We start from the raw sequence: 56,147 nt of genomic DNA, 5'->3' as shown, positions 1-56,147 counted from the left end.
CAAGATCACGAGCCAGATCGAGGCGCTGCAGCGCCCCGACAATGTCGAGCAGTCGATTGCGGCCTTCCGCACCGAGCTTGCCGATATCCGCCGCGCCATTACCGAAGCGATGCCGCGCCAGGCGATCGACTCGATCGAGAACGAAATCCGCTCGCTGTCGCGCCGGATCGACGAAACCCGCCAGAACGGCACCGACGCCAACGTGCTGGCCAACCTGGAGCGCGCGCTCGGCGAAATCTACGACGCGCTGCGTTCCCTCAAGCCGGCCGAGCAACTCGCGGGCTATGACGACGCGATCCGCAATCTCGGGACCAAACTCGACCTGATCCTGCGTACCAACGACGATCCGTCGACGGTGCGTCAGCTCGAAGACGCGATCTCGGCGATGCGGGCGATCGCCTCCAACGTTGCGTCCAACGATGCGCTGGCGCGGGTTTCCGACGATCTGCATGCGCTGTCGGCCAAGGTCGATCAATTGTCTCGCGCCGGCGACAACAGCGAGTCGCTGGCCAGCCTTGAACAGCGCATCGCCGCGCTGACCTCGTCGATCGAAACGCGCGAGCGGCCGGTCGCAAGCGACAATTCCGAATATATCGAAGGCGCGCTGCGCTCGCTGTCCGAACGCCTGGATCGGATCCCGGCCGGCAACGACAACGCCTCCGCGTTCACCCATCTCGAACAGCGCGTGACGTATCTGCTGGAACGCCTGGAGACCTCCGGCGGCCAGGGCGGTTCTGGCGGCGGCAATCTCGGGCGCGTCGAGGAAGGGCTGCAGGACATCCTGCGCCATCTCGAACACCAGCACGCGAATTTGGCCAGGCTTGCCGACAACACCAGCAGCTATGCGGCGCCGCAGCCGATGGATTCCGGCATCGTCGAAGCCGTCAAGCGTGAATTGTCGGACCTCCGTTTCAACCAGTCGGAAACCGACCGCCGCACGCAAGACTCGCTGGAAACGGTTCACAGCACGCTCGGCCATGTGGTCGATCGGCTGGCGATGATCGAAGGCGATCTGCGCGCGGTTCGCGCCGCACCGCCTGCGGCAGCGCCGGCCCCCGCTGCATACGAAGCCCCGACGGAAGCGCCGCGCGCGGCAATGCCGCCGCCCAGCTTTGCACCGCCCGCCTATGTCCCTCAGGCTCAGCCGCAGGCTTTTGCGCCGCAGCCGAAACCGGAATTGCCGAATCCCGCAGCCTTCCAGGAGCATTTTGCCGCCGCGCCGCGCGACTTCCATGCCGCGGAGCCGGTAGCACCGCCGGCCATTCCGCCGATGACGCCGCGCGCCATCAGCGAAATCCTCGAGCCGCACGCAGCCGCGCCGCGCACCGCGATCGCGCCGGAACTGCCGCCGGATCATCCGCTGGAGCCGGGCACACGGCCGGCCGCACGGGCGTCGTCGCCATCGGAGCGCATCGCCGCATCCGAAAGCGTGATCAACGAAATTTCCGCGGCCGCCAAGGAGCCGGTCAGCTCGTCGAGCTTCATCGCCGCCGCCCGCCGCGCCGCGCAGGCCGCTGCCGCCGCGCCCGCCAACGAGAAGGCGGCCAAGGCCGCTGCGAAGGCTAACTCGAAGGCGGCCAAGGTTACCGCCATCGACAAGGGCAAGACCGACGGCAAGGAGCCGTCGAACATCACCTCCAAGATCCGCTCGCTGCTGGTCGGCGCCAGCGTATTTGCGATCGTGCTCAGCACCTTCCAGCTGGCGATGACGCTGCTCGACACCGGCAGCGCGCCGCAAATACCGCAGATGGAATCCACCGATCCGGCGCCGGCCTCAAAAGCCCCGGCCGAGAACAGCGCCAAGCCCGCCATGCCGGCGCCGGCTGGGCCCTCCATGATGTCGCCCGCCCCGATCGGACGGCAATCGAACAACTCCTCCGCACCGAACACGCTGGATGGCGCGCAAGTCGCTATTCCCCAATCCACGATTCCTCAGGCCATTATTCCTCAAGCCGCTTTTCCTCAGACCGCGATCGCGCCGCAGGCGGCGATGTCCATCCCGCCACAAGCGGCGATGTCGCCGATCAATGCCGGCGACATCACCGGCGCGCTCCCGGCCCTGCCGGCCAACGGCAAGCCTGGAATGGTGCAGGTGCCGCCGGGCGAGCAACTGCCCGATGGCATCGGCGGACCGATGCTGCGCGCTGCTGCGCTGAAGGGCGATCCGGCGGCAGCCTATGAAGTCGGCGTGCGCTTTGCCGAGGGCAAGGGCGTACCGGCCAATCTCGACGAGGCCGCAAAATGGTATGACCGCGCGGCGCAAGCCGGCGTGGTGCCCGCGATCTTCCGGCTCGGCACCTTCTACGAGAAGGGCATGAGCGTCAAAAAGGACGCCGATGTCGCGCGGCGTTACTATCTGCAGGCAGCCGAACGCGGCAACGCCAAGGCGATGCACAATCTGGCCGTGCTCGACGCCGATGGTGGCGGCAAGGGCGCCAACTACAAGGTCGCGTCGCAATGGTTCCGCAAGGCGGCCGACCGCGGCGTCGCCGACAGCCAGTTCAACCTCGGCATCCTCTATGCCCGCGGCATCGGGGTCGAGCAGAACCTCGCCGAATCCTTCAAATGGTTCAGCCTCGCAGCGGCACAGGGCGATGCGGATTCCGGCCGCAAGCGTGACGATATCGCCAAGCGCCTCGACGCCCAGTCGCTGGCGGCGGCGAAGCTCGCGATCCAGACCTTCACGCCGGAGCCGCAGCCCGACGCCGCCGTCAATGTCGCAACGCCGGCCGGCGGCTGGGACCCGGTGCCCGCGCCCGCAACTGCGACCAAACCCGCCGCCAAGCAGGCTTCGACCAAGCGCGCCGCAGCCGTCCGTTAAAGCGGACAGCGATGCCGCTGGCGTCGCGCCGATAATCCTCCATATAAAGCCGTATGATCTGATGGGGCCGGCGGGGCCTCGTACGGCTGTGCAGTGAGGATCGATTGTCTGCCGAAGAGGGCGAGAACGGGGAAAACCGCTTCCGAAGGTCGCCGACCGGGCCGTCGGTCGCGCCGCCGCGCAAGGTGATCGATCAGCCTTCGCTGCCACCTTCTGCCCCGGCTTCTCCCTGGCGATCTCCTCCAGCTCCGCCACCGCAGCCGCCGCAAGCGGCACGCAGCCAATGGCCGGTCGGCTCGATTCTCATCTTCGTTCTTTTGCTTGCCGGCATCGCCATCCAGGCCTATCGCGACCTCTCGCGGCCCGATGCCTGGGATTACTGGAAGGACCAGTATGTCTCGCCGAGCCTGACCTCCTCGGTGGTCGCCAGACTCGATCTCGATGGCGCCGCGCGTGACCGGCGTGCCCTGTTCATCAAGGGCGAGATCGGACCCGGCGCCGCAAGATGGTTCCGCGAGAAATTGGACGAGGCCCAGCTTGCCGCAGGCGACGTGATCCTGATGTCCTCGCCCGGCGGCGATTTGAATCAGGCCGCGATCATCGGCGAGATCATTCGCTCGCGCGGACTGATCACGGCGGTCGGCACCGCCGATGCCGCGGGCCGCGTCAAACCCTCCTATTGCGCCAGCGCCTGCGTGCTGGTCTATGCCGGCGGCAAGAGCCGCATCGGCGTGGCGGGCTCAGGCCTGGGCGTGCACCGGTTTACCACGACAAAGCAAGTGGATGATCCGCTTGCCGAAGCCCAGAAGATATCAGGCGCGGTACTGGGCTATATGACCAAAATGGGGGTTTCGTCGTCGGTCGTGCAGGCGATGTCCGAGACCAAGGACATCCGCTGGCTTGCGCCCAAGGAGGCGCTCGCCATGAACCTCGTCACCGATCCGGTGGGGAAGCCCTGATTGCTGTCGTCCCGGCCTTGAGCTCAGATGCGCAATTGCGCATCGGGGGACCCATAGCCACCGGCCGCAATTGTTTTGCGCGCTGAGCCTTATCTACCTTGTTCAACAAGGCAGGCCGCGGAGTATGGATCCCGGCTCAAGGCCGGGACGACACCACCCCGGCCGGCCACGCAAACGTGATATCGGCGCATTCATCGGAATGTCGCATCACGCCGCCGGAAGTGTGTGCAGGTGCGGCAAATAATTGCCTTCCGGGGCATTCTTTAGTCCCCCCTGCCACTGATCTGGGTTATGCAAAGACGCGGCAACCGGTCCGCGTGCCCTGACCCTGCGCGCCAATCGGATTCCACTGCCGGCAAATGCTCGAAACCATGCCCTGAGCGGCCGTTAGGCCACCTCAGCGGCAGACAACGAGAAGCAGACGCGCGTGCAGCTCTACCTTCCGATCGCCGACATTCCGGTCAATGTTTTCCTCATCCTGGCGATGGGCGCGGCGGTTGGTTTCGTCTCCGGCATGTTCGGCATCGGCGGCGGCTTCCTGATGACGCCGCTGTTGATCTTCGTCGGCATCGCGCCCGCGGTCGCGGTCGCCTCGGTCGCGAGCCACATCGCGGCTTCCTCCTTCTCGGGCGCGATATCCTATTGGAGGCGACGATCCATCGATCCCATTCTGGCGGTGGTCTTGTTGACCGGCGGCACCGTCGGGACGGCGCTCGGGGTCTGGACGTTTACGCTGCTACGCGCGCTCGGCCAGCTCGATCTCTTGATCGCGACGTCCTACGTGATCCTGCTGACCACGGTCGGCGGGCTGATGTTCTGGGAAGGCCTGCGCGCGCTGCTGCGGGCCCGGCGCGGCGGTGCGGCGACGATACGCCGCCCCGGCAGCCATGGCTGGATTCACGGCCTACCGCTGAAGATGCGCTTCAAGCGCTCGAAGATCTACCTGTCCGTGATCCCGGTCGTCGTGATCGGCCTGATCATCGGCTTCATCGGCGCCGTCATGGGCATCGGCGGCGGCTTCATCCTGGTGCCGCTGATGATCTACGTGCTGCGGGTGCCGACCTCCACGGTCGTCGGCACCTCGATGGTGCTGACGCTGGTGACGATGATATTCGCGACCCTGCTGCATGCGGTGACCAATCATCTGGTCGACGCCGTGCTGGCGCTGATCCTGATGATCGGCGGTGTGACGGGCGCCCAGTTCGGCGCCCGCGCCGGCCAGAAGATCCGCGGCGAACATCTGCGGCTGCTGCTCGGGCTTCTGGTGCTCGCCGTCGGTATCCGCTTTGCCGTCGAACTGGTGATCCGGCCGGCCGATCTGTTCACGATCCGGGAAACGGGAGGCGGGGTATGATCGCGCGCGCCTCGCTGATCGTGGCAAGTCTCGTGCTGGGTGCTGCGCTCGGCAATTCGCCGGCATGCGCCGAGCGGCTGATCGTGTCGGTGTCGAACCACCGCGTCACGGTGACGCCGAATTATTCCGGCGAAGAGCTGGTGCTGTTCGGCTCGGTGGAAAAGGACGCGCAGACGCCGGCCGGCCGCAACAATTACGATCTGGTCGTGACCGTCAGCGGCCCGCGCGCCGACATGGTGACACGGCGCAAGGAACGCAAATTCGGCATCTGGATCAACACCGACTCCCGGCAATTCCTCAAAGTGCCGACCTATCTGGCGCTGTTTTCCAACCGGCCGTTCGACGACATCGCTTCATCCGAAGTGCAGCGGCGGCAGCAACTCGGGCTCAACAATGTCCTGCTGACCCAGCGCGTCGGTCCTGATTTTGCCGACGTCGTGCCCAACGATCCGTTCCGCAGCGCGTTCGTGCGGCTGCGCACCCAGCACGGGCTTTATCGCGAAGAGCAATCGGCGGTGACGTTCCTGACGCCGACGCTGTTCCGCACCGGCATTCCGCTGCCGGGCGAAGTGCCGATCGGCACCTACGACGTCGAGATCAAGCTGTTTGCCGACGGCGCGCTGGTCACGCGCACCGAAACCGCGTTCGAGATCGTCAAGGTCGGTTTCGAACAGTTCATCGCCAACGCCGCCCACAACAATGGTCTTGCCTACGGGCTGGTGACGGCCTTCATGGCGCTGATGACGGGCTGGATGGCATCGATTGTGTTCCGGAAGGATTAGATGCGAATAGCGAATGGCGAGTAGCGAATAGACTATTCGCCATTCGCTATTCGCCCGCAAAAAACCCGATGCCCATCGCCAGCACGCTGAGCAGCATCGCCGCGGTCGACAGCCATCCGAGCCAATAGAGCGGGCCGCCGACGACAAAGCGCCCCATCACGTCCCTGCGGCGCGCCATGAACATCAACAGCACCATCACGGGAACGGCGAGCACGCCGTTGATGACGGCGCTCCAGTACAGTGCCGAGATCGGATTGATCGGCGTGAAATTCAGCGCGATGCCGATGGCGGCCGACAGCGCCAGCACGGCATAGAACGCGGCGGCTTGCCTGGGCTTGCGGGCGAGCCCGACCGGCCATCGTCGCGCTTCGCCGACGGCGTAGGCGGCGGCGCCGGCCAGCACGGGGATCGCCAGTAATCCGGTGCCGACGATGCCGAGCGCGAAGATCGCTTCCGCGAAGGCGCCGGCGATCGGCCGCAGCGCTTCAGCCGCCTGCGCCGAGGACTGGATGTTGGTCTCGCCTGCGGCATTGAGCGTCGCCGCCGCGGTCACGATGATCGACAGCGCGATCAAATTCGAGAACGCCATGCCGACGATGGTATCGGCGCGGATCCGGTTGAATTCCTTCTGCGCGCCGTAATGCTTCTCGATCAGGGGTCGCTTGCGGGCGTCGACGCGCTGGTCCTCGGCTTCCTGCGAGGCCTGCCAGAAGAACAGATAGGGTGAAATAGTGGTACCGAGGATCGCGACGATGGTGGTGAAGTAATCCGCGCTCCAGGTGATCTTCGGAATCAGAACGCCCGTGAGCGCTTCGCCCCACGACACCTTCGCGAATGCAAGCGCCGCGACATAGGCGAACAGGCTGAGCGTCAGCCATTTCAGCACCGCGACATAGCGTTTGTAGTCAAGGAAGATTTGCGCGGCGACCGACACGACACCAAAGAACACGACATAGACGATGCCGTATCCGCCGATCAGGAGCTTGGTCGCGTCAGCCATGGCGCCGAGATCGGCCGCGATGTTGATGGTGTTGGCGATGAACAACAGCGCCACCACGATGTTGAGCAGCGCTGGCGAATAGTGCCGGCAGACATTGCCCGATATGCCGTGCCCGGTGACGCGGCCGACCCGGGCGGAGATTTCCTGAATCGCCGCCATCAGCGGGAAAGTCAGCAGCATGGTCCAGCCGATGCCGTAACCAAGCTGCGCGCCGGCCTGGCTGTAAGTGCCGATCCCCGACGGATCGTCGTCGGAGGCGCCGGTGATCAGGCCGGGGCCGAGCGCCTTTGCAACATTGCGGAGACGAAACGGCTGATGCGGCTCGGCACTGGTTGCCGGCCTGCTGCTACCGGCATCCTGGTGCGCTTGGCATTTTGAACTCGATCTGTTGCGATCTTCCATGTGTGGATCCAGCCGCGGCGACAACGAACCGGACCGCGATCGGTTCCGACGCGGAACTGGCTTACGCTGGGTGCAAGGATTCGATCACGGTCGTGACTCCCGGTTCGAGAATTCGTAACCGCGCTCCAAACCCCAGCGTATCGAAGGAGACGCGCAGATCGTTCGCGTTCTGGCGGAAATGCGCCCAGCCGTCGGTATGAACTGGCACGATCACCGCATCGGCAAACGCGCGCGCGGTCTCGATCGTATCATTGGTGTCCATGGTGAGATGGAACGGCCCGCGGGTCTGCGCCGCGCCCGCGAACGGCAGCACCACGCCCGCCCTATATCGCTTCGCGACGTCGGCGACGCCGTCGAACCAGACCGTGTCACCGCTGATATAGACCGGGCGGCTGCCTGATTGTTCGACGCCACCACGAAGCCGATCACATCGCCCGACAATGGCTCGATACCGGCCGGGCCGTGACGCGCGGGTGTCGCAGTAATCGTCAGCGAACGGCCGCTGCTGCCGGTCAGTTCGGTGACGTCCCATGGCGCAAAACCTTCGGCGTTGCCGCCGAGCCGCTTCGCACCAGCCTCCGTCGTCAGCACACGCTTTGCCTTCTTGAGAAATTCGCGGCCGGAATGATCAAGATTGTCGGAATGCTGGTCGTGGCTAAGCAGCACGGCATCGACGTCACCGATCATGTCTGCGGTCACCGCGGGACCAACCAGCTTTTCCAGCTTCACATGCGGCAATTGATAGGCGCCGGGTGCATCGAAGGTCGGATCGGTGAGCAGGCGGAAGCCATCGATTTCAATCAGTGCGGTCGGGCCGCCGACCAGGGTGATGGATAGGGTCATGCCGCACTCCCTTGCGAAGCGGGAGCGGCCACCGCAGCGGGCCGCGTCACCAGATAAATCCCGAGCGCCACCGGAATGATCCCCAGCAGGTCGCGGAATTCGACATGCTCGCCGAGCACGAGGAAGGCGAACAGCATGCCGAGCGGCGGCATCAGGAAGTGATAGGCGCTGGCAGCGGTGGCGCCGCAAACCTTCAGCAGGTGAAACCACAACAAATAGGCCAGGATCGATCCGCCCAGCACCAGGAAGGCGAAGGCGCCGAGCAGCCGCGCACTCGGCACGATGTCGCTGACGCTGGAGAAGGTGAAGGCGAACGGCAGCAGCGCCAGGCCGCCGGCGAGGTTCTGCACGCCATTGCCGACCCACAGGCTGCCCTTCGGCGCCAGCACCTTGAACAGGATGGTGCCGACCACGATCGAGGCGAGCGACGCCAGCGTGTAGACGATGCCATCCACGCTGTCTGACCCAACCGACATGCGATGCCAGACGATGAAACCGACGCCGGCGATGCCGAGCAAGAGTCCTGTCACCTTGCGCCAGGTCAGCGCCTCGCCGAGAAACACCGCGGCGGCGACAGCGGTGAACACCGGATTGGCGCTGACGATCAGCCCGCCGAGGCCGGCGGAAACGGTCTGGAGGCCGGTGTACCCCAGCCCGAGATAGAGCGCGTTGTTGGCGACGCCGAGTACCGCGAACACGACCACGTCGCGCCAGCTGAGCTGCCATCCCTCGTTGCGAAGTGCGGATATGCCGAGGATCAGGACGCCCGCGAGCGAAAACCGCGCCGTGAGCAGGATCAGCGGCGGACAATCGGTGACACCGATCTTGCCGGCGACGAAGGCAAAGCTCCAGAGCAGGCAGAACAGCGTGATCGTGAGCGGCAGCCAATTGAAACCGGAACGGGGAACGGGAATCGAGGGCGCGAGCGACATGGCAAGATTCCTTTGGAGAGTCTCCTTGGCCCATGATGTAGGCCCGCACCTTGATATTTAGAAATTAAATGATAAACTTACATTCAGTGGATTTATGAATAGTCACTTCTGAGGAGCGAGACGAGCCATGGCCATGCTCGATCTGGAACTGCTGCGCAGCTTCGTCTCGGTGGTTGATGCCGGCGGCTTCACCCGTGCCGGCGAGCGCGTCCACCGCACCCAGTCGACCGTCAGCCAGCAGATCAAGCGGCTGGAGGAAGACGTCGGCCAGCCGTTGCTCAACCGGAGCGGCAAGGACGTCACGCCGACCGAAGGCGGCGAACGGCTGCTGTCCTATGCGCGGCGGCTGCTGTCGCTGGCGGAAGAGGCCCGCGATGTGCTGACGCGCCCGGGCAGTGAAGGCGCGATCCGGCTCGGCGTGCCCGAAGATTTTGCCGCCTATCGGCTCGCGAAATTGCTGGCGGCGTTTTCACGCTCGCATCCGCAGCTGCGGATGGATGTCCGCTCCGACCAGAGCACTTACCTGAAGCGCGACCTCGAACGCGGCGAACTCGATCTGGCGCTGTTCAAGCGCGCCGCCGGCGAGAAAGTCGGCATCGCGGTGTGGCCCGAACGCGTGCACTGGGTCACCAGCAAGAGCCGGCCGCGCGATACCACGACGGGCTCGGTGCCGCTGATCGGCTTTCCCACCGGCTGCCTGTATCGCTCGCGCGCGATCCACGCGCTGGAAAGCGCCGGCCGGCCCTGGCACATGGCCTACACGTCCTCCAGTCTCTCGGGCATCCAGGCCGCGGTTGCCGCCGGCATGGGGCTGAGCATTCTGTCCGAGATGGCGATCCAGGCCGACCACCGCGTGCTCACCGCGAAAGACGGCTTTGCGCCGATCGACCGGACGGAAGTCGCGCTGGTCGCCGCACCGGATGCCAGCCCCGCCACGTTGCGGCTCGCCGATCGGCTGGCGGAGTTTTGCAATACGGTGCAGGCGAAGGCGGCGTAGCTGGCGCCGAACTGGTGCGCTCCCTCCCCGCGTGCGGGTGTGGGCGTGCGCACCAAGTAATGCATGCCAAATGGTGCGTCGGGATCAGTTCACCTTCATGTTGCCGGCGCCATCGACGTCGCTGGCAGGATTGTATCCGGAGTCGTGCAGGTTCTTGAGGTACACCCGCTGCGAGGGGACACCGGCCGGGGCAGAACCCCCGGCCATGGAAGCGTTGGCGTCGTGCGGGTGGCGGCGCTGCGTGCCAGCCACCCTGGCTCCGGCCCGTGCATTGTACCCACCGTTTTCAAAATTCGCAGTGCTCGCAGCTGCTGCGCCGCCCGGCTCCGCCATCATCTTGCTGGCGGGGGTTGGGACGCCTTTGTTCAGGTAATCGCGATCTGGATACATTGCGCAGTCCGTGCACTGCGCAAATGCCGCGGACGTCGCTGCGGATGTCAGAGCTATCGACATCAAGGATGCCGCAATGAGCGTTTTGTAGTTCATGGTATTTGCTCCATGGTTAAGCGAGTCTCAGCTCGCCTTGATTTTGTAATCGACCTGTTGTCTCGGCGGGACAAGCCCGCTCTCCCGCTTAGGTCTTATGCGTTTTTCGAAACAGTCGATGGACATCGCCGACGCCCTTGGAGTCAGCACCAAGAATCCTCGCTAGCTGAGGCGAAAGGCAGGAAATCCATGTGCGGCTGGCGATGTTTGGCGAAGAGCTGTTGCGCCGATCAACAATGACTCACCACATAGTGAATTAGCGCTGACTCACTATTTCAAATCTGCGACTGCCGAAATCACGAACGTGTCAACCGTATTACGAAAAGGTAAGTTGGCTCGTATCAACGGTGAGCTACGGTCGCTCTCGTGAATCCGCATGAGCGATTAGCCGCGTCTCGCAGTTCACCTGACAGGAAACGACGAAGCGGTCGTAGAGCGACCGCGGCATCGTCGTTCGCTCAATAACATCGCGACGCTGCGATCGCGTGCAGCCTGTTGTCGCCGATCACGTGCGCCATCAGGCCCGGTGTCTGGAAGATCTTTGCAAACGCCGGATCGCGAATGCTGAGGCCGCCGGTGTAGGCGCCGAATGCCGGCATCACCGCGCGTTCGCCGTCAGAGGCAAAGCATCGCCGCTCCATCGAACGGCCACGGGTGGCGACGCGCGCCTTGGGATGCAGATGGCCGGCGATTTCGCCGGCAGCGCCCGTTGGCTCATGGCGGAACATGATGTTGCCGATGGCGACTTCGCTGGCGACAACGCCGCCGAGATCGGACGGCAAGGCCGGATCGTGATTGCCTGATATCCAGATCCAGTCGCGCCGCGCCTGCATCGCAGACAGCGCGTCGCGATCGGGCGCCGACAGCCGCTCGTGGGCGTCGCGGTCATGAAAACTGTCGCCGAGCGCGATCACCATGCGCGGATCGTGCCGCGCGATCACGGCGGCTAGCCGGCCCAGCGTCGCCACCGTGTCGTAAGGCGGCAGCAGCACGCCGCGCGCGGCGAAGCTGGAGCCTTTTTCGAGATGCAGGTCGGAAACGACGAGCAGGCGCTGTTCCTGCCAGAACAACGCGCCGGAGAGATCGGCGAGGAAGCTCACATCTGCGATCGAAACTTTCGAAAGCCGCGCCATTTGATCATCGTCCGAAGCTTGCGCCGCTGCCTTCACATTCTATCCTGTCGCTTCCCTGACCAACTCATCGGCGGCTTCCGCCAGCAGCTCGTCGGCCGCTTCGCCATAAACTGACTCGCGGCCGATTTCCAGCATCACCGGCACCGCCAGCGGCGAAACACGGTTGAGTTCCCGATGGATGATTCGGCCCTGAATACGCGACAGCATATCACCGAGCCGCTTGAGATCGAGCAGCCCGGTGGCGGCGTCGGCGCGCGCGGCGCGCAGCAGCACATGGTCGGCCTGGTGCTTGCGCAGTACGTCGTAAATCAAATCGGTCGAGAACAGCACCTGGCGGCGGGACTTTTCCTCGCCGGTGAAGCGCCGCGCGATCAGGCCCGAGATCACGGCGCAGGTGCGGAAGGTTCGCTTCATCAGCGCGGATTCGGCAAGCCATGCCTCGAGATCGTCGCCCAGCATGTCCGGATCGAACAGCGCGTTGAGATCGAGCTTGCCATGACGGATCATGAACGACATGTCGCCGAGCCCCCACACCGCGACCGCATATTCATTGGCGACGAAGCCGAGCGGCCGCACCCGCGCCCGCTCCATCCGCCGCGTCAGCAGCATGCCGAGCGTCTGATGCGCCAGCCGTCCCTCGAAGGGATAGCAGATCAAATAATGCTTGTTGCCGCGCGGAAAGGTTTCGATCAGCAATTCGCGCACCGCCGGCACGCGCGAAAAGTGCCGTTGCAGCGACAGCCAGTCGCGCACCTGATCCGGCAGCGCGTTCCAGGCTCGCTTGTCGTCGAGCAATTTACGCACGCGCTCGGCGAGATAGGTCGACAACGGAAACTTGCCGCCCATATAGGACGGCACCTTCGCATCCGCATCGTTGGCGCGCGAGACGTAGACCTGGTCCTCGGCGAGCGCCTCGTAGCGCACCACCTCGCCGCCGAACACAAAGGTATCCCCGGCCACCAGTCCCTCGATAAAGTATTCCTCGATCTCGCCGAGCATCCGTCCACCGCGTCCAAGTGCGCCGGTCGAACCGGCACCGCCGCCGCGCGAACGCACCAGCCGGACCTTGAGCATCGGTTCTTCGACGATGGTGCCGACGTTGAGGCGATAGCTCTGCCGCACCCGGGGGTTGGCGACGCGCCAGCGGCCCTGCTTGTCCTGCTTGATGCGCGCGAAGCGCTCATAGGTTTTCAGCGCGTAGCCGCCGGTGGCGACGAAATCGACGACGTCGTCGAAATCGGCGCGCGTCAAGCCAGAGTAAGGCGCCGACGTCAGCACCTCCTCATAGAGTTCATCGGAGAGAAACGGCTCGCCGCAGGCGCATCCCAGCACGTGCTGCGCCAGCACGTCGAGCGCGCCGATCCGCAGCGGCGGGGTATCCTGCGCGTTCTCCGCGATCGCATCGATTGCAACGGCGCATTCCAGCACCTCGAAACGGTTGGCCGGCACCAGCACGGCGCGCGAGGGTTCGTCTAATCGATGGTTGGCGCGGCCGATCCGCTGCATCAGCCGCGAGGAGCCCTTCGGCGCGCCGACATTGATGACGAGGTCGATGTCGCCCCAGTCGATACCGAGGTCGAGCGAGGAGGTGCAGACCACGCCGCGCAATCTGCCGGCCGCCATCGCGTCCTCGACCTTGCGGCGCTGCGCGACGTCGAGCGAGCCGTGATGCAGCGCGATGGCGAGGCCGTCGTCGTTCATGCGCCAGAAATCCTGGAACAGCATTTCGGCCTGGCTGCGGGTGTTGACGAACACCAGCGTGGTCTTGTTGCGCTTGATCAGCTCGTACATTTCGCCGAGCGCATGGCGGGCGCTGTGCCCGGCCCATGGCAGGCGCTCCCGGGTGTCGAGCATCTCGACCACGGGCGCTGCGGCGCCGCCGGCAACGACAATGTCGGCGGCTTCAATTTTGCGGTCACGCTGCGGCACCAAAAACCGCGCCAAGGATTCCGGCTCGGCGACCGTCGCCGACAATCCGATGCCGCGCATCTCGGGCGCCAGCCGCCACAGCCGCGCCAGCCCCAGCGACAGCAGATCGCCGCGCTTGGAGGTGACCAGCGCATGCAATTCGTCGAGCACGATGCGCTTCAGTGAGCCGAACAGGAACGGCGCATCGTCGGAGGACAACAGCAGCGCCAGTTGCTCGGGCGTGGTCAGCAGAATATCGGGCGGATAGCGCCGCTGCCGCTGCCGGCGCGACACCGGCGTGTCGCCGGTGCGGGTTTCGACCTTGATCGGGAGGCCCATCTCGGCGATCGGCGCCTCCAGGTTGCGCGCGATATCGACTGCGAGCGCTTTCAAGGGCGAGATGTAAAGCGTGTGCAGACCGCCGGTACGCTTCACGCCGCGGCCGGTCGAGATGACGTTTTTCTTAGCGCCCTCGCCTACGACCGGCGGCGGAGCAGACAGTTCCACCAATGTCGGCAGAAACCCCGCCAGCGTCTTGCCGGCGCCGGTCGGTGCGATCAGCAGCGCCGAGCGATCTTCCCGCGCCTTCGCCAATAGTTCCAGCTGATGCTCACGCGGCGACCAGCCGCGCGACGCGAACCATTGAAGGAAGCGCTCGGGCAGCGGCGCGGCCGGCTCGGCCGATATGGCTGGTAGGATTCGGGCTGGCACAAAACAAGAACTAAGCCGTCAGGGCCGCCACGTCGAGGGGTATCAACCTCGCCTCACTCCGTGCGAGGCTCAAATCATCCAAATCGTCATGGCCGGGCTTAGCCGTCCAAAGGACGGCGTCGCTTCCGCTCGCCTATGCCCGGCCATCCACGTCTTGTTCTGCGGTCGTCAAAAACGTGGATGCCCGGGACAAGCCCGGGCATGACGAGTTGAATAGGCCAGGAGAAGGTCAACTACTCCGTCACCGGCTTGTCGGAAATATCCCAATCCTTGCCGTTGAACTGCGAGATGAAGAGCGTCTTCATCGGCGTGTAGTCCTCCGGCGTGTAGCTGAAATTGACGCCGTCGAGGAAATACGGCGAGTGGAAGCCGGCCAGCGTGGTCGCGTGTTTCAGCACGTTGGCGCGGGTGAGATCGTCGCCGCAGCGGCGCAGGATTTCCGCCATCGACGCCACCTGGCCGTAGCCGGCGAAGGCGATGGTGTTGTCGGGATCGACATTGGGCAGATATTTCTTGCGCAGCGCCTCGAACGCCATCACGTCGGGATCCTTTTCCCAGCGCGGCACGCCGACTTCCTTGGCGTAACGGATCGCGACGATGCCGGTAGCGTTCTCGAAACCGGCGGCGCTGAGGATCGAACGTCCGGTCGATCCCGCCGACAGCAATTGCAGCGGCTTCCAGCCGAGCTCGACCACCTTTCGGATCGACTGCGACGACGCCTTGCCGGTCGAGATGTTGTAGAAAACATCCGCGCCCGACTTCGATAGATTGATCAGCTGCGAATCGATGGTCGGCTCGGTCAGATCGTAGCTCTGCTCCATGATCACCTTGGCGGTGCCGCCGGCCTCTTCCAGAATCTTCTTGAACGGCGCCAGGAAATCGCGGCCGAAATCGTCGTTCTGGTAGAGAATGCCGATTTTGGCGTTCGGCTTCGTGGCCACGACGTATTTGGCGAGGATGCGCGCCTCGGTCGGATAGAGCGGCAGGCCCGCCATGGTCCATTTGAAGTTCTTCGGATCGTTCCATTTCGACGCACCGGTATTGAGCATCAACTGCGGCACGCCCTTGGAGTTGAGGTATTTGTGCACGGCGGTCTGCGGCGCGGTGCCGAGCGAGCCGAACAGCGCCAGCACTTCGTCATTCTCCACCAGCCGCCGCGTCGCTTCCACGCATTTCGGCGCGCTGTAGCCGTCGTCCATGGTGAGGAATTTCACCTTGCGGCCGTTGATGCCGCCCTTTTCGTTCAGCATCTGGAAATAGGCTTCGCCGACCCGGCCGAGCACGCCGTAGAGCGAGCCGGGACCGGAATGCGGCACGGTCTGTCCGAGCTTGATTTCGGTATCGGTCGCGCCAGGATCGTATTTCTTCTCGGCGGCCCAGACGAACGGGGCGGGCAATACGGAAGCCGCGAGGGCGGATAGCGCGGTGGCGCCGAACTCGCGGCGTGTTTGCTTGTTTTTCATTGTTGTTTCTCCCTTTGTTGTTGTCGATGCCTGAATGCAGCGATCTGTCATTCAGGTTGTGCGGATCGAAATTGGCTTCGACTTGCGCTGCGTGAGCCGGTATTCCCGGCAACTTACTGGTCCTGGCCTTCCCATTGGTTGTGAGATTCCGGCTGCTCGTTTCCTTCCGCCATTGCCCGGACTTCGTCGAATGCGGAATGGACATGCTTTTGCACCAGAGCCGCCGCCCGGGTTTCATCCCTGTCAGCAATGGTGGCCACGAACTCCTGATGATCGGCCAGTGAGCGGCGGCGAATGACCGGGGATGAGAAATACTTCTGCCGCCACTGAAAGCTCATCAGGAACAAAGGCGTCAGCGTTCGAACGATGATGGCGTTCTGGCTGGCCGCAGCCATTGCCAGATGAAACTCGACATCTTCATTGGCGACATTGAGTTCAGCCTGCACCCGATCGGCATAATTGGCGACCAACTCGCGCAACCTGTTGAGATCGGCATCGGTCCTGCGCGCGCATGCGAGGCGGATCGCATGGGTTTCAAATATGACGCGGGCCTCGCTCACATCGCGCATGGTGCGCTCGTCAAACGGCAGATCCAGATTGGCCTGGATGACCAGGGAATCGAGCCCGCTGTCTTCGAGCGCGTTGCGCAGGAAAATACCGGACTTCGGCCGTCGCTCGGTCAGCCGAAGCGCATCAAGAACCGCCAACGCTTCCCGCACCGAGCTGCGGGTGACACCAAAGCGGTCCGACAGTTCGCGCTCTGACGGCAGCCGGTCGCCCTTCTGCAATCGGTGATGGCGAATGAACTCGATGGTCCGCTTGACCGCTCGCGATCCTTCGCTTGCTTGCTGTGGCACGGTCATCTGATCCTACCAATCTGGTAGGTCCAGATTGGTATATCCGCGCCGGTTTGTCCAGCCCGCCGCGCGAGGCATGCTTCACGGGTCGAACGGTGCGGGCAGTCAGCCCTTGGCTGCGACCGCGACAAGCCCCGGCACCGGGATGTTGTCCTCGGTGCGTGCCGAGCGATCTTCGAGCAACAGGAATGTGAGGCCGGCCGCTTCCACCGCTGCGCGCACATGAGCCGCCGCGTGGGCATAGCGCAGCCCTGCGCCGAGAATGACGCCTTCGCCGGCATGCGTCTCGGTCGTGAAGGCGAACAGGCCGCCGGCGGCCAGCACGCGGCTTGATTCCGCCAGCACCGACGCGAGATCGGCAACATAGATCATCACGTCGGCGGCCAGGATGAGATCGGCGCTGCTGGCAGGCTGCGCGCGCAGACCTTGCACAATGTCGCCGACTTCAAGCTCCGCATAACAGCTGGTCGCGCGGGCCTGCGCGATCATGCGCGGCGACAGATCGATGCCGATGAAATGATCGACCTCCTTGGCGAAGGCCGTCGCGACGAGCCCGGTGCCGCAGCCGAGATCGATGGCGCGCTTGAAGAAGGCGGGCTTGCGGGCGGCCGCGCGCACCGACAGCACCGCCCTGAACAGCAGGTCCGGGCCGCGATAACCGAGATCGTCCACCAGCGCGGAATTGAACCGCCGCGCGTATTGATCGAACAGCACCTGCACATAGCCTTGCGGCATCGCGGCCAATGGTTCGGCGCCGAGCCGCATCAGCCGCAGGCGGGCGCCATGACGATCATCGGGATCACCGTCCCACGCCTTGCGAAACGCCGTGATCGCCGCATCGCGCTCGCCGAGCGTTTCTCTGATATCGCCGAGCGTGAACCAGGCCGTGACGAAATTCGGCGCCAGATCCGTCGCCTGCAGCAGCAGGTCGGCGGCGCCGGGCAGATCGCCCTTCATTTGCAGGTCGCGCGCAAAATCATAGCGGCGATCGGCCATCAGATCGCCGGAGGTCAGGAATATTCGCGTGGGCATGGGCTCTATGGGGCAGGTAAAAATCGGGGCAATACGCCCTATATAACCAAGATGCGTCCACAAGACATCCTGCTGCCAGCTCCCGCCGGTTTGTGCTGCAAGCCCGGCGGCTTCCATATCGATCCGGTTCGGTCCGTCGAGCGCGCCGTGATCACCCACGGCCATTCCGACCACGCCCGTGCCGGCCATGGCGCGGTTCTGGCGACGCAAGAGACGCTCGACATGATGCGGCTGCGCTATGGCGATAATTTCGCAGGCTCTACGCAGGCGATCGCCTATGGCGAGGAACTCAGGCTCGGCGACGTCAAAATCAAATTCCATCCCGCCGGTCACGTGTTGGGCTCGGCGCAGATTGCCGTCACCTGCAAGGACACCTGCATCGTCGCCTCGGGTGACTACAAGGACGCTTCGGATCCAACCTGCGCGCCGTTCGAAGTGGTGCCGTGCGACGTCTTCATCACCGAGGCGACGTTCGGCCTGCCGGTGTTCCGCCATGGCAACGCAGCCGATGAGGTGAAGAAGCTGCTGGCCTCGGTCGCGCTGTTCCCGGAGCGCGCGCACCTGGTCGGCGCCTACTCGCTCGGCAAGGCGCAGCGCGTAATCGCGCTGCTCCGCGAGGCCGGCTACGACGCGCCGATCTATCTGCATGGCGCGATGGAGGCGATCACGCACTATTATCAAAGCCGCGGCGTTGCGCTCGGCGATCTTCGTCCGGCCAAAGGCATGAAGAAGGTCGATCTCGCCGGCACCATCACGCTGGCGCCGCCGTCAGCGACCTCTGACATCTGGACGCGGCGCTTCCCCGATCCGGTCACGGCGTTCGCCTCGGGTTGGATGCGGGTGCGCGCCCGCGCCCGCCAGCGCGGCATCGAATTGCCGCTGGTGATTTCCGATCACGCCGACTGGGACGGGCTGACCGCGACGATCGAGGCCACCGGCGCCGGCGAAATCTGGGTCACCCACGGCCAGGAAGATGCGCTGGTGCATTGGTGCAAGACCAAGGGCCTCGCCGCGCGGCCGCTCGATCTGGTCGGCTACGGCGACGAGGACGAGCACGAGGCGCCGCCCGCCAAAGAGGCCGAGGCATGAACCGCTTCGCCGAATTGCTGGACCGCCTCGCCTATGAGCCCGGCCGCAACAACAAGCTGCGCTTGATCACGGCGTATTTTCGCGACACGCCCGATCCCGACCGCGGCTATGCGCTGGCGGCACTGACCGGCGCGCTGTCGTTCAAGCACGCCAAGCCCGGACTGATCCGCGACCTGATCACCGACCGCGCCGATCCCGTGCTGTTCGGCCTGTCCTATGATTATGTCGGCGATCTCTCCGAGACGGTGGCGCTGATGTGGCCGAGGGCGGCGTTGCCCGGCCACAACAACCCGCCCCCACCCACGCTTTCCGAAGTCGTCACTACGCTACGCACCCTCGGCAAGACCGAGCTGCCGAAGCAGCTTGCGCGCTGGCTCGATGAGCTCGATGAGACCGGCCGCTGGGCGCTGCTAAAGCTGGTCACCGGGGCGATGCGGATCGGCATTTCGGCGCGGCTCGCCAAGACTGCCGCGGCCAACCTCGGCGGCAAGGACGCCCACGACGTCGAGCTGATGTGGCCGGGATTGAGCCCGCCCTATCTCGACCTGTTCGCCTGGCTGGAAGGCCGCAGCGAGAAACCGGTCAATCGCGATCCGACACCGTTCCGCCCTGTGATGCTGGCGCATGCGATCGAGGATGCGGATTTCGCCAATCTCGATCCCGCCGACTTCATCGCCGAATGGAAATGGGACGGCATCCGCGTGCAGGCGGTGAGCGGCCGCGACGAGCGCGGCCACATCCAGGCGCGGCTCTATTCACGCACCGGGGAAGACATTACGAAGAGTTTTCCGGACCTCGTGCCATCGCTGCATCTGCAAGGATCTTCAAGTTTCGCCATCGACGGCGAATTGCTGGTACTGCGCGAGGGCCGCGTGCAGACGTTCAACGTGCTGCAGCAGCGCCTCAACCGCAAAGTGGTCTCGCCAAAATTGATCAAGGAGTACCCGATTCATTTGCGCGCCTATGATCTGCTCGGCGACGACGAGAACGATCTGCGCGAGCTGCCGTTCATCGAACGCCGCGCGCGGCTGGAGGCGTTCGTCAGAAAGCTTGACGATGCCAGGATTGATCTGTCGCCGACGGTCGCCTTTGACAGCTGGGACGCGCTGACGGCGGCGCGCGCCGATCCGGCCCAAGCCGGCGCCGGTGAGGATGCCGACGCCGTCGAGGGCGTGATGCTCAAGCGCCGCAACGCCGCCTATCTGCCGGGCCGCCCCAAGGGCCAATGGTGGAAGTGGAAGCGCGACCCGCATCTGATCGATGCCGTGCTGATGTATGCGCAGCGCGGCCACGGCAAGCGCTCGTCCTATTATTCGGACTACACCTTCGGCGTCTGGACCTCGGGCGAGGACGGCGAACAGCTGGTGCCGGTCGGCAAGGCCTATTTCGGCTTCACCGACGAGGAGCTGCTGCAGATCGACCGCTTCGTCCGCCGCAACACCACCGAAAAATTCGGGCCCGTGCGCCACGTCGTGCACGAGCCCGACCAGGGGCTGGTGCTGGAAGTCGCCTTCGAGGGGCTGGCGCGCTCGCCGCGGCACAAATCCGGCGTCGCGATGCGGTTTCCGCGCATCAGCCGGCTGCGCTGGGACAAGCCGCCGCGCGAGGCCGACCGGCTGGAAACGCTGGAGCGGATGCTGAAGAGTGACGCCAGCATTACCGCGGCGTAATCCTGCAACCCATTGACGTCTGAAGGCGGGTTCCCCATCTGCTGACCGCTATAGTGGATTCTTGTTTTGACGCGTTTTCTTCACGCGAACCGGTATCCACTTCGCTCGAAAACGCTACAATGCGCGGGCGTGACCCGCAGGAGAGTGAGATGCCCAACGACGTCAGGGATTTGCCGGCCAGCAATGACGGCCTCAACCGCTTTCTCGGCGGCTCGCCGCTGGCGGTGGCATTCCGGCTGATCCTGCTGTCGGTTCTGGTCGGCGTGGTCCTTGCCGCTGTCGGCTTCGATCCCTGGAACATTCTGCACAGCATCCGCATGCTGTTCCAGCGGCTCTGGGATCTCGGCTTTGACGCCGTCAACTGGCTGTGGCGCTACTTCCTGCTCGGCGCCGTGATCGTGATTCCGGTCTGGCTGTTGTCGCGGCTGTTCGGCAGCCCGCGCGGGCGCTAAATCTCCTCGCCAAGGGACCGCAGCCGATGCAACTGCAATTTATCGGCTGCGGCGACGCGCTCGGCTCCGGTGGCCGCGCCAACACCTGTTTCCATGTCACCGGCGCCAGCGTCAATTTCCTGATCGATTGCGGCGCCTCGTCGCTGCTGGCGCTGAAGCGGCTCGGTGTCATCAGCGACGGCATCGACCTGATATTGATCACGCATTTCCACGGCGACCATTTTGGCGGACTGCCGTTCTTCCTGCTCGATGCGCAGTTCACCCGCCGCACCCGTCCGCTCGTCATCGCCGGTCCGCACGGAATCGAGACCCGGCTGACGCAATTGATGGAAGCAATGTTCGAGCATTCCTCAAGGACGAAGCAGCGCTTCGAGCTCTCCGTCGTCGCGCTCGATCCCGAGGAAAGCCGCAGCTTCGGCGCGGTCAAGGTGACGCCCTATCCTGTCGTGCACGGCGAATCCGGCGGCCCGTTCCTGGCCCACCGCATCGAGGCCGAAGGCCGCATCATCACCTACAGCGCCGACACCGAATGGACGGAGACGCTGATCCCGGCCGCGCGCGAGGCCGACCTGTTCATTGCCGAGGCGTATTATTACGACAAGATCGTCAAGAACCACCTCAGCCTGAAAACGCTGGAAGCGCATCTGCCCGAGATCAACGCCCGGCGGCTGATCCTGACGCATATGAGCGACGACATGCTGGGGCGGCTGGGTTCGCTTTCCTATTCCACCGCAAGCGACGGTCTGGTGGTCGAGCTGTAAGCATGCATTTGCCGGCCGCTCCCTCGAAAGTCACGACGGCACAGGTATTTGCCATCGCGGGTCCCGCGATGATCGCGAACCTGACGACGCCGCTGATCGGCATCGTCTCGACCACGGCGATCGGCCGGCTCGGCGATGCCACGCTGCTCGGCGGCGTGGCGGTCGCCTCCGTGCTGTTCGACTGCCTGTTCTGGCTGTTCGGTTTCCTGCGCATGAGCACAGTCGCGTTCACAGCGCAGGCGCTCGGCGCCGGCGACACGCAGGAACTACGCGCCATCCTGCTGCGCGGCTTCATCGCCGCCGGGCTGGTCGGCGCTGCGCTCATCCTGCTGCAGACCCCGCTCGCCAGCCTCCTGCTGGAGGCGATGGGCGGCAGCGAAGGCGTGACGCGCGCGGCGAAAACCTATTTCACGATCCGGATCTGGTCGGCGCCGCTGGCGCTCGGCAATTATGTCGTGCTGGGCTGGCTGATCGGACAGGCCCGCGCCAGGCTGGCGCTCGGCACCCAGATCGCCATCAACCTGATCAATGCGGCAGCGACCGCGCTCCTGGTGCTGGTGCTCGACTTCGGCATTGCCGGCGCGGCGATCGCCGCCGTGATCGCGGAAGCGGCCGGGCTCCTGCTCGGCATACTGATCGCGCGGCGCCTCTCCCAAGGGCAGCCGGCCATCTTGCGCGCCACGCTGTTCGACCGCACCAAACTGATGCGCTTGCTGGCGGTCAATCGTGACATCCTGATTCGCACCGCGGCGTTGATCGCGGCCTTCCTGTTCTTCACCGCGCAGGGCGCCCGCGCCGGCGATCTGACGCTCGCAGCCAATGCGGTGTTGAACAATTTCCTGATGATCAGCGCCTTCTTCCTCGACGGCCTTGCCAACGCCGCCGAACAGCTCTGCGGCCGCGCCTACGGCGGGCGCGACAGACGCGGATTCGCCGGCGCGGTCAAACTGGTCGTGCTCTGGGGTTTTGGCTTCGCGCTCGCCGTCGCCGCCGTCTTCGCCCTGTTCGGTCCCGCGCTGATCGACATCATGACGGCGAGCGCCGACGTGCGGCGCATCGCGCGCGATTATCTGCCGTTCGTGATCTTCGCACCGCTGCTCGGCGTGTTCGCCTTTGCCTTTGACGGGGTCTATATCGGCGCCACTTGGGCGCGCGACATGCGCAACCTGATGCTGCTGTCGCTTGCGATCTTCCTCGGCGCGTGGCTCGCGTTGCGATCGTTCGGCAATGCCGGGCTGTGGGGCGCACTATTGGTGCATTATGCCGCCCGCGGCGGCCTGGAAGCGCTGCGTTATCCGGCGTTGTTGAGGAAGTCGTTCGGAGGGTGAGTTCTTCCCTTCTCCCCTTGTGGGAGAAGGTGGCGCGAAGCGCCGGATGAGGGGTTCTATCCTCAAACTCTAATCTTGCCGTGAGGAGAGAACCCCTCACCCGTCTTCGCTTCGCGAAGCCACCCTCTCCCACAAAGGGAGAGGGGAAGATTCATCTACTGCACCGGCCATTCCTCGGCGGTGATGGTCGCGGCATCGGCGCCGACGATTTCCGCAAGCGAATCGCGGCCGGTGCGCAGCAAGGTCGAGGACAGATCGTTCTTGATGTCCTCGACCAGCCCGAGGCCCTTGTAGATCAGCGACGAGTAGAGCTGGATCAGGCTGGCGCCGGCGCGGATTTTTGTGAGTGCGGCACCTCCGCTGTCGATGCCGCCGACCCCGATCAGCGGGAAGGCACCTTCGGCACGCACATAAGTCTCCGCGACCATCCGCGTCGACAGCCGGAACAGCGGCCGTCCCGACAGGCCGCCCTGCTCCTTGGCACGGCCGGATTCGCGCAAGCTCGAGGGCCGCGCCAGCGTGGTGTTGGCCACGACCATGCCATCCACCCGGCGCGAACGCGCGATGTGCACGACGTCGTCGAGTTCGGCCAGACTGAGATCCGGCGCGATCTTGAGCAGCACCGGGGAATCGCCGGCATTCTTGCGCACCCGCTCGCGCGCATCGATCACCCTGGCGAGGAGATCGTCGAGGGCTGCCGATTGCTGCAGATTGCGCAGGCCCGGCGTGTTCGGCGAGGAGACGTTGACGGTGAAATAGCTCGCGACCGGCGCAAAGGTCTCGATCAGCTTGACGTAATCGGCGGTGCGGTCGGCCGAATCCTTGTTGGCTCCGACATTGACACCGATGATGCCGGAGAGATGCGCGCGCGAGGCGAGCCGCCGCAGCACAATCTCCGCCCCGTCATTGTTGAAACCCATCCGGTTGATCACGGCCTCGTCGCGCTCCATCCGGAACAACCGCGGCCGCGGATTACCGACTTGCGGTTTGGGCGTCACCGAGCCGATCTCGACGAATCCAAATCCCAGCCGCAGCAGCGCGTCGGGCGCCTCCGCGCTCTTGTCGAAGCCCGCGGCCATCCCGATCGGATTGGGGAAGTTCAGGCCGAAGGCGCGCACCGCCAGCTTCGAATCGTCAGGCTTTGAGCGGATCGGCGGCAGCAGCCGCAGGCCCTGGATCGCCATGCGATGCGCATCCTCCGGATCGAACCAGCGCAGCAGCGGCAGGGAAAAGGCGTCGAAGGCGCGGATCACGGCGCAAGCTCCGGAATGTCATGATGGCCGTCGGACCGCGTCCGCATGTCGAGGATGGCGGTGACGGCGCCGAGATCGAGTTCGCCATAGAGATGCGGGAACAATTCGTCGTTGCGCGAGGGTTCCCAGCGCAGGCTGTCCCCCAGCGCATCGGCGTCGACCGCGATCAAGAACAGCCCGGTCTGGCCGAAATAATGTTTCCGCGCGGTCTCGGCGACCTGGGACGCTGTGGAAAAATGAATGTAGCCGTCGCGCAGATCGTCCGCGCTGCCCCGATAGACGCCTTGCCGCTCGGCCTCGCGCCAGGCCGAGGCGGGGCTGATTTTATAGATCGTGGGCACTCGCCGGCATTCCCTGTTTGTCGTTGAGTCTCTTGGGATTTTTCCCGGGATTCTGGGTCGGGCGCCGACCGTAAAGGCGGCTGGGGCTGAACTCAAGCGCCGCCGCGCCGTCCGGCCAGCCTGGAATTTGCGGAAAACCCGCGTTTCAGGCAATAATTCCTAAACCCGACTTTGAGTGATCCCATGGCCAAGCCATCCAAAGCCCGCATTCTCACCCACGGCCAGGTCTGGACCGCGCTCGACCGGCTCGCCGAGCGCGCCGGGCTGTCGCCCTCGGGCCTTGCGAAGCGCTCCGGCCTCGACCCCACCACCTTCAACAAATCCAAGCGCATCACGGGCGACGGCCGCGAACGCTGGCCCTCCACCGAATCGGTCTCCAAGGCGCTGGCCGCGACCAATTCCTCGATCGACACGTTTGTGCAGCTGATCGGCGACGGCGCGCGCAGCCAGCAATCAGTGCCGATGCTCGGCCTCGCCCAAGCCGGCAGCGGCGGCCATTTCGACGACAGCGGTTTTCCCGCCGGCAAGGGCTGGGATGAGGTGGCCCTGCCCGCCGCGGGCGACGAGCACGCCTACGCGCTGGAAATATCCGGCGATTCGATGAAGCCCGCCTACCGCGACGGCGACATCATCGTGGTCTCGCCCGGCACACCGATCCGGCGCGGCGACCGCGTGGTGGTGAAGACGAGCGACGGCGAGGTGATGGTGAAGGAATTGAAGCGCCGCACCACCAGGACGCTGGAGCTGCAATCGCTCAACCCGGCGCATGCCGACCGCGCGCTCGACGCCGACGACGTCGAATGGATCGCGCGGATCGTATGGGCGAGCCAGTAGGGTTGCCCCCGGCTCCGGATATCCTACAGGATGTGCTGGAAGATTCCCTTCACATCGTTCTGTGCGGGATGGCTGCGGGGACGGCATCAGCCAAAGCCAAGGCTTACTACGCGCACAAGCAGAACAAGTTCTGGAAGATTCTCTACGAGACCGGGCTGACGCCGGCGCTGCTGCAACCGCAGCAGTATCGAGATCTGCTGCAGCATCGGATCGGCCTCACCGATCTCGTGAAGACGCACTCGGGCATGGACCACCAGATCCCGCTATCGGAACTGCGACTGGATGCGCGATCCCGCCTGAGCAATTCGGTTGCGGTATTCCGGCCGAAATTCCTGGCATTCACGAGCAAGGCGGCCGGACAGGGATTTCTCGGCGGCAAGCGCGATTACGGCAAACAGGCTGAGCGGATCGCCCACACACGAATCTGGATCCTGCCCTCCACGTCGGGCGCCGCGAACGGAAGCTGGCGGCCGGAGATTTGGCACGCGTTTGCGGATGCGGTGCGGGCTGCCACCTTCGTCGTCCCGGCCTTGAGCCGGGACCCATAACCACAAGCGTTAGTGGTGATAAGAAAGTCGTCGAACAGTCTTCTCCAAACGGGAAGCTGCGGCGTATGGGTCCCCCGATGCGCAATTGCGCATCTGAGCTCAAGGCCGGGACGACAGCGGAGAATGTCGCTACGTCGCGTAATCCGGCTCTTTGCGATCGAGCATGCGCTTCAACGCATCGAAGTGCCGTTGTGCCGGGGTCGGTCCCTTGTAGAGACGCTCATCCTTGTATTCGCGCTGGGTCTTCTCCACCACGGGCGCGGGAAGCTGCTTCAGCCTCTGCCCGGTCCACATCGCGTAGATCTGCACCTGCGCAGCGCGTTCGACGTAATAGAGCATGTCGTAGGCCTCGGCGACGGTCGCACCGACCGTCGAGATGCCGTGATTGGCCATGAACAGCACCTGCTTGTCGCCGATCACCTTCGCAAGGCGGGCACCCTCGGCAGGATCGACGGCCGGCCCGGTATATTCGTCGTCATAGGCGATGGCGCCTGATAGCCCGACCTCGGTCTGGCCGATCTCCTTGATGCGGGGATCATCGAGGCGCGTCAGCGCGCTGGCATAGGGCATGTGGGTGTGAAACACCGCTTTGGCCTGCGGCAGCGCCTTGTGGATCGGGGCGTGGATGCAATAGCAGGAGCGCTCGACCTCGCCCTCGCCGCGCTTGACCTCACCGTCATCGACGCCGACTTCCATGAAGGACGAGGCCGTCACCTCGGACCAATGCATGCCGAACGGGATCTGGTAGTAGCGGTCGCTGCGGCCCGGCACCGTGTAGGTCAGATGGTTGAAGATGCCTTCGGAAAAACCCTGGTTGAAGGCGAGGCGATGCGCGGCCGCCAGATCGACCCGCGCCTGCCACTCCTCGGCGCTGCTGTCGTTGATCAAGTTCGGCGAAACCCTGAACTGCATGCGTCTGCTCCCAATGTTGCCCGCCTCTCCACGGAGGCTTGATGGCGGATAGTGTAGCGCAATTCGGTGCAGGCCGCGGTTGAAATTGCGGCGGGCCTGCCATCTGGATTTGCGGCTTCTTCTTCCCTGCTTCCCTTCTCCCCTTGTAGGAGAAGGTGGCGCGAAGCGCCGGATGAGGGGTCTCTATCCGTAGAGGGAGTTGTGTCCGCGGAGAGAACCCCTCACCCGCCTACGCTTCGCTCCGGCACCCTCTCCCACAAGGGGAGAGGGGAAGAGAAGCGCGCGCCTCTTAAGCCGACCTCGCCAGCGCGCCGTCAATCATGGCCACCGCATTGGTCAGGCCATACACCGCGACGAACGAGCCGAAGCGCGGGCCTTTTTCCTGACCGAGCAGCACCTGATAGAGCATGTTGAACCAGTCGAGCGAGACGCCCGGCCGGCCATCCTTGCCCTTCTTGACGAGATCGAGGAATGGCTCGCGGCGGCCGATCTCGTAGACCACGTTCTGGATCTCTTCCGCCGTCGACGTCGCCGGCAGTTGCGACAGCGCGTCGCGCAGATCCTGCAGCGCGACGCGCTCACCGTCTGTCGGCTCACGGAATTTTTTGGTCGGCGCCACGAAGTCGCGATAATAATTGATGGCGTAGCCGACCAGCGCGTCGAGCTTCGGATGCGTCTGCGGCGTCACGCCGGGCCGATAGCGCCCGATAAAACCCCACAGCGTTTCGGCGTTCTCCGCATTCGACGACGACACCAGCGTCAGCAACAGCTGGAACGTGACCGGCATGTCGGCCTTCGGCGGCTGGCCGGCATGGATGTGCCATACCGGATTTTGCAGCTGCTGCTTGGCGTCCTGCCGCGGCAAGCCGTCGAGGAATTGCTGGTAGTCATCGACATTGCGCGGGATCACGTCGAAATGCAGCCGCTTCGCCGCCTTCGGCTCGCGGTACATGAACAGCGACAGCGATTCCGGCGACGCATAGCGCAGCCATTCGTCGATCGTGAGCCCGTTGCCCTTCGACTTGGAGATCTTCTGGCCCTGTTCATCGAGGAACAGTTCGTAGTTGAAGCCTTCCGGCGGCGTGGCGTCGAGCGCCCGGGTGATCTGGCCCGAGAGCTTCACCGAGTCGATCAGATCCTTGCCGGCCATCTCGTAGTCGACGCCGAGCGCGACCCAGCGCATCGCCCAGTCGGCCTTCCACTGGCACTTCACATTGCCGCCCGTGACCGGGGTTTCGACCTCCTCGCCGCTGTCGGGGTCGACATAGGTTATCGTGCCGGCGCCAATGTCGCGGCGGATCATCGGCACCTGCAGCACGACGCCGGATGTCTTGCTGATGGGCAGGAACGGGGAATAGGTCGCGCGCCGGTCCGGCCCCAGCGTCGGCAGGATGATCGCCATGACCTTGTCGTAGGCGGCGAGCATCTTGAGCAGCGTCGCGTCGAAGCGGCCCGATGTGTAATAGTCGGTAGAACTGGCAAACTCGTAGTCGAAGCCGAAATGATCGAGGAATGCACGCAAGCGCGCGTTGTTGGCGGCGCCGAACGAGGGGTGTTCGTTCGAGAACGGATCCGGCACGCGGGTCAGCGGCTTGCCCAGATGAGCCGCCATCATGTCGCGATTGGGGACGTTGTCCGGCACCTTGCGCAGGCCATCCATGTCGTCGGAGAACGCCAGCAGCCGCGTCTTGATCTTGTCCTCGGTCAGCACGCGAAAGGCATGGCGCACCATGGTGGTACGCGCGACCTCGCCGAAGGTGCCGATATGCGGCAGCCCCGACGGACCGTAGCCGGTCTCGAACAGCACCTCGTCCTTCGGGCTCTTTTTCAGCCGCGCGACAATCGCTTTGGCCTGCTCGAACGGCCAGGCGTTGGATTGTTCGGCGAGCGCACGCAAATCGCTCGGGCTGGCGGCAAGGTCGATGGTGGACATTTAGACGGGCTTTCTCCGAAGGGCCGGGAAACGGGCTTGGTATTATAGACTCGTAGGGTGGGCAAAGCGAAGCGTGCCCACCACAACGTTCAGCGAGTAAGATGGTGGGCACGGCGCAAGCGCGCCTTTGCCCACCCCACGAATCCAAATCCAGCGTCAAAACGGACTGATGGAAAAATAACGCAGCCACAAATCCGTATAGCGGCCTTTTTCCCAGAGCCGGAACAGCGCCCAGTTCAGCGACTGCCGCAGCAGATCGTTGCCCTTGCGGACCGCGATGCCGATGCCCTCGCCGAAATAGCGGCTCTCGACGAACGGCCCGCCCGAGAAGGCGCAGCATTCGGCTGAATCCGTGCCGTTGATCCAGAACGCCAGCGCGATCGCGTCGCCGAAGATGAAATCGACCTCGCTTCGCCGCAGGGCCAGCCGCAGCGCCTCGTCATTGGGGTACGATTTGATCTCGGCGTCGGTAAACATCGCCTTCAGATAGGCCTCATGCGAAGTGCCGGCGATCGCGCCGATTTTCTTGCCTTCGAGATATTCGGGACGCACCTCCGGCATCACGGCGTCGCGCCGCGACACGAAGCGCGCCGGCGCGCGGTAATAGGGGTCGGTGAAATCGATGCGGGCGCGCAATTGCGGCGTCACCGCCATCGACGCGATGATGGCGTCGCCGCGGTTGCTGGTGATGGCGTCGATCAGGGTCTCGAACCGGCGCATCTGGATGGTGCAGGTAACCTTGATCTCGTCGCACAGCGCGCGCGCCAGATCGACATTGAAGCCGGCCGGGTTGCCGTCGGGGCCGGTGAAGTTGAACGGCGGATAGTCGGTTTCGGTCAGGAACCGGATCACGGTCAGGCGCGACAAATCGGGCCGGTCCGGACGCCGCCTGGGGTCCCAAAAACCTGGCACCGCCTGCGGCGCCGCCTCGACCGCGGGCCGGGGCGCGGTTTGTGCGGACGCCTCACCGGGCAGCATAACAGCCAGCGCAGCCGCGATCGAAATCCCGGTCAGCAAGCTGCGGACGGATTTTGGCAATCTGGCGCTTTGTAACAAGGCTGGCTGGTGGGGCATTGCCGGCGTTTTGTTGTGGAATTGGATGGCCTTATAGACCATCCGGCATCCGATGCGAGGCCGTTTTGCGAGGCTCTGGTACGGCTCAGAGATATTTCTTCAGATCGGTCGCAGCTTCCTGGGGTGTCCGTTTCAGGTTGAACGGCGAGACGAAGCGGCCGTCGCGATCCATCAAATAGACCAGCGCGGTGTGGTCCATGGTGTAGTCGCCGTCCTTGAGCGGGACCTTCTTGGAATAAACCCGGTAGGCCGACAGCACCTTGGCCACCGCCTCGGAGTTGCCCGTCAGGCCCTTTAGATGCGGGTCGAAACTGGAGAGATATTCCTTCATCGCGACCGCGGTGTCGCGCTCCGGATCGACCGAGACGAAAAAGGCGTTGACGCGGTCGGCGTCCTTGCCCATCGCCTTCAGGACTTCGGAAATCTCGAACAGCGCAGTCGGGCACACATCGGGGCAATGGGTGAAGCCGAAGAAGATCAGCGTCGGCCGACCCTTGAGATCCTTGTCGGTCACGGTCTGGCCGGCCTGGTCGGTCAGTTGAAATGGCCCGCCGATCGCGGCCGGCGCCGTGACGGTGCGCAGGCCGCCGAGCGCCCACAGCATGATCAGGAGGCCCACCAGCAGGCTGACGGCAAAGGAGGCGACGATCACCAGCGGGCGGATGCTCCGGTCCATGCGAAAATTCCTTATGTCCGGATCAGAAGCAGGCCGAAATACCGGCGGCGATCATTTCAAAGAACACCGTGGTCCCGTAGTGGAACCAGAGCGCCGCGGCGCCGCACACGGCTAGCCCGCCGAGGCTGGCGGCGCCCCAGACGATCGCGGACGCCACCCTGCCCTGCGGCCGGGGTGCCGCGATCATCCCATGCTGGGTGGAAATCGGCTGAACCATGCGGTTCAGATAGGGCCAGTTCCAGGGCCAGGCAAGCGCCATGGCCGCGCAGCCAATCACGTCATGCGGAGGAATATCTGCTGTTTCAGCGCGACGCCAGGCGATCTCAGGGAGACGCCGGGGCGATCGCGGTGCGACGCTAGGGCGATCGCAGTGCGACGCCGGGATCTCAGCGAGACGCCGGCTTGATCGCGGAGGCCTGGGCGTCGAGATAGCAGGGCCTGAACATCGCCTGCAATTGCTTGCCGCGCAGGAAGATCATGCGCTGGGTCAGGCCGCCGCGCTGGGCGATCCAGCGCCGGATTGGCGTCGGATACATCGAATACAGCATCTGGGTCGCTTCGGCGTTGGTGATCGCCCGGCCGTTGGCGCCGAAATCCCAGGCAGCATGGAAACCGAGATTGGCGTGCGAGGTGACGCAGATCCTGTCGTGGGGAACGGCGCCGAGAACGATAGTGCAGGCCGAGGCGCACAGGCCGTCGATGATGACCATCTCGCCGGAACTGCGCAGGCCCTGGTATTTATCGACATAGGTACCGATCCGGCCGCCACGATCGTCGGCGATCCGGACCACCGCCTGGCTCGACACAACCCCTGCCAGCAGCAGCACCGCCGCAAGCAACCCCGTCACCAGCTTCATATCCCAGCCCCAGTCCTGAAACGTCGAACCCGAATCTGATTGTCTTCGTGATGCAAGACTTCGCGAGCGTCGTTCGAGACCGTGATTTTGTCTAGGCGGCTGGAGCCAGTCAAAACAAATTCAAATTAAGTGTTGCAGTGGCGCTGCACCCGATGCGCGAAAAGGTCCCAAACTGGAACAAGTTAACGTCTTCACGGTGGTAGCTTCGCCACAGGCAAGCGGCATTTGCCGTTGACCGCATTGGATCGCGTGGTTTGAATCAATTTCGGGTTGGGGAGGACACGATGGCAGAGGACGCAGACGTAATCGTGGTCGGCGGCGGGTTGGCCGGGCTGGTCGCGGCATGCGAAATCGCAGACGCCGGCAAGCGCGTCATCGTGATCGACCAGGAGGGCGAACAAAGCCTTGGCGGCCAGGCGTTCTGGTCGTTCGGGGGCTTATTCCTGGTGGATAGTCCGGAACAGCGTCGGCTCGGCATCAAGGACAGCTACGATCTGGCGCTGCAGGACTGGTTCGGCACCGCCGGCTTCGACCGCGACGAGGATTTTTGGCCGAAGAAGTGGGCGGAATCCTATGTCGCGTTCGCCGCGAGCGAGAAGCGCGAGTGGCTGCGCGCGATGGGACACCGTATTTTTCCCGTGGTCGGCTGGGCCGAACGCGGCGGCTATGACGCGATGGGGCACGGCAATTCGGTGCCGCGCTTTCATGTCACCTGGGGCACTGGCCCGGGCATCGTCGAGCCGTTCGAACGGCGCGCCCGCGAGGCGCAGAAGATCGGCCGGCTGACTTTCAAGTTCCGCCACCGCGTCGATGCGCTCAGTATCACCAACGGCACGGTCGAGGGTGTCAGCGGGTCGATCCTCGAACCCACCAATGTCGAACGCGGCCAGAGCAGCTCGCGCCAGGTCACCGGCGATTTCAGCTTTCGCGCCCAGGCGGTGATCGCTGCCTCCGGCGGCATCGGCGGCAATCACGATCTGGTCCGCCAGAATTGGCCGAAGCGCCTCGGCGAACCGCCGAAATTCATGATCTCCGGCGTGCCCGAACATGTCGACGGCAGGATGATCGGGATCACCGAGGCTGCCGGCGCGCGGCTGATCAACCGCGACCGGATGTGGCATTACGTCGAGGGTATCCGCAACTGGTCGCCGATCTGGCCGCGCCACGGCATTCGGATCCTGCCCGGGCCGTCATCGCTGTGGTTCGACGCGACAGGCAAACGGCTGCCCGCGCCGCTGTTTCCCGGCTCCGACACGCTCGGCCAGCTGCACTACATCATGTCTACGGGATACGATTATTCCTGGTTCATCCTGACCCAGAGCATCATCAAGAAGGAGTTCGCTCTGTCAGGCTCGGAACAGAACCCCGACCTCACCGGCAAGAGCTGGCGCATGACCATCAAGCGCGCCACCAACAAGGGCGCGCCGGCGCCGGTGGAAGCATTCAAGCAGAAGGGCGCCGACTTCATCGTGCGCGATAATCTCGCCGACCTCGTCAGCGCCATGAACGCGCTCAGCCGCGACAATCTGCTGCAGCTCGATCACATCAAGCGCCAGATCGAGGCGCGCGACCGCGAGATGACGAATCCCTACGTCAAGGATGCGCAGGTGATGAACATCCACAATGCGCGGCGCTATATCGGCGACAAGCTGATCCGCACAGCCAAACCGCATCGCATCCTCGACCCCGAGCATGGCCCGCTGATCGCGGTCAAACTCAACATCCTGACCCGCAAGACGCTCGGCGGCTTCGAGACCGATCTCGACTCCCGCGTGTTCGGCACGGGCGGCGAGACCATCAAGGGGCTGTACGCCGCCGGCGAGGCCGCCGGTTTCGGCGGCGGCGGCGTGCACGGCTACCGCTCGCTGGAGGGCACGTTCCTCGGCGGGTGTCTGTTTTCGGGGCGGAATGCGGGACGCGCGGCGGCGAAGGCGGCGGGATGACAGGGCAAGCAGACCAAAGCCGAAGGACCCGGAAACAAAACCGCGAAAACAACCCCATGCAAAGTAAGGAACCCATTGCCAGGGCTGTTGTTTTGATGCCGAAGGTCATAGCCATACTACTCGCGGCAGCCTTGGTGATGGCCGGGAGCGGCGCGCCGGCCCGCGCCCAGGGCAACGCCGCCGCGCCGGCGCCCTCGCTCGCCAAACTCGAACGCGTGTCGCAATTGTTTGAAAACGAAGTGACGACCGGCAAGCTGCCCGGCGCGGTCGTGCTGATCCAGCAACATGGCAAGCCGGTCTATCTCAAGAGCTTCGGCGTTCGGGACGTCGCCACCAAGCTGCCGATGACGCCGGACACGATCTTTGCCATCCATTCGATGACCAAGCCGATCACCAGCGTGGCGGCGATGATGCTGATCGATGAAGGAAAACTGGCGCTGGCCGATCCGGTGTCCCGATACATTCCGGCATTTGCCGACACGAAGGTCGGCGTGGAATTCAAACCGCGCGACGGCAACCCGGTCCTGCAGCTCGTGCCGCCGATCCGGCCGGTGACGATCGAGGATCTGCTCCGGCATACGTCCGGCATCACCTATGAATACATCGGCAGCGAATTGATCATGAAGGCCTATACGGACGCCAACATCTTTGAGGGGCATTTCAACAACGCGGAATTTGCCGAGCGCATCGCCCGCCTGCCGCTGGCGAGGCAGCCCGGCACACTCTGGCGCTACGGCCATTCCACCGACGTTCTCGGGCACGTCATCGAAATCGTCACCGGCAAATCGCTCTATCAGTTCCTGAAAGAGCGCATACTCGATCCGCTTGGCATGACCAGCACGAAGTTCGTGCTGCAGGGCGCGGCTGAAGCGGCGCGCATGGCCGAGCCGCTGCCGGGCGATACCGTCCTGCGGATGTCGGGGAAGGAACGGCGCAGGCATCCCGAATGGGAATCAGCCGGCGGCGGCCTGCTTTCGACCATCACGGATTACGCACGCTTTGCGCAGATGCTGCTGGGCGGCGGAAAGCTCGACGGCAAGCAGTATCTCAGCGCGGCCGCGTTCAAGCAGATGACGTCAGATCAGATCGGACCGGGCTCCGGCGTCGGGCGGGATTACTTCTATTTTCCCGGCGATGGCTTTGGTTACGGCTTTGGCCTTGCGGTTCGCGTAGAACCTGGAAATGCCAAGCCACCGCCGGCAGGCTCGATCGGCGAGCTGAAATGGGACAGCGGCAGCGGCACCTATTTCGGCGTCGATCCCAAGCTGGACATGATCTACATCCTGATGGAGCAGACCCAGCTCGAGCGCCAACGCATCACGCCTGCGTTCAAGGCGCTGGTGTATGAGGCGTTTGAAAAGTAGCCGGCTCACCTACATTCGTCATGCCCGGCCTTGTGCCGGGCATCCATGTCTTGGCTTCCGTTAAGCAAGGAGGACGTGGATGGCCGGGACAAGGCGAGCGGAAGCGACGCCGTCCTTCGGGCGGCTAAGCCCGGCCATGACGAGCCTCATTTTTGCGGGCCGGCCTACGCCGCCTTCGCCGCGCTCCTCTCCGCTTCGATCCGCCGCGCCAGCACCCAGCGGAAATAGGTCAGCGCCGCGTCGGCGCCGATTGCGAGCAGCTGATAGTTCGGATCGGCGTCAAACACCTTCTGCTGCGCCTCGATGATCGCCAGATCCTCGTGGAACGCTTCTTCGAGGCTGTGCCGCAGCGACAGCGCGATGTTCGGATTGTCGATGTCGAAATCGTGCAGATAGTTCCAGAAGAAATGCGTCGTGCTTCGCGTTTCCGGGGTCATGAACTGGGCGTTGCGAAATTGCCGCGTGCCTGGAACCTGGGCTCCCTTCTCCGCACCCTGCCCTGCCGGCGCGAACATGGAGTCGAGCAGAAAGATGCCGGGCACCAGCATGCGGCCGATATTGCGGCGGTCCACCTTGTCGGTCTTGTTGGCAATCACCTTGCAGAGATAGGGCGGCGGATCGGCGCTCATGTGCCAGCGCTCGACGCGGAAACCGTCATCGAGCTTTTCGATCGCGACCGGCTTGGTCTTGTAGGCATATTCCTCGGAGCCGCCGAGGGTGTGGGTATGCACGAAGGCAAGGTGCGCGAAATCGCTGAGATTATCGACGATCAGCAGCCAGTTCGCCTTGTAGTACATATACCCCGGCAAACCCCGCCACTTGGGATCGGCGAGCGGCGGATAGTCCACGATCAAATCGGGATCGGCTTTCTCGATGTCGCCCATCCAGATCCAGATCAGATTGTAGCGCTCGACCACGGGATAGCTGCGTACGCCGAGTTTTGGCGGGATGATGTCCTGGCCAGGGATCTGGATGCATTTGCCTGATGGGTCGAACTTCATGCCGTGATACATGCAGCGGATGTCGTCGCCTTCGATCCGGCCCATGGAGAGCGGCGCTGCGCGATGGCAACAGCGGTCGTCGAGGGCGACGACCTTGCCGCTCTCGCCGCGGTACATCACAACCGGCCGCTCCAGGATGGTACGGGGCAACTTCCTGCCGTCGATCAGTTCGTGGTTCCAGGCCGCGACGTACCAGGAGTTGCGAAGAAAGATTCCGTCATCGGTCATGGCATTCCTCCCTGTTGCTTGGTGCGCTTTTCTTTTTCGTTTGTGTCATCTTCTATGGCATCGGCGCCGGTGCGGATATCCGGATTGTCTGGACACACTGTACCGGCCCATGGACAATTGCCCGGATGGATTGGCGCGATTGGGAGCTGTTTTGCGAAGTGGTTCAGCATGGCGGCTTTAGCGCTGCCGCGCGCGTGCTCGGCCATCCCAAATCCAGCCTCAGTGCTGCAGTGCAGCGGCTGGAAAGCAATCTCGGGCTGCGACTGATCGAGCGCACCACGCGGCATTTGCGCCTCACCGACGCCGGCGAGACTATCTATGCGCGGGTAAAGCCGCTGTTCATTGCGCTGCATGATACACATGGCGAAGCGCTGGCGATGAGCAGCACCGTCGCCGGCACGCTCCGCATCAAGTCACCTTACGAATTCGGCGCCAACCACGCCGGTCCGATCGCATGCGAACTGATGGACCGTTATCCGGATCTCGTGATCCGGATCGATGTCGAGCACGAGATCGTCAGTCCGGTGGTCGAGAATTACGACATCGTGTTCGCGATGCTGGAGGCGCCGCTTCCTTCGACGGGGATCGTCATCAAACGGGTTTCATCGCTCGAGCGCGGGCTGTACGCCGCGCCTTCGCTGCTGGAGAAGTTCGGCGAACCGCGCAGCCTTGAAGAGCTCGCCAGACTGCCCGTCCTCACCGGCCCCAACGACGCGCCGTGGGCGCTCACCACGCCTTCTGGGGTAATCGAACATCTGGACGTTCAGAAGGCGCGGCTGGTCAGTTCGAACGCCGACATCAGGTTGCAGGCGGCACTGGCCGGCCACGGCGTGTTGCGGGTGACCGCGACGTTCACCAACAGCGCCGTTGAAGCAGGCACGCTGCGGCGGCTGCTGCCGGATCACATCTGCGAGCCGCTCAACGTGCATGCTTTGCTGCCGGCCCGGCAGTTCGTTCCGGCAAAAGTGCGATGCTTCCTCGATGCGCTGGAAGCGCATGGCCGCGGCAGCGCCGGGGCGGAGGCAGAGGATATCCCATAGAAACAGCTGTACGTTTTCAGCAAATCCCGGTGCGCGGCAATTTGCGGAGGCTCCCTTGAGAAGAACGCAGTAGCCGATCGCGCCCTGTCGCGCTAAGGAGGCGCGCCACTTTAAAAAACGGAGAACACCATGTCAGTCGAGCGTTTCGAAACCGGCCCGCGCATGAGCCAGGTCGTCGTCCACGGCAACACCGTCTATCTCGCGGGCGTCGTCGCCAACAATGCAGCCGGCGAAAGCGTGACCAAGCAGACGCAGGACGTGCTCAAGACCATCGACGGCCATCTCGCCAAAGCCGGGACCGACAAGTCGAAGCTTCTGTCGGCCACGATCTACATCACCGACATGAAAACCTTCCCGGAAATGAATGCGGTGTGGGACGGCTGGGTGTCGGCGGGCAACACCCCGGCGCGCGCCACGGTCGAGGCCAAATTGGCGTCTCCGCAATACAACGTCGAGATCATGGTGGTTGCGGCGAAGTGATTTTTCACGGCGCGAGGGCTTGCCTGCCCTCGCGCCGTAATTTTCTTGATCCGTATCTCATTGACCGCGTTTCCTTGACCTCCGAGGTAATCGAAACACGCGCGCGAACCTTCGATAACAGGTCAGCCGATCCATTCGGCCGCAACGAAGGAGAGCCCCATGACCGACCCGAAGACCATTGCCGCCAGTTACATCGATCTGTGGAACGAGCGAACCCCGGCCCGCCGCCGCGAGATCCTTAGCCAAAACTGGGCCAAAGACGCCCGTTATGTCGACCCCTTGATGAGCGGCGACGGCCACGACGGCGTCGATGCGCTGATCGCAGGCGTGCAGCAGCGGTTTCCGGATTTCAAATTCAAGCTGATCGGCGAGCCCAACGGGTACGGCGACCACGTCCGGTTCTGTTGGGGCCTCGGCCCTGACGGCGCCGACAGCCCGATCAAGGGTACGGATTTCGCCGAGCTGAGCGACGGCCGCATCCGCAGCATCACCGGCTTCCTCGATCAGGTGCCGGCGGGGGCGTGAGCGAAAGGCTGCGCGGCTGCCTGGGCAATCCCAGGTAGCCGCCGACGCGCCCCGAATTATTTCGGGAACCTCTTCTGCCTTGCCGCATCCAACCCCAATACAATGCTATTGGTGGAACCATCATGCGTCAGGCCCACACGCCTCATATTCCGCCCGTCGATACTGGTGACCTCGACCTGGTTCGCCGGGCGCTGGCGCGCGACGAGACCGCGGTTCGCGCCATCATGCAGGCGAACAACCGCCGGCTCTACCGGCTCGCCCGTGGCATCCTGCGCAATGATGGCGAGGCCGAGGATGTCGTGCAGGAGACTTACGTCCGCGCTTTCACGCATCTGGAGAATTTTCGCGGCGATTCCAGCCTGGCGACCTGGCTGGCGCGGATTGCCATGAACGAGGCGCTGGGGCGCTTGCGCCGGCAGCGGCCGGGCGTGGAGTTGTCGTCATTGCCGCAGGGCACGCTCGAAGCCCAGATCATCCAGTTTCCCCGCGCGGCCGCAGACGACCCGGAAAAATCCATGGCCCAACGTGAAATTCAGCATGTCGTCGAACACGCCATCGACGAATTGCCGGAACCGTTCCGGCTCGTCTTCATCACCCGGGTGATCGAGGGCATGAATGTCGAGGAGACCGCCGAGATTCTGGGGCTCAATCCTGTGACCGTGAAGACGAGGTTGCATCGCGCCCGCGTCATGCTCCGCGACAATGTCGAGAAGAAGATCGGCCCTGTCGTGATGGACGCGTTTCCGTTTGCCGGCAGGCGCTGCGAACGGCTCACCGAAGCGGTGCTGAACCGGCTCGGCTTTATCTGATTTTTTCGGGAACCTCCGGCCACCTGCGTCATCCAACTCCTGTGCAATCAACTTGAAAGCCGATCGCTCGCGTCGGCGCCACAGGAGTGTCACACCATGTTCGTTCGATTGAGCGCGGCGATTGCCGCATTGAGCCTTTTGGGCGGCGCCGCACTGGCGCAGGGCGCAAAGCCCACCGACCCGCAGATCGCGCATGTCGCCTACACCGCAGGCGTCATCGACATCGCCGCCGGCAAACAGGCCATCACCAAGGCCAGCAACAAGGACGTCAAGGCGTTCGCGGAAGGCATGGTGCGCGACCATGAAGCCGTGAACAAGCAGGCGCTCGACCTCGTCAAGAAGCTGAAGGTGACGCCCGAGGACAACGACACCAGCAAGACGCTGTCGAAGCAGGCCGCGGACAAGCTGGCCGAACTCGGCAAGCTGAAAGGCGCCGACTACGACAAGGCCTATATCGCCAACGAGATTGCCTACCACAAGGCGGTCAATGGCGCGCTCGAGACACTGTTGATCCCGTCAGCCAGCAATGCCGAGCTGAAGAGCCTGCTGCAGACCGGCCTGAAGCTCTTTCAGGGCCACCAGCAGCATGCCGAACACGTCGCCGCCGGCCTGAAGTAAGGGAGACTGCCATGCTGCCGAGACGCATTTTTCTCATCGTGACCGCCCTGCTATCGGGCGCCATCGCCGTCCCGGCGCATGCCGCAACCATACAGATCGTGATGGACAATCTCGTGGTGTCGCCGGCGCAGGTAACCGCCAGGGTCGGCGACACCATCGAATGGATCAACAAGGATATCTTCGCTCACACCGCCACCGCGCGAAACGGCGATTTCGATGTCGCCATGCCGTCAAAGACGACCGTGACATCGGTGCTGAAGAAGGCCGGTACGGTCGAGTATTACTGCCGCTTCCATCCCAACATGAAGGCCGTGCTGACGATCGCACCGTAAGCCGGCAATCCTTCAGACCAGCTTCCCTCGCTGCAGCACCATTGCCAGCCGCACCGCGACGGCGGCCTGCCAGACCGGATAGAGCACCGAGGTGAGATCGAGATCGAGCGCGCTGTCGACCGCCAGCAGCGCGCCGGCCAGCGTGCCCGTCAGCAGCATCCGCATCCATAACGCCGCATCGCGCGGCCCGGCCGGCAGCAGGGCGATGGCGAGTGCCATCAAGCCGGCGCCGACGAAACCGCCGGCGAGGCCCGCCAGGACATTGCGCATGATCTTGGAGGCGCCATAGGCCTGCAGATCGATCCAGACCGCGGCGTTCACCGCGCAGACGAAAGCGACCATGGTGACAAGGCTGGCAAGCAGCGCCGCCCAGAGCGGATTGGCGCTGCAGCGCCGGACCACGAAGAACACGAGCACCGCAAACGGCACCGCCACCAGCGCCATCCGCAGATTGCCGGAACCGCCGCTGAACTTGTCGATCAGTTGCGGCGTGAGCGGCGTCAACAGGCCCGACAGCAGACCGCCGGCGGCGATGACAAGCAAATTGTTGCGGGAGGTGTTGTCGGCAGCGATGGCCTGGGTCAACGCGTTCGCCTCCATCTCTGCGGCACAGCAATGTAGCACAATAGTACTTGTGATTGTAGTCGCGCACAGCGCGAGGCCGGTTCACAAATAAAAGCCGCGCCAACCCGAAGGTTGACGCGGCCATGGCCGTTCTGTTGCCAGGTGGACCAACCCCGAACAGGTTACGCCGCGAGGCGCACTTCGTTCAATGCAACGTTATCGTTTGCATTTAGGTTTTTGACCCGATAACGGCGGTATCATGCCGAGCACAATTCCGAACTTCTTTGCGACCATCGATCCTGGTTCGCCCCCGCCATAGCAGCCCTGGGATCTTGCCTTGCGGCAGAATCGATCTCATGTGGAGCATGATCTTTTCGGATCGTGCTGTCGATGAGACCTTTAAGCTCAAGCTGCTAAGGTGGAGGCGCCGGGTACTGCCCCCGGGTCTGCCCGCAGTCCATTCAGAGTTTCAGCGCCATCGTCTTGCGACGAAGCGCTTGTACGCGGGATTGAGGGCGAAAGATAGGGTGGTGACTGGGAATGGAGCGGGCGAAGGGAATCGAACCCTCGTATGCAGCTTGGGAAGCTGCCGTTCTACCATTGAACTACGCCCGCGAACGCCACTCGTGGTTTTCGGTTCCGATCTGACGCAGCTCACATTGTCCGAGCTTTCGGCAATCTGCAACCCCTCAGTCGATGCGCTTGCTGGCCAGCGAACCTACATCGCGAGAGGTGAGGACACGATAAACTCTTACAGGAGACCCGCGAACTCCTCCACCGTGAGCCCCGCCTGTCGAATGATCGAGCGCACGGTGCCTGGTTTCAGGTCCGTCCGGCATGAACCGGAACGGTTACCGTACGCGTCGGGTCACCGGGATATACGAGGACGTGATGACTGCCGACAATTCGATTGACGAGGAAGCCCTTGTGAGAGCCTGGATGACACGCTTGCCGTTGACGACCGGAAGCTTTCCGCCGCCCACTAGGCGGCCACCGTTACGTGCCGGATCTCGGGATGAGCATCGGACGGCGGCGCCATCCCCTGCTCCTGCAGGTACGCAAGGACGGCTCGGATGGCTTCGCTCGCATTGGCAAGCGCCTCCTGCTCGGTGTCGCCTTCCGTCACGACTTCGGGTAACGCCGGGACGAGCACGGTAAAGCCGCCACCTTCCTGCGGTTCGAGGATCACGGAATAGCTGTAGCTTGCTGCCATGATCTGGTTCCTGCGATCCCGCAACTTTGCGTTCCCCCTGATTAGCCGACCGAGCGTTCCGCCAAGCCGTACCGGCGCCTCCCTGCCCCGGACCCCCAACGGGTTATAAAGATTCCAGATGCGCGCTTCGATGACGGTGTTATGATCCTGCCGGGGTTGGTGGCGTATGGCGGGGCGGGGCTACAGCATTTTTGACACGGGAATCGGCCGGTGCGGGATCGCATGGGGCGATCTCGGCGTAATGGGCGTGCAGCTCCCGGAAGCCCGCGAGATCGACACAAGACGGCGGCTATTCCAGCTTTTTCCCGACGCCCGCGAACTTCGCCCTCCGGAGAATGTTGCCATCGCGATCGAAGGCATTGCGGCGTTGCTGCGCGGCGGTGACAGCGATCTTTCCGATGCCGCGCTCGACATGACCGGGATTCCCGCCTTCAACCAGCGCGTCTATCAGCTCGCCCGCACCGTCCCGCGCGGCGAGACCCGCACTTATGGCGAGATCGCCAGTGCGCTGCGCGCCTCGGGCGCGGTGTATTCGGTGGCGCAGGCGATCGCCCGCAACCCCTTCATGATCATCGTGCCCTGCCACCGCGTGCTCGAGGCCGGGCACTATGCCGACAAGATCTCGCCGAACGGCGGCGCCATTTCCAAGCGCCGGCTGCTGTCGATCGAAGGCACCCGTCCGACCGCCAGCAAGACCCTGTTCGACGTGCTGCTGCCTGTTGCGTCGCCTCGTCCGCCTACCTAAATTTGCGGGATGACAGCGACCACGCTCCTGGAACGCAAATCGATTTCGGTGTCCGACTTCCGCTGCAGCGCGGGGCCCGGCGACAAGCCGTTCGCGGAACAGCACCGCTGCCACTCGATCTCCTATGTCCGCAAGGGCAGCTTCGGCCTGCACTGCCGCGGCAAGTTCAGTGAGCTGGTGGCGGGATCGGTGCTGATCGGCCATCCCGGCGACGAATATACCTGCACCCATGAGCACGTCTGCGGCGACGAGTGCTTGTCGTTCTTTTTGAGCCCGGAGCTGGTGGAAGCGATCAGCGAAGCCAGGGATATCTGGCAGATCGGCTCTGCGCCGCCGCTGCCGGAGCTGATGGTGCTGGGCGAACTGGCGCAGGCGGCGGCAGATGGCAGCAGCGACATCGGCCTCGACGAGATCGGGCAGGTGTTCGCCAGCCGCTTCGTCGAGGTGGTATCCGGCAAGCCACGCAAGACTGGTTCCGACGCCGCCCGCGACCGCCGCCGCGCGGTGGAAACCGCGCTGTGGATCGATGCCAATTCGCACCGCGAAATCGATCTGGAAGATGCCGCAGCGCAAGCCGGCATCAGCCCGTTCCATTTCCTGCGGCTGTTTTCCGACGTGCTCGGCGTCACCCCGCACCAATATCTGCTGCGCTCGCGGCTGCGCCATGCGGCGCGGCGGCTGGCCGATGACGACAGCCCGATCACCGCTATCGCCTATGACGTCGGCTTCGGCGACCTGTCCAATTTCGTGCGCACGTTCCATCGCGCCGCCGGCGCCTCGCCGCTCCGGTTCCGCCAGGCCTCTCGCGGGAAGCGCAAGATTTTCCAAGAACGGCTTGCCCTCCACTGACTAGGGTTTCTCCAGGTTGCGCGGCATTCCCGCGCGCACTTCTCACTGGAGAACAGCAATGTACGACCACATCGGATTACGCGTCGGAAATCTCGACGCCAGCGTGCGCTTCTATACGGCAGCGCTCGCGCCCCTCGGCTTTGTGCTGTGCTCGCGCGATGATTCCGGCGCCGGCTTCGGCCCAAAGGGCGAACCTGCGCTCTGGCTGCATCTGCACAAGGGCGCTGGCAGCACCGGCGCCCATGTCGCGTTCCGCGCGCCTGATCATGCCGCGATCAAGAAATTCCATGCCGAGGGACTGAAGGCCGGCGGCCGCGACAATGGCGGCGCGGGCGCGCGGGCGGACTACAGCCCGACTTACTACGCAGCGTTTTTGATCGACCCTGATGGCAACAATGTCGAGGCGGTTTGCACGTAGGTGCGCATCGTAGGGTGGGCAAAGCGAAGCGTGCCCACCATTCAAGGCAACGGCCTGGATAGATGGTGGGCACGGCGCGAAGTGCGCCTTTGCCCACCCTACCGACCGATGCCTCTCATTCTCATTCGAAGGACCTCAACCATGGCTTCCATCCACAAGGACATCATCATCGACGCCGCGCCTGCCGACGTCTGGGACGCGGTGCGCGATTTCGGGGCATTGCATACGCGGCTGGTGCCCGGCTTCGTGCTCGACACGCGCCTCGACGGCGACGCACGGATCGTGACGTTTTCCAACGGCACGGTGGCGCGCGAATTGCTGGTCGATTGCGACGATGCGCGGCGGCGGCTGGTCTATGCCGTGATCAGCGAGCGGATCAAACAGCACAGCGCCGCGGTGCAGGTGACCGCCGAAGTCGATGGCCGCAGCCGGCTGGCCTGGACCGTCGACGTGCTGCCACATGAAATCGCGCCCTACATGAACGCGCAGATGGATCAGGCGGCGCTGGCGATGCAGAACGCGCTTGGGAAAGCCGCGGCATGATTTCCGCATTTCTCGAAGCGCTCGGCGCGGTCGGCCCCTCAGCCGACCGCGCCGGCAAGATGGATCTGTACGGACGCTTCATCGGCTCCTGGGATCTCGACGTCAGGCAATTCTCCGACGACGGCCGCGAGCGCCGCCGCGCCGGCGAATGGCATTTCGGCTGGGCGCTGGAGGGCCGCGCAATCCAGGATGTCTGGATCGTGCCGCCGCGTGGCGAGGCACGCCACGGCGATGCCACCGCCCAGGTCAATTCCTATGGCACGACGCTGCGGGTCTATGATCCCGATATCGATGCCTGGAGGATCCAGTGGACCGATCCGGTGGCGCGAAGTTTTCTGCAGATGATCGGCCGCGCTGAAGGCCGTGACATCGTGCAGCACGGCACGCGGCCTGATGGACAGCTGATGCGCTGGAGTTTTTCCGAGATCACGCCGAACTCGTTCCTCTGGCGTGGCGAGATCTCCGCGGACAACGGCGCGAGCTGGCGTGTCAATACCGAGTTCACCGCGCGGCGGCGAGCACCGTGATCTTTCGCACAGATCGGCAAGCCTCCCTTTCCTAGCGTCACCAGTTGCGCCCGGATGGCACCGCCCCCGCGGGCCGCGGCGCATTGGGAGGTCGAACCATGACTGGAGCTGACAAGGTTGTGTGCCAGGCAGCCACGCTGCTGCTGCTGTTTGCCCTGACGACGACGCCGGCGAAGGCGCAATTCGCCGGGTTCGGTGGGGGTGGAGGCGGCGACGACATGATGACGCAGATGGCGCCGATGCTGGAAATGATGAAGGCCAAGATGGGCAAGCGCCGCTTCGGCTTGATGATGCAGACCGTGGGGCCGATGATGGGCCGCATGATGGAAGGCGGCGGTGGTGGTTTCGGCGGCATGATGGGCGGTGGTGGAATCCCCGGCGGCTATGGCAGCGGTATGGCCCACGGCTATGGCGTCAACATGGGCGGCATGGGCGGCGGCGACATCATGGGTATGCTCGGCGGCGCCGGCGGTGGCGAGATGATGAGCATGATCCCGCAGTTGATGCGCATGGCCAATATGGGCGGCAGCCGTCACGGCCGAAAGCATCGGCGGCGCTGAGCTACGACAGCGCCGGGCGAGCCTTGGCAAGGGGGACGCGCTTCGGTCCCCACCGCGTCAGGATCACGCTCAGGCAGGACAGCAGGCCGAGCAGCATCATCGATGCGGCCGTCAGCATGAAAAAGTCCATAGCCGTGGCGTTGTGCGTCGACAGCCACCAGCCGCCGACGCCGATGAACACCAGCCGCGCGGTCTGCGCCAGCACGGGGCCGAGCACCTTGGCCGCGCCCTGCGATGAAAAATAGCAGGTCGTGGCAAGGCCGAGGAACGCATACATCGGCGCCGCCGTAGACAGATACTGCCGGCTTGCGGTGCGCACGCCCGCATTGTCGGTGAAGAGATTGACCCAGATGTCGGGGAAGATCGCGATCAAGGTCGCCAACGCTCCGACCCCGACAAAGGCCACGCCGCCCGCGATCCAGCAGATCCTGCGGGCCCGCGCGATGCGCTGCGCACCGATCGCCATGCCGACCATCGGCACGGTCGCGATGCCGACCGCAAAGGCGATCGACGTCAACATGAATTCGAGCCGCGCGCCGATGCCGTAACCGGCCAGGATCTCGGTGCCGAAACCCGCCAGCATGTAGGTGAAGATGCTGATCGTCAGCACCGATTGCAGCGGCGAGAAGCAGGCGATGGCGCCGACCTTGAGAATGTCGATGAACATCGCCCAGCGAATCCGCAGGCCGACGATCCTGGGAACGATGCGCGCGCGGCCGGAAAACAGATACCACGTCATCACGGAGATGCTGATGAGGTAAGCGATCAGCGAACCGGCGGCGACGCCCTGCATGCCGAATTGCGGGATCGGACCGAGACCGAGACCGAGCGTGCCGCCGAGAATGATCTGGCAGACGGCGGAAACCAGCATCAGCAGCGACGGCAGCTTCATGTTGCCGGTGCCGCGCAGGATGCCGGCCATCGTGTTCATCAGCCATGGCACGACGGCGCCGCCGAAGAATATCTGCGTGTAGCCGATCGCCTGCGCCAGCACGTTGCCGCGGCCGCCGAGCAGTTCCAGCAGCTTTGGGCCGAAGATCAGCATGCCCAGCATGAAGACGAGCCCGAAGCAGAGGCCGATCAGCAAGGCATGCGCGGCGAGCACCGACGCCCGCTCGGTATCACCGGCGCCGAGCGCGCGCGCGATCGCGGACGCCACGCCGCCGCCCATGGCGCCGCCCGACATCGTCATGGTCAGGATCACGCAGGGAAACACCAGCGCCATCGCGGCCAGCGATTCCACCCCGAGCCGGCCGATATAGGAGGTCTCGGCGATCACCACGCAGGTGCCGGCCGATAGCGCAATGACGTTGGGCCAGGCCAGCCACAGCAGCGTGCGCAGGATCGGACCATCGACCAGCGCATTCTTCGCCGGCGGCAGCGGTGGCGGCAGCGGGCGCTCTTCCTCGTCGACGGGAATTTCGGCAACGCCGATATCGGACATTTCTGCTCCCGCGCGCGAAAGGCAATCCTGAGATCGCGCGCCCATTCAATATTTTGGGCGCATTATCTCGCTGCGCCAGGATGTTTCCTAGCACGGCAGGCGCTGATTCCGCGTGCGCGAAACGCAATGGGGGCCTGCGCGATTGCAGGCGGGCGCACTCCCCTAGCCGATCGACCAGACGAACGGTGCCTTTCCGCCTGCCGGCGGCTTCAAATGCACGGGAATATGGCGGCCGCAGCCGGCTGCGAGGCCTTCGAACAATCCCTGCAGGACGCTGGCGCAGGCCGGGTGATAATCGCCGACATCGGCCATCAGCTTCCAGCTCTGCTGCCGGATTTCGAACGTGCCGTCGGACTCGCTGATCTCAACCGCATCATCCTGCGCCTCGAACAGCGCACGCAGGAAGCCAGCAAATTCCTTCGGCCCGCCGCGGCTCGCCCCAAGGTTTTGCGCGATCTCGTCGAAATATTGCATGCCGATCAGCTTGCCGGTGAGGTGCAATAGATATCGGGCGTCCTCCGGGCCGAAGCATTGCACCATCACGGGAGCCGCGGTCTTCACATATTCCATGGCGTAGTTGCGATAGGCCTTTTCCAGCCGCGGCTTCGGCCAGCTTGCAACAGGCAATGCCGGCGCGGTGGCGGGATCGAAGCGCGGCGCTTCGAGATGCCGCGCGAACACCATCCGCGCATCGAGGTCGAGCGGATGATCGTATTCGCAGTAATAGCCTTCGAGGCCGTCCTGGCCGTCGACGCTTTGCTTGGTACAGACGAAGCCGAGATTGAGATTGCCGAGCGCCACGCCGTTATTGCCGTGCCAGCCCCGCAGCATCGCGCGCGACACTTCGCCGGGCACGCCGCAAATCGCGGTGCCCCGCCAGATCCAGCGCGGCGGCGGATAACGGATCCAGGCCTTGCGATCGGTCTCGTACATGTATTCGACATGGACGCCGCCGATCCAGTTCGAGAGATAGTGATACTGCGCAGCCGCGACCGCCGGCGGCAGATGGCTGAGCCCGAGTTTTTCCAGCCCCGGCAGGAAGCGCTCCTGCTGCTGGCGGCGAAACACCCGGAACACGAATTCGGCGGCATCCGCCGTGCCGCGGCGCGAGACCACGGTGAGAACGAGGCCGGTGAAATACGCGTGATAGAGATCAGCGATGCTGCGCCACTTCGCCCATTGCGCTTGCTGCGCGGGGTCATCCTTCGCCTCGGTCATCGCCATCCCGGTTCCCTTTTCTTTCCGCACGCAGGGTTGCGGTTCAATTCACGCGAATTTCATGGCAGGCGCCGCGAACAATGGCCGGCTTTCCGCATTGGTGGAGCGATATGCACCGCATTGTACATCGATATGCAAGGAGCCGTCATGCATAGCCACCTTCGGCTGGCGCTATGTCTGGGAGCGCTGGCGCTTCCTCTCGCCGCCTGTAACGAACAGGCCCCATCAGGCTCCGCCGAACAGACCTATGGTCCCTCGCCCCAGTTGCCGGCGCCGCAGACCTCGTGGATACCGACCGTCAACATCGCCACTGCCAAGGGCTGGCCCGAAGGCAGCAAGCCGACCGCCGGCAACGGCATGGCGGTGAATGCGTTCGCCAGCGGGCTCGAGCATCCGCGCACGGTCTACGTGCTGCCAAATGGCGACGTGCTGGTGGCCGAGTCCAACGCCCCACCGAAACCGGACGGCGGGGGCATCAAAGGCTTCTTCTTCAAGTGGGCGCAGAGCCGGGCCGGCGCCGGCGTGCCGAGCGCGAACCGCATCACGCTGTTGCGCGACTCAGATGGCGATGGCGTCGCCGAAACCCGCAGCATCTTCCTCAGCGGGCTGAACTCGCCGTTCGGCATGGTGCTGGTCGGCGAGGAGTTCTATGTCGCCAATACCGACGCGATCATGAAATTTCCCTATCAGACCGGCGTCACCAGAATCACCGCAGCGGGTGAGAAGCTCACCGACCTGCCCGCGGGCACGCTCAATCATCACTGGACCAAGGACCTCGCCGCCAGCCGCGACGGATCGAAGCTTTATGCGACCGTCGGCTCCAACAGCAACATCGGCGAGAACGGCATCGAGGCCGAGAAGGATCGCGCCGCCGTATTGGAGGTCGATCGCGCCAGTGGCACATGGCGGGTGTTTGCCTCAGGCCTGCGCAATCCGAACGCACCTGCTTGGAATCCGCACACCGGCGAACTTTGGGTGGTCGTCAACGAGCGCGATGAACTCGGCAACGATCTGGTGCCTGACTACATGACCTCGGTAAAGGACGGCGCGTTCTATGGCTGGCCCTACAGCTATTTCGGTGATCGCGTCGATACGCGCGTCGAGCCGCGGCGTCCCGATATGGTCGCCAAAGCAATGGCACCGGACTACGCACTCGGCGCGCATACCGCTTCGCTCGGGCTCGAGTTCAACACCGGCAATCTGTTTCCGCAAGCGATGGCGGGTGGCGCGTTCATCGGCCAGCACGGCTCGTGGAATCGCAAGCCGCGCGCCGGCTACAGGGTGATCTTCGTGTCGTTCGAGGGCGGCAAGCCTTCCGGCAAGCCGCAGGACGTGCTGACCGGCTTTGTCAGTGATGACGGTGAAGCCCGCGGACGTCCGGTCGGCGTGCGGTTAGACAAGCAGGGCGCGCTATTGGTGGCCGACGACGTCGGCAACACGGTATGGCGTGTGACGCCTGCGATGACGTCGGCGGCGAGGTAGGCACCAACCACCGTCATTGCGAGCGAAGCGAAGCAATCCATCTTTGCTCGGGAACGTGGATTGCTTCGTCGCTGCGCTCCTCGCAATGACGAGGTGAGAATCACACCCTGAAATGCTTGCTCAGTTTCAGGCCCTGGGCCTGATAGTTCGAGCCGATGCGCTGGCCGTACATGGCATGGGGCCGCGCCAGCATTTTTTCATAGACCAGGCGGCCGACGATCTGGCCGTGCTCGAGGATGAACGGCACTTCGCGTGAGCGCACTTCGAGCACCGCGCGCGAGCCCTGCCCGCCGGCGCCGGCATAGCCGAAGCCGGGATCGAAGAAGCCGGCATAATGGACGCGGAATTCGCCGACCAGAGGATCGAACGGCACCATCTCGGCGGCGTAATCCGGCGGGATCTGCACCGCCTCCTTGGAGGCGAGGATATAGAACTCGCCGGGATCGAGGATCAGGCTGCCGTCCGGGCGCGCCGCGATCGGCTCCCAGAATTCATCGACCGCATAGCCGCCGCGGCGGTCGACATCGACCACGCCGGTGTGGCGCTTGGCGCGGTAGCCGACAAAGCCGCCGGAATTCGCGCCGCTTAGATCGACGCTCAGCGCCACGCCATTGGCGAGATCGGCGTCGTCGATATCGACCAGCCGCTCGGCCTCATGCAGCGCGTCGAGCTCGTCCGCATTGAGGATGGCGTCGCCGGTGCGGAAGCGCACTTGGCTAAGCCGCGATCCCTCGCGCAGCAGCACCGGAAACGTCTTCGGGCTGATCTCGGCATAGAGCGGCCCGTGGTAGCCGGCGCCGATCATGTCGAAGCGGCGGGTACCGTCAGCGATCACGCGGGTGAAGACGTCGAGCCGCCCGGTCGAGCTTTTGGGGTTGGCGGCGGCGACGATCTCCGGCGGCAGCGCGAGGCTCTCCAGCAGCGGCACGATGTAGACGCAATTGGTTTCCAGCACCGCCCCGTCAGTGAGGTCGATCTCGTGCAGTTTCAGTTCGTCGATACGCTCGGCCACCGTCGCACCCGGCCCCGGCAGGAAGCTCGCGCGCACCCGGTAGGCGATATCGCCGAGCCGCAGATCGAGGCTCGCGGGCTGGATCTGGCTCTCGACAAAGGGATAGGCCGGCAGGATCAGGCCCGCATCCGCCATCGCCGCGATCATGCGGTCGGGCAGAATTCCGTTGGCGTCGGGCGGCAGCGTGAAAGGCACGGCGGTCCTCAAGGGAGCCCGGGAAGGATGACCCGAATGTCATCCAAACCTCATAAATATGGGCATTTAGGGGTTATCCGATGGCCGGCTTGACGAAAAGGGCGCGAGGGAATATCAGCATGACTTATCCCGTGGTGATTTGAGCCGGCCGGCTTGCAGCCACGTTAAATAAGTCGCTAAACAGGCCGGGGACACGTGTGATCCCGGCCTGTGGAAATTTTTCCAGGCCGGTTTTTTGTGACCATTTTCAATGGTGGTCACGACGGAGGTCACATGCCTGAGGCTAAGTCTACCACCCGCTATCGTCCCGAAACCCGCCTGGTCCATGGCGGCACGCTACGCTCGCAGTTCGGCGAGACGTCCGAGGCGCTGTTCCTCACCCAGGGCTACGTCTACGACAGCGCGGAGCAGTGCGAGGCCCGCTTCAAGGGCGAGGAGCCCGGCTTCATCTATTCGCGCTATTCCAATCCGACGATCGAGATGTTCGAGCGCCGCATGATCCAGCTCGAGGGCGCGGAAGCCGCGCGCTCGACCGCGACCGGCATGGCCGCGGTGGCGACCGCGATCCTCGCACCGCTCCGGGCCGGCGACCACGTGGTCGCTTCGAAAGCTCTGTTCGGCTCCTGCCTTTACGTGGTGCAGGATCTCTTGCCGCGCTACGGGATCGAGACGACGCTGGTCGACGGTCTCGATCTCGACCAGTGGCAGCGCGCGTTGCGCCCGAACACCAAGTCCTTCTTCCTGGAGAGCCCGACCAATCCGACGCTCGACGTGCTCGACATCCCCGCGATTGCCGAGATCGCGCACAGTGGCGGCGCACGATTGATCGTGGACAATGTGTTCGCCACGCCGATCTGGCAGAGCCCGCTTTCGCTTGGCGCCGACGTCGTTGTCTACTCCGCCACCAAGCATATCGACGGTCAGGGCCGCTGCCTCGGCGGCATCATCCTGGCCTCGGAAGCGTTCGTCGCCGAGCACCTCCATAACTTCATGCGCCATACCGGCCCGTCGATGTCGCCGTTCAACGCCTGGGTCCTGCTGAAGGGACTGGAGACGCTGGCGGTACGGGTGCGAGCGCAGACCGAGACCGCCGGCAAGGTGGCCGATGCGCTGGCAAAGCATCCGAAGATCTCGCGGCTGATCTATCCCGGGCGATCAGATCATCCGCAGGCCGAACTGGTGAAGCGGCAGATGCGCGCCGGCTCGACCCTGGTCGGCTTCGAGGTCAAGGGTGGCAAGCAGGCCGCGTTCCGCTGCCTCAACGCGCTGCAGGTCTCGCGGATCTCGAACAATCTCGGCGACGCCAAGAGCCTCGTCACCCATCCGCCGACCACGACGCACCAGCGGCTGACGCCGGAGGCGCGCGCCGAGCTCGGCATCAGCGAAGGCTTCATCCGCTTCTCCGCCGGGCTCGAGCATGCGGATGATCTGATCGAGGATTTCGCGCAGGCGCTGGAGAAGGCGTGAGCTGATTGCCACCAACACCATCGTCGTCCCGGCCTTGAGCCGGGACCCATAACCACAGGACGTTGTGAGTCAAGGAAGTGGTCGACCACCGTGTTTAATCAGCACGGCCGCGGCGTATGGGTCCCGGCTCAAGGCCGGGACGACGGCGGTGTGTAACGGCAACAGCCGTAATCACATCGGCCGATAGGTCCGCACGTCGGACGGCACGTTGACGCCGAGCTTGATCTGGCCGACCGAGCGGATGATGTCGTCGCCGAGCAGTTGCGCGAAGCAGGCGTAGCCCCAGTCGCTCATGTGCAGGCCGTCGGCGATGACGAAATTGTCCATCGGGATCGCCTGCTTCTCGTGCCAGTCGCGCATCACCTCGAAGCGCGGGAAGATGCCGACCTTGCGCAGTTCGGCGACCTTGCCCAGCAAATTGATCATCTTGCCCGCGCTCTCCGCGCGTTCGTTGACCCGCGGCGAGTATTGCAGATCGATCAGCACGAGATCGGCGCCAGCCGCCTGAATGCGCGCGACACCGTCTTCCACGAGCTTGATGGTTTCGGCCGGATCGAGATTGCGCAGCACGGCGTTGGTGCCGACCTGCCAGATCACCAGGTCCGGATGCATGTCGATGACCGAGGTCTGCAGCCGCTTCATCATCTCAGGCGCGTCCTCGCCGCCCTGGCCGCGGTTGATCACGGTGATGTCGGCGGTCGGGTATTGCCGGTGCAGTTGCGCCGCGAGGCGGTTGGGATAGTTGAATTCCGGCGAGGTCGCGCCAAAACCCGCGGTCGACGACGATCCGAACGCGATGATCACCACCGGCTCGCCCGCGGCGAGCTTGCCCGCGACACGCGGCAGCGATCCCATCTTTTTGGCGCCACCCTTCGGCGGCAGGCAGGGAACGCGGCTGAAAATGTCGGCGGCGGATTTCGCGACCTCCTTGGCCTTGTCGATCGCCTTGCCGGTGACGCTCCTCTGAGCCGCCGGGCTGGACGGCTCGGTGGCCGCCACGCTGCCCGCACCCGTGGTCGGCGCCGCCGGCGGTTTGGCGGCTTCAGATTTGGCCGTGTCGGATAACGTCGCCTGCTGGGCGGTCTGGGTCGCCTGCGCCTGCGCTCGCGCCTGCAAAACGGACGCCGGCATCAGCAGCACCGTCGCTGCGATGGCGAGCGCTGCCAGCGATGCAGACGGGAAAAAAGGGCAGTAACGACTCATTTACGCTAGTTCCTCAATTCTGCTGGGCCGGGTTCACATGCGCCGCGTCGATCACGAATTTCGACAGCGCGCGGCCGAGGCAATCATGCACCCGCTTGGCCAGGTCGGGGCCATGCGACGTGGTGGACAGGTCGAAATCTCCGGCGTCGCTCCAGTGCCGCATCATGGCGAAGCGGTCGAACAAGGGAATGTCGTGCTGCTGCGCCACCACGCGCATATTATCCAGATAGGGCGGCGCGGAAATCATCGTTTCAGTGCGCGGGCTGTATTGCAGGTTCATCAGGATCACGTCGGTACCCGCCTTCTGCAACGCAGCAACGCCCTCTTCGACACCGGCGCGGAAATCATCGGGATCGATCGATCGGATAGCATCGTAGGTGCCGGTCTGCCAGATAACCAAAGTAGGCTTCTTTAGCTCGGCCAGCTTAACAAGTCCGCCAGCGACCTCTTCGGCCGTCTTCTTGACCTGTAGTTCTACGGATACGTTCACGGCGACCTTCGGCAGCGCTTCCTTCAACACCGCCTGCAGCCGGCCGGGATAGGCGCTGGCTTCGGACGACGGGATGCTCGACGACCGGCTGCCCACCACCAGAATTTCCAGCCGGCGGTCGCCGGCAATGGCCGTCTCGACCTTGGGCAGCTTACTCTCGGACGTCAGCAGATAGGCCGGAACCTCGCAATTGGCGGGGGCATCCTCGGCGCGCACGGGGGCTGCGGCCAGCAAGCCGGCAATCAAGGTCAGCCCCAGGATCATCACCGGGTTGGACTTCATCAGCCCCCTCCCGCCATATCGGCGTTGCCAACAGCGCCTTTTTTCTTGGCATTCTTGTCGGCGGAATTCTTGTACCACGAAATGACCCACGCCATGCCGGACATGATGAGGATTCCGACGACGCTGATCAGGAAGTGCATGCCCGCTCCACCGGAGATTTCGGCCAGCACGAAATGCCCCGCAAAGGCGAGGAAGACGCCGAGGCAGAATATCTCAAGCGAATGCTGCCCGCACAGGATCAATGGTCGCAGCCAGGGCGATTTCAACCCCGGCCAGTCCTTGCGCAGGAAGCGCACCGTGATCGCCGCCAGTGCCAGGAAGTGCGCGAAGCGCAGCACATCCAGATCGGTCTTGCTGATCGGGTACATCCACTGTTCGAGGTGCTTCGGCATCAAAAAATTCAACTGCGGAAGATGCCAGGTCAGCGTAACGAAGAAGGCGGCCAGCAGATAGGCAAAGCAGATCCACATTGTGATCGGCGAGGAGAGTATCGCCGACATCCGCACCGCGCCGCCGAGCGCGCACCAGGCGCCGAACGTAAACAGCAATTGCCACGCGAACGGATTGAAGAACCAGGTGCCGTTCGGATAGGCCGACAGGTACAGATCGAACTGCCAGGTCGCCGCGTAGAGCGCCACCGACAGCCCCAGCGAGACGTCGGGCCGCCACTTCATCAGCCACAGGATGATCGGCAGGAACAGCATCAGCACGATATAGAGCGGCAGCACATCCATGTTGACGGGGCGGAATCTCAGCAGCAAGGCCTGGATGATCGTGACATCCGGCTGCTTGAGGAAATCCATGATCCCCATTTCTTCCGAATACAGCGGGTTGTTGAAATTGGTTGCGACGTAGGAAATCTCCGCCAGGAAGATCGTGAACAGGAACACATGCGCCACGTAGATCTGCCAGACCCGCCGCATGATGCGGGCGGTGGCGATCACGAAGCCGGATTCCAGCATGGCGCGGCCATACACGAACGCTGCGGTATAGCCGGAGATGAAAATGAAGATCTCGGTGGCGTCGGAAAAGCCGTAATTGCGGATCGTGAACCAGGTCAGGATGTTCGCCGGCAAATGATCGATGAAGATCAGCCACAGCGCCAGCCCGCGAAACAGATCGAGCCGCAATTCACGCTCGCCGGCCGCCGGCAGCGTGATCGCCGGCGCGGAGGTACCCGCCGCGTCACTCGCGGCCGGTCCGGCAATCTGATCGGCAATGGACATCGGGCACCGTTTTGGCAGCAAATCCAAGCAAATTGCACGGCCGTAAGGATAATATCGGCCCGCAAGCACGCAATACAAGCAAGATACGGGGGTCGGAACCGCGCGGGTGCGCCTTAGGGCGAAACTATGTTGAAACGAGGATGGACTACCTCAACAGCCCCGCCCCGCCGGCCGGTCCGGCGATTGGTTCCACCGACTTTCTTCGCTATGCTGCGCATAAGGATTCTGGAAGCTTTTCATCATGTACCGCGCCGTCACCCGTCTGATCGAAGTCACCGTCGAACCGAACTTCATGCCGGAGCGCTCGTCGGTCGATAAGGGCCAGTATTTCTGGTCCTACACCATCGTGATCACCAACTCCGGCAACGAGACGGTGCAGTTGCGGACGCGGCACTGGATCATCACCGACGCCACCGGCCGCAAGCAGGAAGTCCGCGGCGAAGGCGTGGTCGGCGAGCAGCCGGTGCTGGCCCCCGGCGAACGCTTCGAATACACCTCCGGCGTACCGCTCCCCACCGCGTCCGGCTTCATGACCGGGCGTTATCAGATGGTCAACGAAAGCGGCGAGAAATTCGAGATCGATGTCCCGACATTTTCGCTGGATAGCCCTGACAACAAGCGGGTGTTGAATTAGGGGCGAGAGGCGCATTGCGCTCCCTCCACGCGTCGTCCCGGCCTTGGGCCGGGACCCATACCGCGTGATCTCTCGATGAGGCTCGGTCGCAGAGACCTTTCGCAAAACTTCTTCCTGTGGCTATGGGTCCCGGGTCAAGCCCGGGACGACGGCGGTGTTTGTTGTTGCACCGTCCTTCAAACACACCTTCGCGATCTCGCGGCCTGATATGCCCGAGCTTTGCCAGAAATCTCCTTGCCCTCATCAAACAGAGGGCGCAGGGAAGACCGGGTGCGCGCTGCACCCGCGGTCCCGTGTGCGGTTTGCACTAAAAAAGCTGCACACGAG

Annotated in this window: 54 protein-coding genes, 1 tRNA gene, 1 other RNA gene, 1 pseudogene and 1 riboswitch (1 of these 58 running past the window's edge); of the genes and pseudogenes, 29 read left to right on the top strand and 28 right to left on the bottom strand. The window is 64.0% G+C overall.

Features of this window, described 5'->3' with window-relative positions; genetic code table 11:
* The 4 genes from JQ558_RS32680 to JQ558_RS32665 form a co-directional block, all read left to right on the top strand.
* Positions 1–2,821, top strand: the 3' portion of a protein-coding gene (locus tag JQ558_RS32680) for a tetratricopeptide repeat protein (RefSeq protein WP_212296333.1). Its footprint begins 707 nt before the window's first position; the window shows 2,821 of its 3,528 coding nt (coding positions 708–3,528); the start codon falls outside the window, past its left edge; it ends in the stop codon at positions 2,819–2,821.
* 104 nt (positions 2,822–2,925) lie between these two features.
* Entirely contained in the window at positions 2,926–3,780 is an 855-nt protein-coding gene (locus JQ558_RS32675) for a hypothetical protein (protein WP_212296331.1), read from the top strand.
* A gap of 427 nt (positions 3,781–4,207) precedes the next feature.
* On the top strand, positions 4,208–5,134 hold the full coding sequence (locus JQ558_RS32670; RefSeq protein ID WP_212211289.1) for a sulfite exporter TauE/SafE family protein: 927 nt from the start codon (positions 4,208–4,210) through the stop codon (positions 5,132–5,134).
* Entirely contained in the window at positions 5,131–5,916 is a 786-nt protein-coding gene (locus tag JQ558_RS32665) for a TIGR02186 family protein (RefSeq protein WP_212296330.1), read from the top strand. The genes JQ558_RS32670 and JQ558_RS32665 overlap by 4 nt, the downstream gene beginning before the upstream one ends.
* Before the next feature lie 46 nt (positions 5,917–5,962).
* Here the strand turns inward: JQ558_RS32665 and JQ558_RS32660 are convergent, their stop codons facing one another.
* The 3 genes and pseudogenes from JQ558_RS32660 to JQ558_RS32650 form a co-directional block, all read right to left on the bottom strand.
* Positions 5,963–7,318, bottom strand: a complete 1,356-nt coding sequence (locus JQ558_RS32660; RefSeq protein WP_212276158.1) for an NRAMP family divalent metal transporter — start codon at positions 7,316–7,318, stop codon at positions 5,963–5,965.
* A 61-nt stretch (positions 7,319–7,379) separates the two neighbouring features.
* Positions 7,380–8,161, bottom strand: a pseudogene (locus JQ558_RS32655) (MBL fold metallo-hydrolase).
* Positions 8,158–9,093: a DMT family transporter gene (locus JQ558_RS32650; protein WP_212296329.1), complete on the bottom strand. Its 936-nt coding sequence runs from the start codon at positions 9,091–9,093 to the stop codon at positions 8,158–8,160. Before JQ558_RS32650 ends, JQ558_RS32655 begins: the two are co-directional and overlap by 4 nt.
* A gap of 133 nt (positions 9,094–9,226) precedes the next feature.
* Here JQ558_RS32650 and JQ558_RS32645 point away from each other — a divergent pair, with 133 nt between their 5' ends.
* Complete coding sequence (locus JQ558_RS32645) at positions 9,227–10,090, top strand: LysR substrate-binding domain-containing protein (protein WP_212296348.1); 864 nt, start codon at positions 9,227–9,229, stop codon at positions 10,088–10,090.
* Between the two features lie 84 nt (positions 10,091–10,174).
* On the opposite strand, the gene JQ558_RS32640 is transcribed toward JQ558_RS32645, so the two are convergent.
* The 6 genes from JQ558_RS32640 to JQ558_RS32615 all read right to left on the bottom strand — a co-directional run bounded on the left by JQ558_RS32640 (position 10,175) and on the right by JQ558_RS32615 (position 17,680).
* On the bottom strand, positions 10,175–10,576 hold the full coding sequence (locus JQ558_RS32640; RefSeq protein ID WP_212211300.1) for a hypothetical protein: 402 nt from the start codon (positions 10,574–10,576) through the stop codon (positions 10,175–10,177).
* A 458-nt stretch (positions 10,577–11,034) separates the two neighbouring features.
* Complete coding sequence (pdeM, locus tag JQ558_RS32635) at positions 11,035–11,709, bottom strand: ligase-associated DNA damage response endonuclease PdeM (RefSeq protein WP_212296328.1); 675 nt, start codon at positions 11,707–11,709, stop codon at positions 11,035–11,037.
* A gap of 39 nt (positions 11,710–11,748) precedes the next feature.
* Positions 11,749–14,328 carry a ligase-associated DNA damage response DEXH box helicase gene (locus tag JQ558_RS32630; RefSeq protein ID WP_212296327.1) on the bottom strand — a complete coding sequence of 860 codons (2,580 nt, stop codon included), beginning with the start codon at positions 14,326–14,328 and terminating at the stop codon, positions 11,749–11,751.
* A gap of 233 nt (positions 14,329–14,561) precedes the next feature.
* Positions 14,562–15,791, bottom strand: coding sequence for an ABC transporter substrate-binding protein (locus JQ558_RS32625; protein WP_212211304.1), 1,230 nt, complete (start codon positions 15,789–15,791; stop codon positions 14,562–14,564).
* Between the two features lie 113 nt (positions 15,792–15,904).
* Entirely contained in the window at positions 15,905–16,654 is a 750-nt protein-coding gene (locus tag JQ558_RS32620) for a FadR/GntR family transcriptional regulator (RefSeq protein WP_212211305.1), read from the bottom strand.
* Between the two features lie 99 nt (positions 16,655–16,753).
* Positions 16,754–17,680, bottom strand: a complete 927-nt coding sequence (locus JQ558_RS32615; protein WP_212276165.1) for a class I SAM-dependent methyltransferase — start codon at positions 17,678–17,680, stop codon at positions 16,754–16,756.
* A gap of 51 nt (positions 17,681–17,731) precedes the next feature.
* Between JQ558_RS32615 and JQ558_RS32610 the strand changes: the two genes are divergently transcribed.
* The 5 genes from JQ558_RS32610 to JQ558_RS32590 all read left to right on the top strand — a co-directional run bounded on the left by JQ558_RS32610 (position 17,732) and on the right by JQ558_RS32590 (position 22,980).
* On the top strand, positions 17,732–18,769 hold the full coding sequence (locus JQ558_RS32610; protein WP_212276166.1) for a ligase-associated DNA damage response exonuclease: 1,038 nt from the start codon (positions 17,732–17,734) through the stop codon (positions 18,767–18,769).
* Positions 18,766–20,439, top strand: coding sequence for an ATP-dependent DNA ligase (locus JQ558_RS32605; protein ID WP_212211314.1), 1,674 nt, complete (start codon positions 18,766–18,768; stop codon positions 20,437–20,439). The genes JQ558_RS32610 and JQ558_RS32605 overlap by 4 nt, the downstream gene beginning before the upstream one ends.
* A 149-nt stretch (positions 20,440–20,588) precedes the next feature.
* Positions 20,589–20,891, top strand: coding sequence for a DUF6460 domain-containing protein (locus tag JQ558_RS32600; RefSeq protein WP_192735422.1), 303 nt, complete (start codon positions 20,589–20,591; stop codon positions 20,889–20,891).
* Between the two features lie 26 nt (positions 20,892–20,917).
* Positions 20,918–21,652: an MBL fold metallo-hydrolase gene (locus JQ558_RS32595; protein WP_212211321.1), complete on the top strand. Its 735-nt coding sequence runs from the start codon at positions 20,918–20,920 to the stop codon at positions 21,650–21,652.
* A 2-nt stretch (positions 21,653–21,654) separates the two neighbouring features.
* A complete protein-coding gene (locus JQ558_RS32590) occupies positions 21,655–22,980 on the top strand; it encodes an MATE family efflux transporter (RefSeq protein ID WP_212296326.1) in 1,326 nt (441 codons plus the stop codon).
* 155 nt (positions 22,981–23,135) lie between these two features.
* On the opposite strand, the gene JQ558_RS32585 is transcribed toward JQ558_RS32590, so the two are convergent.
* Both JQ558_RS32585 and JQ558_RS32580 read right to left on the bottom strand, forming a co-directional pair.
* Positions 23,136–24,233 (bottom strand): quinone-dependent dihydroorotate dehydrogenase, encoded by a 1,098-nt coding sequence (locus tag JQ558_RS32585; protein ID WP_212276167.1) that lies wholly within the window; start codon positions 24,231–24,233, stop codon positions 23,136–23,138.
* Positions 24,230–24,574, bottom strand: coding sequence for a DUF952 domain-containing protein (locus tag JQ558_RS32580; protein WP_212296325.1), 345 nt, complete (start codon positions 24,572–24,574; stop codon positions 24,230–24,232). The genes JQ558_RS32585 and JQ558_RS32580 overlap by 4 nt, the downstream gene beginning before the upstream one ends.
* Positions 24,575–24,757: 183 nt before the next feature.
* Here JQ558_RS32580 and JQ558_RS32575 point away from each other — a divergent pair, with 183 nt between their 5' ends.
* Together JQ558_RS32575 and JQ558_RS32570 are read left to right on the top strand one after the other, a co-directional pair.
* On the top strand, positions 24,758–25,408 hold the full coding sequence (locus JQ558_RS32575; protein WP_212276168.1) for a helix-turn-helix transcriptional regulator: 651 nt from the start codon (positions 24,758–24,760) through the stop codon (positions 25,406–25,408).
* Complete coding sequence (locus JQ558_RS32570) at positions 25,375–25,956, top strand: mismatch-specific DNA-glycosylase (protein ID WP_212296324.1); 582 nt, start codon at positions 25,375–25,377, stop codon at positions 25,954–25,956. The genes JQ558_RS32575 and JQ558_RS32570 overlap by 34 nt, the downstream gene beginning before the upstream one ends.
* 129 nt (positions 25,957–26,085) lie before the next feature.
* Here JQ558_RS32570 and JQ558_RS32565 read toward each other — a convergent pair whose 3' ends face one another.
* From JQ558_RS32565 to JQ558_RS32540, 6 genes are all read right to left on the bottom strand, one after another.
* A complete protein-coding gene (locus JQ558_RS32565; protein WP_212276170.1) occupies positions 26,086–26,868 on the bottom strand; it encodes a class II aldolase/adducin family protein in 783 nt (260 codons plus the stop codon).
* 289 nt (positions 26,869–27,157) lie between these two features.
* Positions 27,158–28,801 carry a lysine--tRNA ligase gene (locus JQ558_RS32560; RefSeq protein ID WP_212296323.1) on the bottom strand — a complete coding sequence of 548 codons (1,644 nt, stop codon included), beginning with the start codon at positions 28,799–28,801 and terminating at the stop codon, positions 27,158–27,160.
* 156 nt (positions 28,802–28,957) lie between these two features.
* Positions 28,958–29,875 (bottom strand): transporter substrate-binding domain-containing protein, encoded by a 918-nt coding sequence (locus JQ558_RS32555; protein WP_212296322.1) that lies wholly within the window; start codon positions 29,873–29,875, stop codon positions 28,958–28,960.
* Positions 29,876–29,960: 85 nt separating this feature from the next.
* On the bottom strand, positions 29,961–30,551 hold the full coding sequence (locus JQ558_RS32550; RefSeq protein WP_212296321.1) for an SCO family protein: 591 nt from the start codon (positions 30,549–30,551) through the stop codon (positions 29,961–29,963).
* 22 nt (positions 30,552–30,573) lie between these two features.
* The gene (locus tag JQ558_RS32545; protein WP_249142744.1) at positions 30,574–30,810 is read right to left on the bottom strand and encodes a hypothetical protein; all 237 of its coding nucleotides are present in this window, start codon (positions 30,808–30,810) and stop codon (positions 30,574–30,576) included.
* Between the two features lie 127 nt (positions 30,811–30,937).
* Complete coding sequence (locus tag JQ558_RS32540) at positions 30,938–31,408, bottom strand: hypothetical protein (RefSeq protein ID WP_212276174.1); 471 nt, start codon at positions 31,406–31,408, stop codon at positions 30,938–30,940.
* Positions 31,409–31,692: 284 nt separating this feature from the next.
* Here JQ558_RS32540 and JQ558_RS32535 point away from each other — a divergent pair, with 284 nt between their 5' ends.
* Entirely contained in the window at positions 31,693–33,351 is a 1,659-nt protein-coding gene (locus JQ558_RS32535; protein WP_212296320.1) for an FAD-binding dehydrogenase, read from the top strand.
* A 137-nt stretch (positions 33,352–33,488) separates the two neighbouring features.
* Complete coding sequence (locus JQ558_RS32530; protein WP_409410614.1) at positions 33,489–34,715, top strand: serine hydrolase domain-containing protein; 1,227 nt, start codon at positions 33,489–33,491, stop codon at positions 34,713–34,715.
* A gap of 164 nt (positions 34,716–34,879) precedes the next feature.
* Here the strand turns inward: JQ558_RS32530 and JQ558_RS32525 are convergent, their stop codons facing one another.
* Positions 34,880–35,944 carry an aromatic ring-hydroxylating dioxygenase subunit alpha gene (locus JQ558_RS32525; protein ID WP_212296318.1) on the bottom strand — a complete coding sequence of 355 codons (1,065 nt, stop codon included), beginning with the start codon at positions 35,942–35,944 and terminating at the stop codon, positions 34,880–34,882.
* A 125-nt stretch (positions 35,945–36,069) separates the two neighbouring features.
* Between JQ558_RS32525 and JQ558_RS32520 the strand changes: the two genes are divergently transcribed.
* The 6 genes from JQ558_RS32520 to JQ558_RS32495 all read left to right on the top strand — a co-directional run bounded on the left by JQ558_RS32520 (position 36,070) and on the right by JQ558_RS32495 (position 39,748).
* Positions 36,070–36,984 (top strand): LysR family transcriptional regulator, encoded by a 915-nt coding sequence (locus tag JQ558_RS32520; protein ID WP_212276178.1) that lies wholly within the window; start codon positions 36,070–36,072, stop codon positions 36,982–36,984.
* A 129-nt stretch (positions 36,985–37,113) separates the two neighbouring features.
* Positions 37,114–37,464, top strand: a complete 351-nt coding sequence (locus JQ558_RS32515; RefSeq protein ID WP_212296317.1) for a RidA family protein — start codon at positions 37,114–37,116, stop codon at positions 37,462–37,464.
* A 159-nt stretch (positions 37,465–37,623) separates the two neighbouring features.
* Entirely contained in the window at positions 37,624–37,989 is a 366-nt protein-coding gene (locus JQ558_RS32510; RefSeq protein WP_212276179.1) for a nuclear transport factor 2 family protein, read from the top strand.
* 122 nt (positions 37,990–38,111) lie between these two features.
* On the top strand, positions 38,112–38,798 hold the full coding sequence (locus JQ558_RS32505) for an RNA polymerase sigma factor (protein WP_212211357.1): 687 nt from the start codon (positions 38,112–38,114) through the stop codon (positions 38,796–38,798).
* A 96-nt stretch (positions 38,799–38,894) separates the two neighbouring features.
* Positions 38,895–39,416, top strand: a complete 522-nt coding sequence (locus JQ558_RS32500) for a DUF4142 domain-containing protein (RefSeq protein ID WP_212211359.1) — start codon at positions 38,895–38,897, stop codon at positions 39,414–39,416.
* An 11-nt stretch (positions 39,417–39,427) separates the two neighbouring features.
* Complete coding sequence (locus tag JQ558_RS32495) at positions 39,428–39,748, top strand: cupredoxin domain-containing protein (protein ID WP_212296316.1); 321 nt, start codon at positions 39,428–39,430, stop codon at positions 39,746–39,748.
* A 12-nt stretch (positions 39,749–39,760) separates the two neighbouring features.
* Here the strand turns inward: JQ558_RS32495 and JQ558_RS32490 are convergent, their stop codons facing one another.
* The 4 genes from JQ558_RS32490 to JQ558_RS32475 form a co-directional block, all read right to left on the bottom strand.
* On the bottom strand, positions 39,761–40,333 hold the full coding sequence (locus JQ558_RS32490; RefSeq protein ID WP_212296315.1) for a hypothetical protein: 573 nt from the start codon (positions 40,331–40,333) through the stop codon (positions 39,761–39,763).
* A 118-nt stretch (positions 40,334–40,451) separates the two neighbouring features.
* Positions 40,452–40,841, bottom strand: a transfer-messenger RNA (tmRNA) gene (gene ssrA / locus JQ558_RS32485).
* Positions 40,842–40,853: 12 nt separating this feature from the next.
* A tRNA-Gly gene (locus tag JQ558_RS32480) sits at positions 40,854–40,927 on the bottom strand.
* A gap of 367 nt (positions 40,928–41,294) precedes the next feature.
* Positions 41,295–41,525: a type II toxin-antitoxin system HicB family antitoxin gene (locus tag JQ558_RS32475; RefSeq protein ID WP_212296314.1), complete on the bottom strand. Its 231-nt coding sequence runs from the start codon at positions 41,523–41,525 to the stop codon at positions 41,295–41,297.
* A 166-nt stretch (positions 41,526–41,691) separates the two neighbouring features.
* On the opposite strand from JQ558_RS32475, the gene JQ558_RS32470 reads away from it, so the two are divergent.
* The 6 genes from JQ558_RS32470 to JQ558_RS32445 all read left to right on the top strand — a co-directional run bounded on the left by JQ558_RS32470 (position 41,692) and on the right by JQ558_RS32445 (position 45,167).
* Positions 41,692–42,270, top strand: a complete 579-nt coding sequence (locus JQ558_RS32470; protein ID WP_212296313.1) for a methylated-DNA--[protein]-cysteine S-methyltransferase — start codon at positions 41,692–41,694, stop codon at positions 42,268–42,270.
* Positions 42,271–42,279: 9 nt separating this feature from the next.
* Positions 42,280–43,119 (top strand): AraC family transcriptional regulator, encoded by an 840-nt coding sequence (locus JQ558_RS32465; protein ID WP_212296312.1) that lies wholly within the window; start codon positions 42,280–42,282, stop codon positions 43,117–43,119.
* 58 nt (positions 43,120–43,177) lie between these two features.
* Complete coding sequence (locus JQ558_RS32460; RefSeq protein ID WP_192735447.1) at positions 43,178–43,537, top strand: VOC family protein; 360 nt, start codon at positions 43,178–43,180, stop codon at positions 43,535–43,537.
* Positions 43,538–43,678: 141 nt separating this feature from the next.
* A complete protein-coding gene (locus JQ558_RS32455; protein WP_212276187.1) occupies positions 43,679–44,080 on the top strand; it encodes an SRPBCC family protein in 402 nt (133 codons plus the stop codon).
* Positions 44,077–44,607: a hypothetical protein gene (locus JQ558_RS32450; RefSeq protein ID WP_212296311.1), complete on the top strand. Its 531-nt coding sequence runs from the start codon at positions 44,077–44,079 to the stop codon at positions 44,605–44,607. The genes JQ558_RS32455 and JQ558_RS32450 overlap by 4 nt, the downstream gene beginning before the upstream one ends.
* A gap of 98 nt (positions 44,608–44,705) precedes the next feature.
* Entirely contained in the window at positions 44,706–45,167 is a 462-nt protein-coding gene (locus tag JQ558_RS32445) for a hypothetical protein (RefSeq protein ID WP_212211374.1), read from the top strand.
* 1 nt (position 45,168) lies between these two features.
* Here JQ558_RS32445 and JQ558_RS32440 read toward each other — a convergent pair whose 3' ends face one another.
* Both JQ558_RS32440 and JQ558_RS32435 read right to left on the bottom strand, forming a co-directional pair.
* Positions 45,169–46,611: an MATE family efflux transporter gene (locus tag JQ558_RS32440; RefSeq protein ID WP_212276190.1), complete on the bottom strand. Its 1,443-nt coding sequence runs from the start codon at positions 46,609–46,611 to the stop codon at positions 45,169–45,171.
* Between the two features lie 162 nt (positions 46,612–46,773).
* Positions 46,774–47,829: a hypothetical protein gene (locus tag JQ558_RS32435; protein WP_212276197.1), complete on the bottom strand. Its 1,056-nt coding sequence runs from the start codon at positions 47,827–47,829 to the stop codon at positions 46,774–46,776.
* Positions 47,830–47,976: 147 nt separating this feature from the next.
* Here JQ558_RS32435 and JQ558_RS32430 point away from each other — a divergent pair, with 147 nt between their 5' ends.
* On the top strand, positions 47,977–49,311 hold the full coding sequence (locus JQ558_RS32430) for a sorbosone dehydrogenase family protein (protein WP_212276191.1): 1,335 nt from the start codon (positions 47,977–47,979) through the stop codon (positions 49,309–49,311).
* A gap of 100 nt (positions 49,312–49,411) precedes the next feature.
* On the opposite strand, the gene JQ558_RS32425 is transcribed toward JQ558_RS32430, so the two are convergent.
* Complete coding sequence (locus JQ558_RS32425) at positions 49,412–50,518, bottom strand: 2'-deoxycytidine 5'-triphosphate deaminase (RefSeq protein ID WP_192735453.1); 1,107 nt, start codon at positions 50,516–50,518, stop codon at positions 49,412–49,414.
* 121 nt (positions 50,519–50,639) lie between these two features.
* Positions 50,640–50,719, top strand: a riboswitch (SAM riboswitch).
* A gap of 72 nt (positions 50,720–50,791) precedes the next feature.
* On the opposite strand from JQ558_RS32425, the gene JQ558_RS32420 reads away from it, so the two are divergent.
* On the top strand, positions 50,792–51,985 hold the full coding sequence (locus tag JQ558_RS32420; RefSeq protein ID WP_212296310.1) for an O-succinylhomoserine sulfhydrylase: 1,194 nt from the start codon (positions 50,792–50,794) through the stop codon (positions 51,983–51,985).
* 171 nt (positions 51,986–52,156) lie between these two features.
* Here JQ558_RS32420 and JQ558_RS32415 read toward each other — a convergent pair whose 3' ends face one another.
* From JQ558_RS32415 to JQ558_RS32405, 3 genes are read right to left on the bottom strand one after another with little or no spacing between them, the layout of a single operon-like run.
* On the bottom strand, positions 52,157–53,188 hold the full coding sequence (locus tag JQ558_RS32415) for an SGNH/GDSL hydrolase family protein (protein ID WP_212276193.1): 1,032 nt from the start codon (positions 53,186–53,188) through the stop codon (positions 52,157–52,159).
* A 13-nt stretch (positions 53,189–53,201) separates the two neighbouring features.
* Complete coding sequence (locus JQ558_RS32410; protein ID WP_212296309.1) at positions 53,202–53,960, bottom strand: SGNH/GDSL hydrolase family protein; 759 nt, start codon at positions 53,958–53,960, stop codon at positions 53,202–53,204.
* Positions 53,960–55,186, bottom strand: coding sequence for an OpgC domain-containing protein (locus JQ558_RS32405; protein ID WP_212296308.1), 1,227 nt, complete (start codon positions 55,184–55,186; stop codon positions 53,960–53,962). The genes JQ558_RS32410 and JQ558_RS32405 overlap by 1 nt, the downstream gene beginning before the upstream one ends.
* 241 nt (positions 55,187–55,427) lie before the next feature.
* Between JQ558_RS32405 and apaG the strand changes: the two genes are divergently transcribed.
* Positions 55,428–55,820 carry a Co2+/Mg2+ efflux protein ApaG gene (gene apaG, locus JQ558_RS32400; protein WP_192735458.1) on the top strand — a complete coding sequence of 131 codons (393 nt, stop codon included), beginning with the start codon at positions 55,428–55,430 and terminating at the stop codon, positions 55,818–55,820.
* Positions 55,821–56,147: the final 327 nt, after the last annotated feature.

Source organism: Bradyrhizobium sp. AUGA SZCCT0160 (assembly GCF_018130105.1).
In the GTDB taxonomy this organism is placed as follows: Bacteria; Pseudomonadota; Alphaproteobacteria; order Rhizobiales; family Xanthobacteraceae; genus Bradyrhizobium.
Note: the sequence above shows the minus strand (reverse complement) of the source record. Positions and strands in the feature narration are given on the sequence as shown.

Excerpts from the sequence above, each read along its gene's own strand:
- JQ558_RS32475 (WP_212296314.1), bottom strand. The coding sequence starts at position 41,525 with ATGGCAGCAAGCTACAGCTATTCCGTGATCCTCGAACCGCAGGAAGGT.
- JQ558_RS32410 (WP_212296309.1), bottom strand. The coding sequence starts at position 53,960 with ATGAAGTCCAACCCGGTGATGATCCTGGGGCTGACCTTGATTGCCGGC.
- JQ558_RS32590 (WP_212296326.1), top strand. The coding sequence starts at position 21,655 with ATGCATTTGCCGGCCGCTCCCTCGAAAGTCACGACGGCACAGGTATTT.
- JQ558_RS32625 (WP_212211304.1), bottom strand. The coding sequence starts at position 15,791 with ATGAAAAACAAGCAAACACGCCGCGAGTTCGGCGCCACCGCGCTATCC.
- JQ558_RS32510 (WP_212276179.1), top strand. The coding sequence starts at position 37,624 with ATGACCGACCCGAAGACCATTGCCGCCAGTTACATCGATCTGTGGAAC.
- JQ558_RS32535 (WP_212296320.1), top strand. The coding sequence starts at position 31,693 with ATGGCAGAGGACGCAGACGTAATCGTGGTCGGCGGCGGGTTGGCCGGG.
- JQ558_RS32465 (WP_212296312.1), top strand. The coding sequence starts at position 42,280 with ATGACAGCGACCACGCTCCTGGAACGCAAATCGATTTCGGTGTCCGAC.
- JQ558_RS32440 (WP_212276190.1), bottom strand. The coding sequence starts at position 46,611 with ATGTCCGATATCGGCGTTGCCGAAATTCCCGTCGACGAGGAAGAGCGC.
- JQ558_RS32660 (WP_212276158.1), bottom strand. The coding sequence starts at position 7,318 with ATGGAAGATCGCAACAGATCGAGTTCAAAATGCCAAGCGCACCAGGAT.
- JQ558_RS32665 (WP_212296330.1), top strand. The coding sequence starts at position 5,131 with ATGATCGCGCGCGCCTCGCTGATCGTGGCAAGTCTCGTGCTGGGTGCT.
- JQ558_RS32505 (WP_212211357.1), top strand. The coding sequence starts at position 38,112 with ATGCGTCAGGCCCACACGCCTCATATTCCGCCCGTCGATACTGGTGAC.
- JQ558_RS32415 (WP_212276193.1), bottom strand. The coding sequence starts at position 53,188 with ATGAGTCGTTACTGCCCTTTTTTCCCGTCTGCATCGCTGGCAGCGCTC.
- JQ558_RS32570 (WP_212296324.1), top strand. The coding sequence starts at position 25,375 with ATGGATCGCGCGGATCGTATGGGCGAGCCAGTAGGGTTGCCCCCGGCT.
- JQ558_RS32525 (WP_212296318.1), bottom strand. The coding sequence starts at position 35,944 with ATGACCGATGACGGAATCTTTCTTCGCAACTCCTGGTACGTCGCGGCC.
- JQ558_RS32515 (WP_212296317.1), top strand. The coding sequence starts at position 37,114 with ATGTCAGTCGAGCGTTTCGAAACCGGCCCGCGCATGAGCCAGGTCGTC.
- apaG (WP_192735458.1), top strand. The coding sequence starts at position 55,428 with ATGTACCGCGCCGTCACCCGTCTGATCGAAGTCACCGTCGAACCGAAC.
- JQ558_RS32530 (WP_409410614.1), top strand. The coding sequence starts at position 33,489 with ATGGCCGGGAGCGGCGCGCCGGCCCGCGCCCAGGGCAACGCCGCCGCG.
- JQ558_RS32500 (WP_212211359.1), top strand. The coding sequence starts at position 38,895 with ATGTTCGTTCGATTGAGCGCGGCGATTGCCGCATTGAGCCTTTTGGGC.
- JQ558_RS32595 (WP_212211321.1), top strand. The coding sequence starts at position 20,918 with ATGCAACTGCAATTTATCGGCTGCGGCGACGCGCTCGGCTCCGGTGGC.
- JQ558_RS32450 (WP_212296311.1), top strand. The coding sequence starts at position 44,077 with ATGATTTCCGCATTTCTCGAAGCGCTCGGCGCGGTCGGCCCCTCAGCC.
- JQ558_RS32435 (WP_212276197.1), bottom strand. The coding sequence starts at position 47,829 with ATGACCGAGGCGAAGGATGACCCCGCGCAGCAAGCGCAATGGGCGAAG.
- pdeM (WP_212296328.1), bottom strand. The coding sequence starts at position 11,709 with ATGGCGCGGCTTTCGAAAGTTTCGATCGCAGATGTGAGCTTCCTCGCC.
- JQ558_RS32545 (WP_249142744.1), bottom strand. The coding sequence starts at position 30,810 with ATGGCGCTTGCCTGGCCCTGGAACTGGCCCTATCTGAACCGCATGGTT.
- JQ558_RS32495 (WP_212296316.1), top strand. The coding sequence starts at position 39,428 with ATGCTGCCGAGACGCATTTTTCTCATCGTGACCGCCCTGCTATCGGGC.
- JQ558_RS32620 (WP_212211305.1), bottom strand. The coding sequence starts at position 16,654 with ATGACCGTGCCACAGCAAGCAAGCGAAGGATCGCGAGCGGTCAAGCGG.
- JQ558_RS32520 (WP_212276178.1), top strand. The coding sequence starts at position 36,070 with ATGGATTGGCGCGATTGGGAGCTGTTTTGCGAAGTGGTTCAGCATGGC.
- JQ558_RS32455 (WP_212276187.1), top strand. The coding sequence starts at position 43,679 with ATGGCTTCCATCCACAAGGACATCATCATCGACGCCGCGCCTGCCGAC.
- JQ558_RS32650 (WP_212296329.1), bottom strand. The coding sequence starts at position 9,093 with ATGTCGCTCGCGCCCTCGATTCCCGTTCCCCGTTCCGGTTTCAATTGG.
- JQ558_RS32445 (WP_212211374.1), top strand. The coding sequence starts at position 44,706 with ATGACTGGAGCTGACAAGGTTGTGTGCCAGGCAGCCACGCTGCTGCTG.
- JQ558_RS32555 (WP_212296322.1), bottom strand. The coding sequence starts at position 29,875 with ATGCCCCACCAGCCAGCCTTGTTACAAAGCGCCAGATTGCCAAAATCC.
- JQ558_RS32470 (WP_212296313.1), top strand. The coding sequence starts at position 41,692 with ATGGCGGGGCGGGGCTACAGCATTTTTGACACGGGAATCGGCCGGTGC.
- JQ558_RS32640 (WP_212211300.1), bottom strand. The coding sequence starts at position 10,576 with ATGAACTACAAAACGCTCATTGCGGCATCCTTGATGTCGATAGCTCTG.
- JQ558_RS32540 (WP_212276174.1), bottom strand. The coding sequence starts at position 31,408 with ATGAAGCTGGTGACGGGGTTGCTTGCGGCGGTGCTGCTGCTGGCAGGG.
- JQ558_RS32565 (WP_212276170.1), bottom strand. The coding sequence starts at position 26,868 with ATGCAGTTCAGGGTTTCGCCGAACTTGATCAACGACAGCAGCGCCGAG.
- JQ558_RS32420 (WP_212296310.1), top strand. The coding sequence starts at position 50,792 with ATGCCTGAGGCTAAGTCTACCACCCGCTATCGTCCCGAAACCCGCCTG.
- JQ558_RS32575 (WP_212276168.1), top strand. The coding sequence starts at position 24,758 with ATGGCCAAGCCATCCAAAGCCCGCATTCTCACCCACGGCCAGGTCTGG.
- JQ558_RS32560 (WP_212296323.1), bottom strand. The coding sequence starts at position 28,801 with ATGTCCACCATCGACCTTGCCGCCAGCCCGAGCGATTTGCGTGCGCTC.
- JQ558_RS32405 (WP_212296308.1), bottom strand. The coding sequence starts at position 55,186 with ATGTCCATTGCCGATCAGATTGCCGGACCGGCCGCGAGTGACGCGGCG.
- JQ558_RS32610 (WP_212276166.1), top strand. The coding sequence starts at position 17,732 with ATGCGTCCACAAGACATCCTGCTGCCAGCTCCCGCCGGTTTGTGCTGC.
- JQ558_RS32460 (WP_192735447.1), top strand. The coding sequence starts at position 43,178 with ATGTACGACCACATCGGATTACGCGTCGGAAATCTCGACGCCAGCGTG.
- JQ558_RS32645 (WP_212296348.1), top strand. The coding sequence starts at position 9,227 with ATGCTCGATCTGGAACTGCTGCGCAGCTTCGTCTCGGTGGTTGATGCC.
- JQ558_RS32600 (WP_192735422.1), top strand. The coding sequence starts at position 20,589 with ATGCCCAACGACGTCAGGGATTTGCCGGCCAGCAATGACGGCCTCAAC.
- JQ558_RS32605 (WP_212211314.1), top strand. The coding sequence starts at position 18,766 with ATGAACCGCTTCGCCGAATTGCTGGACCGCCTCGCCTATGAGCCCGGC.
- JQ558_RS32430 (WP_212276191.1), top strand. The coding sequence starts at position 47,977 with ATGCATAGCCACCTTCGGCTGGCGCTATGTCTGGGAGCGCTGGCGCTT.
- JQ558_RS32615 (WP_212276165.1), bottom strand. The coding sequence starts at position 17,680 with ATGCCCACGCGAATATTCCTGACCTCCGGCGATCTGATGGCCGATCGC.
- JQ558_RS32550 (WP_212296321.1), bottom strand. The coding sequence starts at position 30,551 with ATGGACCGGAGCATCCGCCCGCTGGTGATCGTCGCCTCCTTTGCCGTC.